A 44,565-nucleotide genomic window follows, 5' to 3' on the forward strand; every position below is an offset into this window, starting at 1 on the left:
CGTCCAGCGCCGCCTGCGCCTCCGGGACACGGGCGCCAAGCATGACCGCGGCCATGATCGGCAGCATGATCGCCGCCAGGATCAGCAGCCGCAGCAGTGACCCCGCGCCGCCGCCCTGCGCGGTCAGCGCGCCGAGCCCCGACAGCCGGTCGGCCACATGGGCCACCAAACCGGCCAGCATCGAGGCGGTGATCGTGACCAGGATGGTGCGCTGCTCGCCTTTGCCGATCAACTGGCCGCCCGCAGGCAGCAGGGTGTGCCGCAACAGCAGGTAGCCGATGATCGCGCCCGCCAGAAAGCCGATGCCGTTGGCCAGCCCCAGGTAACCGGCCACCAGCTTGGGGTCATCGGTCAGGCGCGGCGCCAGCACGGATCCGACGATCTTGACGGCCGTGATGACGAGGATGATGACGATCGGCGTCCAGGGTTGCTCGCGCGCGTAGAAGACCCGCAGCTGCAGCAGCACCAGACCGTAGGGGATCAGCGTGAATGCCGACAGCGCGATCGCGGCGCCGAGGTATCCGGCGTCGACCCCGCCGAAGTGACCGTAGGCGAACAGGGCGCTGCCGATCGCCGGGCCGCCGACGGTCATGACCGCGACGATCGGGATCAGCGTGATCAACGTCAGGCGGGTGGCCAGCGACAGGTCGGCCAGCACGGCCTTGGTGTCGTCGGCGGCGGCGTTGCGGCTCAGCCGCGGCATCACCACCGTCAGCACCGTGACGCCGATCATGCCGAACGGCAGCATCAGGACCAGCCAGGTGTAGTTGTAGATCGCGGGGCCCGACGCCGCCGCCGTGCTGGCGATCTGGTTACCGACCACCAGGCCGAGCTGGCTGATCAGCACGTAGAGCACCATCGCGGCGGCCATGGTGCCGAAGCGCTTGAGCCGCTCGTCGATTCCCCAGAGGGGACGCAGGTCCACGCGTTCGCGGCGCAACGCGACCAGCAGCACCGCGGTCTGCGCGAACACCCCCAGGGTGGTGCCGATGCCGAGGACCAGCAGCTTGGTGTTGCCCATCCGCACGGGGTCGACCGACAGCTCACCGGGGACGGCCGCATACCCCGCCAAGGTCGCGAGCGCGACGACGTTGTTGACGACCGGCGCCCACGCCGTTGGGCCGAACACGTTGCGGGTGTTCAGGATCGCCATGAACACCGACGTGAGGCCGTAGGCGAGCACCTGGGGGAGCAGCAGGTAGGCGAACGCGGTCGTCAGCGGCTCGTTGACCTGCGGAGCCCGGCCCAGCATCAACCGGACCAGCAGCGGCGCGGCGAGCACCGACAAGGCCGTCGCCAACACCAGCAGCGCAGTGGTCAGCGTGACCAAGCGGCGTACGAACGCCGCGCCCCCGTCGGGGTCGCTCTGCTCGGCGCGGGCCAGCACCGGCACGAAGATGGCGGTGAAGGTCGCCTCGAGGACGAGCGCGGCGACCAGGTTGGGCAGCTGGTTGGCCACCGAGAACGCACTGGACAGCGCGGCGCCCAGGATCGCCGCCAGAAGTACGACCCGGGCGAAACCCGTGAGCCGGCTGACCAGCGTGGCGAAGGCCATCGCCCACGACCGCGACACCAGGGCGGAATCGGAGAGTTCGGGCCGTCGGCGGTCAATCCCCGCGGGGACCGGCGGCAGGGGACCCGTGGGCGGCGAGCCCGGATTGTGCGGACGCCGCGGCGGCTCTGGCAGGCGGTGGGATTGCGGTGCTGCGGCCTGCCGGTGGGCGGGCTTCATACGCGGTGCTCTTGCTCGACCCGGTCATCGGCCTCGTCGTCGAACCCCGCGGATCGGGCACCGGGCGGGTCGGGCCGGTCCAGGTCGGCGGGGTCGGGTTGGCCGCGGAAGCGGTGCCACAGGCGGCGTCCCGCCAACAGCACCAGCACGGCCGCGGCCGTCAGGGTGATCGCGAACAGCACCTTGCCGTAGGCGTTGGAGTGCACCGACAGGCGCACCGGGTCGCCAAGCCGCAGGCCGTCCGGGGTCCGCAGCGACACGTCGATGGCGACCCGCTGGGTGAAGTTCACTTCGATCGGCACCCGCAGCGGCAGGTAACCGGGCGGCAGCTCGATCTGTCCGACGTCGGTGACCGTCATGCCTGGCGGGGCGTCGACCTGCAGCCGGACCCGGATCGGGACGGCCAGGCCGTTGTGCAGCGCCAGCGGCAGCGGGCTGTGCTCGGTGGCCAGGGTGTAGGAGCCGCCCGGGTTGACGATCGTGACCGCGCCGAACAGGTCATTGATGGTCTTGCCGACGACGGCCAGGCGCTGCTGGGCCATGCCGTTGCGGGTGTCGGGGGGCTGGGATTCGCTCAGCGCGCGCAGCATGTCTTCGCGCAACGGGGCGGTGTATTGGATGCCCGTCAGGCCGGTGCGTTCGTCGGTAGTCAGGGCGGACGTCAGGCCCCAGAGCCGGCCGACCTGTCCGGTGACCAGTGCGGTGACGTCGTCGCCGAAGCGGCCGCGCGCGGAGGTGTAGGCGCCCACCTGTTCGGACGGCTCGGTGCGTGCCGCGGCCTCCGCGATGACCGCAGGCAACGGCCGGGGGATCGCCAGGCCGGACCGGATGGTGGTGGTCAGCGCGGTCAGGATGACGTGCGCGTCGTCGGCCTGCAGGTTCCACGTCGCCGGCGGGACCAGGACCTGCGTACGGGGCGCGTCGTCCTGCCGCAAGGCGTGCCAGAACATGGAACCCAGGGCGTCCTGGCGGCGCGCGGTCACCGAGTCGTGCGCGAGCCGGACGGTCAGCGAGGAATCCAGATAGGTGGGCACCGAGGGCGAGCTGCCCGTCCCGGCCAGCGCCGCGCCCACCGCCGGGTCGAACGGGGCGAGCACGACTTGCGGGGACAGCCGCTGGGGCGCGGTGTCGACCGTGCTGTCCGAGGTCCCTTGTCCGTCCGGGGCGGACAGTTCGGCGGCGGCGATGGCGACGGTGCTTTCGTTGCCGCTGAGCAGGTTGACCGCGCGGTTGGTCAGCGGGCCGTCGGGCAGCAGCGTCGCCCCGCGGACGGAGGCCACGTCCAGGATGCGGTCGACAATGCTGTTGACGCCGGTGGTCGCGGTGGCGCTCAGCCCACGATCGTTGACGCGCTGCAGCGCGTCGAGGTCGGCTTGCGCATAGGGCAGTGGCGCCACGCAGGTGCGGTGCGCCAGGGCGCGGAGTCGGTTGAGCCACTCGGCGGCAGCCGCCTGTCCGGCGCCGGCGTGGGTCGGGGTGCCGGGGAGCTGCGCGGGCCCGTCGGGTGAATCGGACACCACGTAGCCGGCGGTCATCGCGTTGACGGTGACGAGCAGGTCGGGGTCGACGGCCAGACACAGGGCTCGCCCGACCGCGCCGTCGGGGTCGACATCGTGGCTGGTGGCCACCTCGGCCGCCGAAAGCAGAATGTCCAGCCGACCGCCGCTGGCCAACGAGGTAGCCAGGTCGTCGTCGACGAGGCGGACCGGGATGGTGCCGCCGGGCACGCCGGGGGCCAGCCGGGGCCGGTCGGCCAGCGGCCACAGCATGGTCAACCACACGGGTTTGGAGGTGTCGGGCGCTACGGCGGAGCCCAAGTCGCCGCCCTGATCGGGCGGCACCCCGACGACGGGCAGCAGGAACCGCGCGTTGTCCAGCCGTGCGGGGGCGCCGTAATCCGGCGTGCCGTTCACGTTGACCAGGACGGGATAGATCCCGGGCGCATCGATCCCCAGCGATTGCTTGGTCAGCGAGCGCAGCGGAGCCGACAGGGTGAAGCCGACTTGTTGTCCGCGCTGCAGTTCGGGAGCGACCGTGAGGAAGTCGGCGGCCGGTTGGTACTGGTCCGTGTCGCCGTCCAGGGTGGTCCGTAAGCCCGCGGACGCGGTGACGGCACCCGCGTGTTCGAGCCGGACCATCACATCCCGGACGGGGCGGTCGCCGATGTTCGTCACCATGCCGGTGACGGTGACGACGGGCTGACTCGACGTGGTGACCACGTCCGGCGTGACTTGGTCGATGCGGACCCGGACGAACGGCGTGACGCCGGGTTCTTTGGCGGCCGCGCGCGGCATTGCGGGCCAGGTGAGCACCGCGAAGCCGGCCACGATGCCGATCACTGCCGCGAGGCGCAACAAGCAGAGTCGGGATGTGGTCACGGCCCGGGCCCGTGGCCGTTCTTCCGGCCGGTGGCCGGTTTGTCGGCGTGCCGGGTGCGCGAGTGGGTTTGCGGGCGGCGCCGCGGAGAAGTGGGTGGCAGCGGCGGCAGGGCGGCGGGCCCGTCGGTCTGGAGCTTGTCGATCAGCTCGTCGGCCACCCGGGCCAGCCGCCGTTCGTCGGCGTAGGCCAGCTTCGACGGCAGCTCGTGCACCGGAACCCAGGCCACCTCGGCCACCTCGAGGTCCTCGTCGGAGAGCTCGCCGCCGGAGAAGCGCAGTAAATAGTGGTGCACCGTTTTGTGCACCCGGCGGCCGTCGGTGACGAACCAATAGTCGATCCGGCCCAGGGCGGCCAGCACGCTGCCCCGGATGCCGGTTTCCTCGGCCACCTCTCTTATCGCGGTCTGCTCGGCGGTCTCACCCATTTCGATGTGCCCCTTGGGCAGCGACCACAGCATCCGACCACGCCGATCGATGCGGCCGATCAGTGCCGCGACCAGTGAGTCGCGCGGCCCGTCGAGGCCGTCGACGACCAGTCCGCCAGCAGATGTTTCGTGCACGGTCCGCAGCCGATCCGGCCCGCGACGAGGCGAACGGGATCGGTGCGACTTCGTCGCCGTCGAGTCGGCGGGCGCTTGGCCGTTCGTCTGGTTCTCGGTCGAACTCGCAGCGCCACGGCCGCGCCGCCGCCCCCGGCGCCGACGTGGCTTGCCCTGTTCGCCGTCCGACACCCAAGCGATAGTAGCTGGCACGGCATAGTCTCCCTGGACATACTCGCCGCTAGCCGACCTGCGATGGCTCAGGACCGAATGCGTCCGGTCAGATCGGGCCGATCGCGTTGGCGATGGCGAAAGCGGGAATGAAGATCAGGAGTGAGAGCGGCCCGGAGAGGCTGCCGAGCATCATCCCGCGGCCGATCTGCCCGATTCTTCCCGGTCCCCGCGCGACGAGGGCGCCGACGCCGATGTAGAGCAGCGCTGCCGGCAGAACGACAAACACCAAGGGCCACATCGGCAGAACAAACAGCCAGGTGACGAAATCCACGACGAAGACGTGCAGGATGGCTACTGCGAATGTCAGTGGGCCGTACCGGTTGTCTGTCATCAGCGCAGGACCAGGTAAGCGAATATCGCGGCGCCCGCGAGCACGGCGACCGAACAGCTCATGGTGCTGACGCCAAGGCCGCGCTTCCGCTGCGATGACGACCTGAGGAGCGCGGCGCCGAAAAGCAGCGACACCAACGTCGTCAGGACAGCGGCGGTCAGCATCCATGCCCGCTCACCGGCGTACGCGCTGTGCGTGTCGAACGGCCACTTGCCCAGCAGCCACATGGCGACAAGCAACAGCGCCAGTATCAGTTGGACGACAAACGGCGCCGACCATGTCGCGGCGCGCCAGGCGTAGGCGTCCAAGAAGTCCACTCGCTGAGAACTCGACATATTGCTCATGAATCGCAGAACCGCATTGCCGCGCCGTTTTCACCCTTCCCCTTGCGCAACGGTACTGCGGCGCGCCGGCCGGTCAATTCAACGCCGATGCGCGCCGACGATGGCCACGACCCGTGCGCGGCTCCTCACACGGGCTTTTCGGCCCGGCCTACTAGGCTGATCGAACGTGTCCGACGCCGATATGCAGCTGCTTGCCGCCGCCCAGGTCGCCCTGAACCAACATGCGGGCATGCTGCGCGAGCTCGGCTCGGCGTTCGAAGGCTCGGGTCACGAGTTGTACCTCGTCGGCGGTTCGGTGCGAGATGCGCTGCTGGGCAGGCTGAGTCCCGACTTGGACTTCACTACCGACGCCCGCCCAGAGCAGGTTCAACAGATCCTGCGGCGATGGGCCGACAACGTGTGGGACACCGGCATCGAGTTCGGCACCGTCGGCGTCGGCAAGGGCGGCCATCGCCTGGAAATCACCACATTCCGCGCGGACGCCTATGACCGGGTCTCGCGCAAGCCCGAGGTGCAATTCGGCTCGAGGCTTGACGACGATTTGGTGCGCCGCGACTTCACGGTAAACGCGATGGCCGTGCGCATCACTCCCGAGGGGCCGGGTGAATTCCTCGATCCGCTGGGCGGTTTGGCCGCCCTGCGCGACCGGGTGCTCGACACCCCGGCCGCCCCGTCGGTGTCCTTCGGCGACGACCCGCTGCGGATGCTGCGCGCGGCGCGGTTCGTCTCGCAGCTCGGCTTTGCCGTCGCCCCGCGGGTGCGCGAGGCGATCGAGGAGATGGCGCCCGAGCTGGGCCGGATCAGCGCCGAGCGGGTTGCCGCCGAGCTGGACAAGCTGTTGCTCGGCGACGACCCGGTGTCCGGCATCGACCTGTTGGTGCAGACCGGCATGGGGGAGGTGGTGCTGCCCGAGGTCGGCGGCATGCAGATGGCGATCGACGAACACCATCAGCACAAGGACGTCTACCAGCATTCGTTGACGGTGCTGCGTCAGGCGATCGCGCTGGAGGACGACGGACCAGATCTGGTGCTGCGCTGGGCCGCGCTGCTGCACGACATCGGCAAGCCCGCCACCCGGCGGCACGAGGCCAACGGCGGCGTCAGTTTCCATCACCACGAGGTAGTCGGGGCCAAGATGGCCCGAAAACGGTTGCGCGCGTTGAAGTATTCCAAGCAGATGGTCGACGACGTCTCGCAGCTGGTGTATCTGCATCTGCGGTTTCACGGCTACGGCGAGGGCAAGTGGACCGATTCCGCGGTGCGCCGCTATGTCACCGACGCCGGGCCGTTATTGCCACGGCTGCACAAGCTGGTGCGCGCCGACTGCACGACGCGCAACAAGCGCCGGGCCGCGCGGCTGCAAGCCAGCTATGACCGGCTGGAGGCGCGGATCGTCGAGCTGGCCGCGCAGGAGGATTTGGCGCGCGTGCGGCCCGACCTCGACGGCAACCAGATCATGGAGTTGCTCGGCATTCCCGCGGGCCCGCAAGTCGGTGAGGCGTGGCGCTTCTTGAAAGAGCTGCGGTTGGAGCGCGGTCCGTTGACGGTCGAGGAGGCGACCGCGGAACTGCTGAGCTGGTGGCGCTCGCAGGGGAACCCGTAGCGGTGATCGCGCGTCGGATCGTGCATGGATTACTGCATGGCAGGCGACGAAGGCACCGCTTCTATTTGGCAGCACGACCTCGACCTCGACCTCGATGGTGACGGCCGGTTCGACGCTTTCGGGCTGGACTTCGACGGCGACGGGCTGCGCGACGACGCCTTCGCGGACCTCGATGGTGACGGCATCGCCGATCACGCGGTGCTCGACCTCGACAACGACGGCTCTCCCGAGGCGTACTTCACCGACGACGGATCGGGGACGTGGGGTGTCGCCACCGAACAGGGCCGGCAACTGCGCTGGTTCGGCCTTGACGGTGTCGAGCACACCGGCGGCCCGCTGGTCGACTTCGATGGCCACGGCGGCGCGGACGATCGGCTGTTCGATAGCGACGGCGATGGGCTGGCGGACCGGGTGCTATGCGCCGGCGAGGGCGGCGCGACCGAATACGTCGACACCGACGGCGACGGCAAGTGGAACGTGCGGCTGACCGACAGCGATGGGGACGGCTTGGCTGACGGCGCGTCCGCGTTGTAGCGGCTCGGGACCCAACGTGAATTGACCGCTGCCCGCGGCGTATTTAGCCTGGTCAGTAGCGGCGCGGGGATCGCCGCGTGGATCGGAAGGGGTGGCAGTGTTCGTCGACACCGATCTTTTGCACTCCGGGGGCAACGAATCGCACCGCGCCGGGGGGCACGCGCAAGAGGGAGCCGACCAGCTCGCGCGAGGGCCGCTGGCGTCGGGGATGTTCGGTGACTTCGCAGCCGCCGATGCATTCCACGAGGCGGTCACGGTTGCGCATGGACAGCACGTGCAGATCCTCCAGGGTCACAAGCAGACGCTGACTGATGTCGGTTCGAAGGCGCACACTGCGGCCAAAGGGTTCACGAGCATGGACGAGCAGAACGCCGGTGATATGGCCGCGGTGCGGCCGAGCGCCGGCTCAGCGCCGCGATTTTGATCGCTCGGCCTCAGCGGGTAGGTGGGCGGAGATGCGTTACTCGGTGGGATCGTGTTGAAGCGCTATCTTGCGGTGTTGATGTGCAGTGCCGTGGATGATTCAACGGAATTACTCGGCACGGACTGAGCGGGGCTGCATGGGGGATCTTCCTCCAAACTTCGGTGGAGAACGCCAGTTATCCCGCCGCCTGGTCAACGGCAGCCGCCCTATCCGCCCCAACCTTCGAAGCGTCCAATGACATGGCTGGCGATCGCACTGGCATCGATTGCGGTTCTGCTTGGCGCTGGTGCCCTCGTGGTGGCGGTTACGCGGTCTACGAATAACTCCATCGTGAGCTCATCAGTCACGTCAGCACCGCCGACGCACGCATCTGCGGATTCGGGTGGCGCACAAAGATCTTTGCGACGTCTACACCGTGGCCTCATGTGCTGTCCAGATAGAAACGAACGGCGACAACCCGGCATTGTCTGGCATCGCAGTTGTCAACGGAGCGCTAATGCTGGAACACGTGGTGGGCGCGCATCCCGAGATGTCGCCTACCGATCGAGACGCTGCCCTGGCGCTGGCAGAGGCTTACAGCAGATCTCAGGCGACGACGGCCACGGTGCAGCAACGTGATATCCGTTTCGGCAGTCAACGATCAGTGATGTCAACAACAAGGACGCTGCGATGAAGAGAGTTTGCGGCGGCTGAATCGCTGGCAGGCAAATGGATTCCGCCGCATGCCCGACGGCCGGCCATGTGACCCTGCCCGCACCAGCCGTCCGTCGTCACGAGGCCATCGTTGTGCATGTTTGTGTCGTGGAGGTGCAACGGGGGTGGATAATTTAAGGGAATGGCCTGCAAGTTGCACAGGAATGGGAGGAGCTGCATGGGGGATCCGCCTCCAAGCTTTGGTGGGATACCACCTATAGGCTCGCCGCCGGGGGATTGGCAGCGCAGCTATCCACTCCAACCCGCAAGGCGGCCACGCACGTGGCCGGCGGTCGCCCTGGCGGCGATTGCCGTTGTGCTGGGCGTTGTTGCGGTAGTTGTGTCATCTACACGGTCTACGAAGCACTCCACCCCAGAGCCGGCGACCGCCTCCGCGGCACCGACGTACACACCATCCGAGACGGCTGCCGCGCACAAGAAACTTTGCGATGTCTACGACCTGGCCGCACGAGCGGTCCAGATAGAGACAAACGGTGCAAGCCCGGAGCGGGCTGGCATTGCGACAGTAAACGGCGCCGTCTTGCTGGGGCAAGTGTTGAATGATTCTCCCGCGATCCCGCCAGGTGATCGCGGCGCCGCCGTTGCCCTGGCAGAGGCATACAGCAACGCTGCTGCCGTGGCGAGCTTTGGAGATTCAGCTCAGTGGCAGTCGACAATTGCCGACGTCAATGCCAAGGATGCGGGCATGAAAAGAGTGTGTGGAGGGGGCTGAATGGCCGATTACGTTAGCGGCCGACCACGTTGTAAACGGTCGCGCTGACATCTTCCGCGCCCCGCTCTTTGCGAGGCCGTCGAGCCATCCGCACGAGCCCGAGATCGACTGCAAGACGAGTTACCTTAAGGGGTGACCGGGTAAATGCAACGACGCAGCCGGCTCGGATCGAAGATGAACGAACGCAACCGCGACTCGCGGTGAATTGCTGCCTCTCCTTTGGTTGGCTCAGTATGGAAGTTGAAGGACTTACGAGCGGATCGTGACAGTCTGGACGGTCGCCACGACCTAGAGGAGGGGCATGGTGGGGAACAGGCCCGGGGGTACTGCTCATGAACAGACTGCGCACAGACCTCGGGGGAATTGGCCACCGAATAATTGGGCGCAGCCAGCATCACGCTCATTCCCATGGCAGGCGATCGCCTTAGCGCTTACCGCTGCCATAGCGGTTGGCGCTCTGATCATTGCCCTTGCGCGCCCCACGGTCACGGGCACGAGTCCGTCTACCACCACTACAGCCCCAACGCCTGACCCCACGGCAATTGCTGCCGCTCAACAGCAGCATTGTGATGTTTATAAACTGGCGGCCCAGGCGGCTAAGGTCGACACCGCCGGAACAGACAAGGCGTTAGCACGCATCGCAACAACCAATGGCGCCCTATTGCTTGAGATGGCAGCGGCCGATCCGGTCCTCGACGCGAAGCACCGCGACGCGGCGCACGCAGTAGCTATGGCATACGGCACTCTTACCGCCAAAGGCAGCGCTGGCGTCGCGACCGATGCCGACTATCAGGCGGCGCTTAGTGACGCAATCTCGAAAGATGCCGCCATGAAAAAGGTTTGCGGTGGCGGTTGACCTTCCCCCCGGCAAGTGGACAGCGGCGTTGATCGGACCGTGGTGGCCTATGCCATCAACGACCCTGCGCGGCGGCGCTCAGCATTGGAGCCAAGCGTGCGCGGAGCAGCAGTTCTTCTCGCAGGGCCTCCGTAGTCAGTGGATGATGATTGCGGCAAGTAATCAGGGGCACACAGCGGACGACCTCATATCCAGATACCAGCAAGACGAGAAATTTCATCTGGACCTCGCTGAGAAGTACCAGGCCAAGTCGGCAGCCTTCGACTCCAGCGCTGACGCAATCGACTACCTTCGAAGCAGATTGACCGACATAGCAAATGCGGGAAATCACGAGATCGATCAAATTCTCGCCTCGAAAAAGCCACTGCCCGAGCAGGTCTTGGAGGTACAGGCCGTCCAGTTGCGTTGCAACGGCGATGCTGCGAACGCGAGCATGACTGCGGGCGACAAACTCGTGGCAGCCACCCAGAAAATTCTCGATGTTGAAGGAATTGGTGCTGACGCCCGGACATGGGCCCGTCAAAACGGTTTCAATACCGGCGATGTGCGCCCACCCCAGCAGATTGGCGAACATGACCTGAGTGCACCCACTCACTCCGCCTTCGGTGGAAGCCAAGGGCCTGGCGCATCGACCGCAGGCGGAGGCGGGCCGTCGAGTGCTCCCGGGCCCGCTGGTTTCGGCGGCGCGCAGGGGCCGGGGTCGTCATTGCCGGGCGCGGCCGCGCGGCCTGCACCATCGCCGGCTGCTTTCGGTGGTATGCAGGGGTCTGTTGGGCAGGTGCCAGGCGGACAACAAGCACTGACATCGCCAGGTGTTCACGTGCCCAGCGGTGGCGGATCGATGGCGCCGGGGATGTCAGGCTTAACGGGTAGCCCGACTAGCATGTCGTCCGCCGGCCTGGGCCAAGGCGCCCCGCCCAACTTGGCGCAGTCGTTCGCATCCGGAATGGCCACGGGTCAACCGGCAGGCGCTGGCGCTCAGGGGATTTCGGCGGGGGCAATAAACGCGATGGAGTCACCGCCGCAAGCCGGTCCGCCGGCGGGGACGCCGCCTGTTGCACCGACTTCACCCAGTGCGGGGGTATTTATCCCGACGGGCACGCCAGCGGATACGCCCCCGCCTGCCGCTCCGGCGCCGCCTACCACAGGGGGAACTGCGCCTGTTGCGCCAGTTATCACCGGGAGCGCATGGTCGGGGCCGGCAGCGCCGGTATCTGGTGGCCCGAGCATCCCGGCTGGCTCGTTGCCCGCGTATGGCTCCGACCTGCGACCGACGGCCGCCGCGCCTCCGGCGATGCCTTCCGTCCCGACGGGGCCGGTCTCCGGCGCGCCGGTCGCCCCGTCGGCCGCATCCTCCCCGTCGGCGGGTGGGCCGCTGGTTTCGCCAGTGGAACGTGGAGCGGCCGCGACCGCCGCCGGGCACGGGGGTGCAAATTCGTCCAGCATGGTGGGCGCATCCGCGATGTCGGCCGCGGCCGGTGGGACGGCGGGCGCGGTTTCCAGTAGAGCGGCCGAGCAGCAGCGCTTACAACGGCTCGTCGATGCGGTAGCGCGCCAAGAGCCGCGAATTTCCTGGGCGGCCGGTTTGCGCGATGACGGCACCACGAGTCTGCTGGTCACCGACCTCGCCGGCGGATGGATACCGCCGCATGTCCGACTGCCGGCCCATGTGACCCTGCTCGAGCCAGCAGCACGCCGTCACGGCGCCAGCGTCATGGACTTGCTCGGAGCGGTCGTCGTCGCCGCGGCCCATGAGCACAACACCTACGTCGCCGAATCCGACCCGGAGGCGCCCGCGCTGAGCGGTGATAGACCGGCCCGTTCGGCCGCGCCCCACGTCGATGAATTGGGACCAGCGCTCGTGGAAGCTGTCCGTCGCCGCGATGGTCTGCCGCGAATCGCGCAGGCTATCGCCGCGCCGGCGGTACGGAATACGGGCGTGCTCGACAGCGAAACTGAGCTTTTACGCAGGTGCATTGTCGAGATACAGGATTCGGTTCTCTCGGCGTATCCGGATCACGACGCGGCGGCGGTCGCAGACTGGATGCTGTTGGCGGCTATCGAGGCCCTGATAGATGGGCATCAGTATCTCGCGAACTATCACATGGCGTGGTTCGCCGTAACCAGCATCTAGGGCAGTGCGCGATTCGCGAATTGCAGAGTGAATAGCGAATGTAGGCAGCTATGCCAAACTGATTAGGTAGCCGATCGCGAGTGTGTGAGCGCACACAAAGCGGTCGTGGGTTCTGGGGAGGTGTAGGCATGACCGGAGGCGATGGCACCGTCAAGAGCTCCCCGTGGATCCTGGGCGGGTTGTCCGGTGCGCCCGAAGCGCCGACGCCAATGCCCTTCCCGGTGTCCGCAGGTGGAACCAGCCCGACCGACGGGTGGCGAGGAGTTCTCGAAACCGCCGCCAACGGCGGCGTACCAAAAGACGCCGCCGACGCGGCAGCCGCGGACGCGGACCGCCGTGCACGCGCCGCCGATGCCGCCGCGAAATTCCCCGCCAACGAAGCTGAATCCCAGCAGCAGATGCAGAACGTGGGCCAGCAAGCGCCACAGATGATGCAACAGATGCTGCAAAGCATCACGGGAGCACTCGGTGGCGCGGTCGGCGGCATCATGGGCCCGTTGACGCAGCTGCCGCAACAGGCGATGCAGGCCGGCCAGAGTGCGCTCCAGCCGCTGATGAGCGCGGTTCAGGGCGGCGCTCACGGTGCCGGCCTCGCCGACGAGTCACATCTGGTTGACAGCGTCGGCCCAGGCGCCGGAGCCGGCGGCGGCGCGGGGTTGGGCGGTGGGGGCGCGGGTCTCGGTGGCGGTGGGGGCACAACCCCGGCCAGCTCGCTGGGTCCGCCTCCCGTGCCGAGTTCCTCCCCGCCGACGACTCCGGCCGGGGCCGCGAAGGCCGTCCCCACGCCACCGGTCAGTGGCGCGCCGACGATGTCCGGGCAGACCGGCATGGGTGGCATGGGGATGATGCCCCCCGGCGCGATGGGCGGGCACGGCGAAGGCGGCAACAAAGACAAGCCGCCCGAGAAGCGCATCTCGGCCCCGGGCGTCCCTAACGGCCAGCCGGTCAAGGGTCGCCTGACGATGCCACCCAGCGCTCCCGGTCCCAAGCCGGGCGAGGAAAAACCCACCGTCGTCACCAACCGGCCCAATCGGCGAATCGTGATCATGCCCGCCGAGGACGAGCCGAAGGAATAGCCCGCGGCTGCAGCGCCATTCCCACTCCGCCCGGAGGTGAGTGGTTGGGGCATGCGTCCGCCAGTAGTGTCGCTACGTAATCAAGCGAGTTCGGGTCACTCGTTATTGACAGCGGAACCGCGGATTCGTGCATGCTATTGACACGGGTTTTCCGCGGCCAGAGGGTGTGGGAGTAGCTCGGGTGTCCAGGACGGATGGACGCAAAGGGGACCAGGGTGGGGCAGTCGTTGACTGATCCGCTGACGATGCAGGCGGTGACGGCGTTGGCTCGTGGCCACGGCTTGTTCGCGCGCGAACTCGTCGCCGCTCCGGTCGCCGGCGCACACGAACAAGTCGAATTCAGGACCGACGGTCTTCCCACCGCCGCGGCGAAACGGTCGGCAAGCGCAATGGATGAATTGCGCCGATCCGCCGGCACCGACCGCATGCTCGCGCGAATCCTCGCGACGGCGCGTGCCGGCCACGGTGACTCACGAACGGCGACGCGGCGAGTCCTGGACGACGCGATGGCCGACACGACGTCACCCGCAGATACCCCGCTGGCCCGCCGCGAGGCGATGGCCCGCATGGCGGCCAGGCTGCGCACCCAGCACCGGCACATCCTGAACACCCGCCGACGGGCTCGGCTGCTGGCCCTTCGAATAAGGCGGCTGCGCTACCGACAAAGGCGGACAACAATGCGAGGCGAGCAGGGCGGCGGACGACCGGCGGTGGTCGCGGCGATCCGCAAAGCCTTGGATATCAAGGGCATCCACGACCCTGCGGCGCGCGCCCGCTGGGAGCGCGGCATGGATCTGGTGGCACGCCGCGAGTCCAACTACAACGCCGGCGCGGTCAACGACTGGGACTCCAACGCCGCGCGGGGCACGCCGAGCAAGGGCGCCTGGCAGTTCATCGGGCCAACCTTCGCGGCCTATCACGAGCCGGGAACGTCCCGCGACATCCACAATCTCGTGGCGCAGGCGTGCGCGTTCATCAACTATGCGATGGGCCGCTACGGCGTCTCCGCCGACGCGTCGAACCTGGCCGATCGGATTCAGCAGGCCGATCCTCGCCGAGCACCCAAGGGGTACTGAGCATGCCGCTGAGCTTGTCGAACCGCGACCAGAATTCCGGTCATCTGTTCTACAACCGACGATTGCGGGCGGCGACCACCCGGTTCTCGGTGCGCATGAAGCACGACGACCGGAAGCAGACCGCCGCGTTGATGTTGTCGATCCTGTTGGTGGCCATCGCCTCCGGGTGGATGCTCCTCCTGAACGTCCTGAAACCTACTGGCGCCGTGGGTCAATCGGCGATCATCGGCGACCGCGACTCCGGCGCCGTCTACGCCCGCATCGACGGCCGGCTCTACCCGGCCCTGAACCTGACATCCGCACGGCTGGCCACCGGCACGGCGAACCCACCGACGTGGGTCAAGCGCAGCGAGATCGCGAAGTATCCGACGGGCCCGCTGATCGGTATCCCCGGCGCCCCGGCGGCGATGCCGGTGAACCGCGGGGCGATTTCGGCGTGGGCCGTGTGCGACACGGCCGGCCGCCCGCGCAGCGGGGAGAAGCCGGTCGTCACGTCCATCGCGGGCCCGCTCAACGGGGGCGACCGCGCGGCACCGATGGCCGAGGATGCCGGTGTGCTCGCGACGTTCGAGGGCAATACGTACGTGATCTGGGGCGGAAAACGCTCACAGGTCGATCCGGCCAGCAGGGCGATCACCCTAAGCTTGGGGCTGGACCCTGGAGTGACGTCACCGGTGGAGATTTCGCGCGCCCTGTACGACGGGCTGCCGGCGACCGAGCCACTGCGGGTCCCCGACGTCCCCCAGGGGGGCACGCCGTCGACCTGGGTTTCGGGATCACAGGTGGGCGCGGTGTTGCAGGCCCAAACCGCCGGCGGCGGCAAGCAGTTCTATGTGCTGTTGCCCGACGGGGTGCAGAAGATCACGAGCTTCGTCGCCGATCTGCTCCGCAGCGCCAACTCCTACGGGGCCACGGCACCCCGGGTGGTGACCCCCGACGTGCTGGTCAACATCCCGCAGGTGAATTCCCTGCCCGTCGACTACTACCCGACCAAGCGCCTGAATTTCGTTGACACTGAGGCTAATCCGACCACGTGCGTCGGTTGGGAGAAGGGCTCGACGGATCCGCAGGCCCGCGTCGTGATCTACAACGGGCGGGGGCTTCCGGTGTACTCCTACCTGGACGACAGGATCGTGCACCTGGTGCGCGACGACCGCGACCCGGCATCCGTGGTCGCCAACCAGGTCCTGGTGCTGCCGGGAGCGGCGAACTTCGTCACCTCGACGGGCGGGGTGATCACGTCGGATTCCCGGGAATCGATGTTCTGGGTGTCCGACAACGGCGTGCGGTTCGGCATCGCCGCCAACGACGACACGATGCGTGCGCTCGGGCTCGATCCGGCCTCGGCGGTGCAGGCGCCGTGGCCGTTGCTGCGCACTTTTGCTGCGGGCCCGGAATTGTCGCGGGAGGCCGCGCTCGTGGCGCGCGACACCGTGCCGGCGCTCGGCAAGGCCGCTGTCGTGACGACGTCGGCGAAGGTGGGAGGTTAGGGGATGTCCAAGAAAGCGTTTCCCATCAACCGGGTCAAGATCGAACCGCCCAAACCCGTTCGGGTAGCACCGAATGCGCCGATCGCCCTGCCGGAGCGCGAGCCGCGCAACATCTGGGTGATGATCGGGGTGCCGGCCCTGATCGTCGCGCTCATCGGCACCATCGTCATGCTCTACGTCTCCGGGGTGCGAAGCCTGTCCACCGGGTTCTTCCCGTTGATGGGCATCGGCGCGTTCAGCATGCTGGCGTTCTCCGGGCGGTTCGGGCGCGCGCGCAAGATCACTTGGGGCGAAATGGAAAAGGGCCGCCGCCGCTACCTGCGCGACCTCGACAGCAACCGCGACGAGATCCAAAGCGCGGTCTGCGCGCAGCGCGAATGGCAGAACGCGGTGCACTCGGATCCTCGCGGGCTCGGAGCGATCATTGGCGGCCCGCGGATGTGGGAACGCGGTCGTGGTGACACGGACTTCCTGGAGGTGCGGCTCGGCACCGGTGTGCAGCACGCACCCGACTCGGTGCTGTCGGTCACCTGGCCCGACATCGCCTCCGATGAGGAACTCGAACCCGTCACCGGACAGGCGCTGCGCGATTTCATCCTGGAACAGCGCAAGATTCGCGACATCGCCAAGGTGGTCAACCTGCGGTCGGCGCCGGGCTTCAGCTTCGTCGGCGAAGACCTCGACCGAATGCGCTCGCTGCTGCGGTCCGTGCTGTGCTCGCTGGCCGTGTTCCACAACCCGCGCGACCTGAAATTGATGGTCGTCACCCGCAATCCGGAAGTGTGGTCGTGGATGGTGTGGCTGCCGCACAACCTGCACGACGAGCTGTTCGACGCATGCGGCTTTCGGCGGCTGGTGTTCGCCACCCCTGAAGAGCTGGAGGAAACCCTCGGCGCAGAGCTGCACATGAAAGGTAAGCGCGGCGCGTGGACGCCGATGGCGGCGGCCAGTCCGACCGCGATGGGATCGGCCCTCGAAACCGGCTCCACCACAGTTGATCTGGGTCCGCACCTGGTGATCGTCGACGACAACACCGGCAGCCCCGACGCGTGGGAGAGCGTGGTCGGTCAGGTCGGCAAGGCGGGCATCACCCTGCTGCGCATCGCATCACGGGTGGGCACCGGGGTGGGGTTCGCCCAGGACCAGGTCTTCGAGATGACCGAGCGGCACGGCCCAACCGCCAACGGCGAAGTCAGATTCGGCTTCGGCCGCAACGGATTCGACGCCGACGGCGAAGACGGACGCCCGGCGCCCCTGCTGCGGGTGCGCGACAAATTCTTCGCCCACGCCGACCAGCTGTCGATTCACCGCGCCTACCGGTATGCGCGGGCGATGGCGCGGTGGTCACCGACGAGCCGTAGCGAGATCGCCGATTCGGCCGGCGGCGCCGCGGAGTTGCTGCGCGGGCTGGGCATCATCGACCCCCGCGAGCTGGACGTCGACCGGCTGTGGGCCGAGCGGCGCGGCCGCGGCGACGAGCGGTGGTGCGAAATCCCGGTCGGCGCCAAGCCCACCGGCGAGCTGCAGAACATCATCATTCGCGCGAAGGACTTCGGCGGCTTCGGTTTTCACTCCGTGGTCATCGGCACCAGTGGCTCGGGCAAGTCGGAGTTCTTCCTCTCGCTGGTGTACGGCATTGCGCTGACGCACTCCCCGGAGACGTTCAACGTCATCTTCGTCGACATGAAGTTCGAATCGGCGGCCCAGGACATCCTGGGCATCCCGCATGTGGTCGCCGCCCTGTCGAATCTCGGCAAGGACGAGCGGCATCTGGCCGAGCGGATGCGCCGCGTCATCGACGGCGAGATCAAGCAGCGCTATGAGTTGTTCACCTCGGTGGGTGCCCGCGACGCCAACGACTACGAGGAGATCCGGCTCGCCGGTCGCGATCTCCCCCCGGTGCCCGTCCTGCTCGTCATCGTCGACGAATACCTGGAACTCTTCGCCAACCACGAGAAGTGGATCAACCTGATCATCCACATCGGGCAGGAGGGCCGCGGCGCCAACGTGTTCTTCATGTTGGGCGGGCAGCGCCTGGACCTGTCGTCGCTGCAGAAAGTCAAGTCCAACATCGCGTTCCGTATCGCGCTGCGCGCGGAGTCCGGCGACGACAGCCGCGAGGTGATCGGGTCGGACGCCGCCTACCACCTGCCGTCGAAGGAAAACGGCTTCGCGCTACTGAAGGTGGGGCCGCGAGACCTGGAACCGTTCCGGTGCTTCTACCTCTCGGCGCCCTTCGTGGTGCCGAAGGCCAAGGAGGTGTCGACCACGGTCGACATGACGTTGACCAAGCCCCGGCTCTACAACTGGCTGTATCAGCCGCTCGAGGAATCGGACGCAGCGGCGCTCCAAGCGGCCGCCGCCGTCGACGCCGAACCCGACGAATTCCTCTACCACGACGACGGTTTCAAGAGAAAGAAGATCGTCGACGTGCTGCGGGAGTCGCTGCATCAGGTCCCACACCGGTCACCGCGGCGGCCGTGGCTGGAGCCGCTGGAGGACCCCGAGCCCATCGATACCCTGGTGGCCGCCTACCGGGGCAAGCCGTGGCATGTCGACTACGGCGAGAACCCGGGGCTGATGTTCCCGGTGGGCGTGATGGACATCCCAGAAGAGTCCAAGCAGGTGGTCCACGCCGTCGATGCGCTGCGCAGCAACGTCATCGTGGTGGGGGCCAAGCAGCGCGGTAAGACGACCACCCTGATGACGCTGATGTCCTCGGCGGCAACGATGTACACCCCGGCGCGCGTCACGTTCTTCTGCATCGGCGGTGCGACCCTGGCGCAGGTGGCCTCGCTCCCGCACGTCACCGACATCGTGTCACCGAAGGACGCCGAGGGCATCGAGCGGATCTTGAGCAGCATGGACGCCCTGATCGACGCGCGCGAGGACTCGTTCCGGCGGCTGAGGATCGACCTCGACGGCTTCAGGGAGCGCCGGTTCGGTCCGGGGAGCGACGGCCTGGGCGGCACCGACCCCAACGACCCGTTCGGCGACGTCTTCGTGGTGGTCGATGACTATGACGACGTCTACTCGAAAGACACCATCCTGGGCGATCGGATCATCTCGCTGAGCAGCCGCGGTCCCGAGTACGGCGTGCACGTGATGTGCAGCGCCGGCGGCTGGATCCACGGCCAGCGGCAGAGCCTGTTGCAAAACGCCACGGCGCGAATCCAATTGCGGCTGGCCGACCCGAGCGAGAGCCAGATGGGGCATTCGTCCCTCGAGTCGCGGGACGCCGCGCGGCGGACGCTGAATCGTCCGGGCTTCGGACTGACCGACAGCCTGCACGAGTTGCGCATCGGGGTACCGGCCCTCTCCGACCCCGCGACCGGCGCGCTGGTGAGCATCGTCGACGTCGGCGCGCGGATCGCCGATGTGGCGGGCGTGACGAAACACGCGACGCTGCAGCGGCTTCCGCAGCGGGTGGAGTTGCGGGCGATTCTCGAGTACGCCGCCGCACATCCGAGCGGTGACGACCTGTCCATCGCTTTCGCGATCGGGGAGCGCCATGAACTGGGCCCAGTTCCGCTCAAGCTGCGGGAGAGCCCAGGGCTGATGATCCTGGGCCGGCAGGGCTGCGGGAAGACGCTGTCGCTGGTTTCCATCGGCGAGGCGGTCATGAGCCGGTTCAGCCCGGAGGAGGCGCAGCTGACGCTGATCGATCCGAAGACGGCACCGCACGGTCTGCGGGATTTGAGCGGACCGGGGTATGTGCGGGCGTATGCCTATGACCAAGACGAGATCGATGAGGTGATCACGGCGCTCGCACAACAGATCCTGCTGCCCCGGCTGCCCCCCAAGGGACTGAGCCAGGAAGAGCTGCGTGCGCTCAAGCCCTGGGAGGGGCCACGGCATTTCGTGCTGATCGACGATGTCCAAGACCTGCGTCCCGATCAGAGTTACCCGCCCAAACCGCCGGTGGGGGCGGCGCTGTGGAAGCTGATGGAACGTGCCCGGCAGATCGGGCTGCACGTGTTCACCACCCGCAACAGCGCGAACTGGGCGACGCTGCAGATGGATCCGTGGATGAGGTTCCAGAACTCGGCAAAGGTCGCGCAGCTCTACATGGACAACGACCCGCAGAACCGGATCAACCGGATGGTCCGGGCCCAAGCGCTGCCGCCGGGGCGCGGTCTGATGGTGGGCGCCGACGGCGACGTCGAAGGTGTGCTGGTCGGGATGCCGGCTACCGCGCTGCAGCAGTAGCGGCCGTAACCGGCCGCCGCAACGGCGTTTTCACCCCAACGCCGACCCGGCGAGGTAGCCCGCGCGGCCACCAGAACCAACGGCCCAGCAGCGCAACGATGGCCGGCACGACGAACGCGCGCACGACCAGGGTGTCCAGCAACAGCCCGACCGCGATGGTGCTGCCGATTTGAGCGATGCTGAGCACGCTGCTGCTGAGCAATGCCAGCATCGTCAGCCCGAAGACGATGCCGGCCACGGTGACCACCCCGCCCGTGCCACCGAATGCGCGGATGATGCCGGTCTTGAGGCCCGCAGACGCTTCGTGTTTGATGCGCAGCGCCAGGAGGAGGTTGTAGTCCGCGCCGACGGCGATCAGCGCGATGAACGCGATCGGGGCGACGGCCCAGTGCAGATCGTGGTGGAGCAGGTGTTGCCAGATCAGCACGCTGGCCCCGACCGCCGACGCGTACGAGGTGACGACCGTCCCGACGACGACCAATCCCGCGACTGGGCTGCGCAGCATCGCCGTGACGATCAAGAAGATGAGGACCAGCGCGGCGCCGACGAGCAGCTTGGTGTCGGCTGCGACGAAGCGCTGCAGGTCGGCAGTCACCGGGCCGACGCCGGCAAGGTCGACCTCCACCGGCGTCAGGGTGCCTTCCTTGGTGGCCTCTTTGATGGCGGCGCGGACCAGGTCCGCCCGCTTGGCGCCGTCACCGCCCCACTCCGAGCCTTCGCCATAGACGAGTAGGTAAGCCGCGCGGCCGTTTTCGGAGAGCAGGTGGCCCAACGCGGCGGTGTAGCGCGGATCCGTCAACGCCCGTTGCGGCAGGTAGAAGTCCGCCGCCGCACTGCCCTGAAACTGCGTCGCGATCTCGTCCAGGTAGTCGGTCAACTGTCGCATTTGCGGTCCGAGGGTGTCCGACAGGCTCAGCAGGTCATGGGTAGCCGAACGTGCCTGCGCCAAAGCGGCTTTCATCGACGCGACGCTCTGGGGCAGGCTGGCCATCGCAGCGGCGGCCGTGTTGGAGCCGCTGGTCAACTTCGCGGTGCCCGCGTCCAGGCGTGCCGAGGTCCGCACCAGGCTGTCGACCGGCTGAAGCACTCGATCGACCGTCGAGCAGATGGGATTGCCCGCACAGTCTGGGGTCCGCCCGACGAAGTCCCGCAACGGGTCGAGATAGCCGGACACGGTCGTGACGTTGCGCTGCAGCCCGTCCATACCGGCGCGCATGTCTTCGGCGGCACCGGACATGTCGGCCAATCCCGCACTGCCACCGCGTAGTCCATTTCCGAGGCCGTCGATGGCAAGCTCCGTCCGCGCCAGCGCGCCGTCCAGTTCGGAGACCCGCTTCAGGCGTTGGGCCAGCGAGTCGACGGTGTCCCCGAACTGACGCCCGAGCACGCCCGCCTGATAGGTCAACGTTGCCTGTTCGGGAACCTTGCCGTCGGGCCGGCTGGCGGATTGCACCGCGCGCACGCCCGGTACGGCCATGATGTGGCGCGTGATTCGCTCGATGGCTATCAGGCCGGCCGGGTTGCGCAGGTCATGGTCGGCCTGGATCGCGATGACATCGGGCAACAGCGCATTGGCGGCGAAATGCCGGTCGGCACTGACGTAGCCGCGGTTGGAGTCGGTCGACGACGGCGTGGCGGCGGGTTCGTTGAAGCCGACCCGGAATCCGCCCAGCGGTAGGGCAATCAAGAGGGTTAACCCGCCCGCGGTGGCCAGGATCGGCCCCGGCCAGCGCGCGACCGCCGTGCCGACGCGCCGCCAGCGTCGCGCCGTCCTTGACGGGCGTGGTTCGAGGTAGCCCCGCCGGATGGCGAGGCTCATGAGTGCGGGCGTCAGCGTCAGCGCCGCGACCATAGTCACCACAATGCCGATGGCGCAGGGCAATCCGGCGCTCCGGAACGACCCGACATTGGCGAACACCAGGCACGCCAGCGCCACCGACACGGTCAGCGCCGACCCGATCACGACGGGGGCGATGGAACGGTAGGCCTGCGTCAACGCCTCGGTCGGTGCGACGCCGCCGCGGCGCGCCTCGTGGTAGCGGCCAACCAGAAAGATGGCGTAGTCGGTGCCCGCACCCAGCGTCATGGCCGCCATGAGCGCAACCGAAAACAACGATACTTCAACCACATTGGACTGGCCCAGGGCGGCGACGACGGCGCGGGCCAAGGCCAGGGCGAGCCCGACGGAGATCAGCGGAATTCCGGCCGCGATCGGGGATCGATACACCATCAACAGCAAGAGCAGGATGAGACCGATGGTGGCGGCGGTGATTCCGAGCATCTGTCGATCGATCGCGGAGAATTCGTCGACGATGGTGGCGCCTGGTCCGGTGACATGGGCTTCGAGGCCGGCCGGCGGCGCGAGCTTCTGGATGGTGGCGCGGACAGCGTTCACCGAATCGCGCGCCTGCGCCGTGCCCAGCATTCCGGCCAGCCGGACCATGACGCTGACCGCTCGCCCGTCGGAGCTCTGCGCACCGGCGGCCGTCGCGGGCTGTGACCACAGGTCCGTCACCGCATAGACGTGCCGCCGGTCGGAGCCCAGCGCCGCGGCCAGCGCCTCATAGAACTGCCGGTCGCGTGGGGTCAGCCGTTGATTGCGTTCCAGCACAACATAAACGAAGTTGTTGCTCGGCGTCTGGTCGAACAGCTGAGCGGCACGCGAGGCCGCGACGGCACTCAGCGCGTTGGTGGGCATGAAGGATCGGGCATGTGAGTCGACCACCCGCTCGAGTTGGGGAACGGCCAGGTTGGCGGCACCGGCCGCCAGGACCCACAGCCCGACGATCAGGACCGCGTACCGAGCGGTGAATCGCGAGATCAGTCCCGGAATGTCATGCAACGGTCTGCCGATCGCCGCTCGGTCCGCCGAAGAGACCCACCGCCACATGCTCGCCGCGCGTCAGCGAGCGCACTCGCAGCGACCGCCGGGAGCCGATCCGCACCAGTGCGTGCAGCCCGGGTTCGGCGGTTTCGAGATCGGCCCGCACCTGTTCGGCAGCCACGCCCTCGTGCGCGGCCTGGTCCAGCTTGGCCACCAGCATGGTCATCCAGCGCTGTCCCAGCGAAAGCAGCAGGCCCTCCTCGCCACCGAACAACCGGGATATCTCGGGTGAGTCGGCGACCACCGCGAGCGCCCGCTCGGCGTCGGCCTCGGCGGCTTTGATCACTTCGGCCATGAAGGCCATTCGGTCGTGCAGCAGTGTCCATGTCATGACTGAAACGCTAGGAAAACGGTGACCCCTTGCGCGTCGTGCCGAAGTGCAGTCTTTGCCTCCTACCACGGGCGGAGGCGATTGCCGACCACGGCATGATGTCCGCAGGTGGCGTACTCTTTTACGATTGGACGATGTTGCGTGCTGCAACGGGATACCTGCGCGAACAGTTTCGCCGACGAAGTGAGCTGATTCCGGTCGGCATCACCTGGGCGTCGTTCGTAGCCGTCGACGCCAACGAGGTGGCGGGCGGGGTGATCGCGATTCTGCAGCGGCCCACCGCTGACCTCCCCGTCGCGGTGGCCGCGTTCGCGTTGTCGATCTCACCCACGTTGTTGTTCTTCTTCCGCAACATGAAGCTGAGTCCGCTGCTGATGTGGGCGACCTGGTCGACGGCCACGGCCATGCTTCTGTTCGGAACCTCGACGCCCATCCACGCCGATTTCGCTCCGGCGCTGCTGGTGATGATGGTGCTGTCGGTGACGACGCTGACCTCCGTCATGGGTGGCCTGTTGGCCGCCGCCTCGGCGGCGGCCATGCTGCTCGCCGCGTCCGCGCTGCACCGCTTGGACGCGGTGGTGCTGTACCTGGGTTTCGTCGGTGCGGGGTGGCTGCTCGGCTACATCATGCGGACTCAACGGCTGCTGCTGGCCGAACAGATCGAGGCGCAGAAGCTGTTGGCCGAGCACGCCGCCGCCGATGAGCGGCGTCGCATCGCCCGCGAGGTGCACGACGTGATCGCCCACTCGCTGAGCATCACCCTGCTGCACGTGACCGGTGCGCGCCGAGGACTGCAGCAAGACCGCGACGTCGACGACGCGGTCGAGGCGCTCGAACAGGCCGAGCGCCTGGGCCGGCAGGCGATGGCCGACATCCGCCGCACCGTCGGACTGCTGGACAACTCGCCGACCAAGGCGGCCCAAACGACGCCCGAACCCGGGATGGACGATGTGGGGGTCCTGGTCGCGGACTTCCAGCGGGCCGGCCTAAACGTGACGCTGAGCATCGACGGAGCCACCGAACGCGTCTCGGCGGCGGTCGGTCTGGCGCTGTACCGCATCGCGCAAGAATCGCTGGCGAACATCGCCAAACACGCGCCCGACTCGAAATCGGCGGTGACGCTGGCGGTCTCGTCCGCGTCGGCGAGGATCACAGTCGACAACCGGTTACCGGTGGCGATCGCGGCCCCGCAATCCGCCGAGGGCCGCGGCCTGCGTGGCATGCGCCAGCGCGTCGAGCTGCTGGGCGGGGCGATCGACGCCGGGCCGACCGAGGATGGATGGTCGGTGCGCGCCGACATCCCGCTGCACGAGGGTGACACCGGATGGCGCCCGTGGTGGTGCAAGGCGTGATCCCGAACATCGCGGAAATCCCCGAAATCAGCGTCCTTCTCGTCGACGACCAGGACCTGGTGCGGTCGGGGTTGCGCCGGATCTTGCGCCGCAAGGACGGCTTCGTCATCGTCGCGGAATGCGCCGACGGTGACGAGGTGCCGGCCGCGGTTGAAGCACATCGACCCGATGTGATCGTGATGGATCTGCGCATGCGCCGGGTCGACGGCATCGAGGCGACGCGCCGGCTCGGGGGGACGCCGCCGGTCCTGGCCCTGACCACCTTCAACGAGGACGAGTTGCTGTCCGAGGCGTTGCGCGCCGGGGCGGCCGGGTTCGTGCTCAAGGACTCGTCCGCCGAGGAACTGATTCGCGCCGTGCGCGCGGTTGCCAGAGGCGACAGCTACCTGGATCCCGCGGTCACCGCGCGCGTGCTCACCACGTACCGCAAAGCCGCTCCCGGTCCGCGCGGCACGGCGATCGGCGGATTGACGACTCGCGAGCTCGACGTGCTCACGTTGATGGGCAAGGGTCTGTCCAACGGCGAGATCGCCGACGAGCTCTGCATTTCCGGCGTCACGGTCAAGAGCCATATCGGCCGAATTTTCGGAAAACTCGATCTGCGGGATCGGGCGGCGGCGATCGTGTACGCCTACGACAACGGCATCGTCGTTCCGCGCTGAGCGCTACAGAGGCGCGCCCTGCTCCGCCAGGTTCAGCATGGCGTACGCCATGCACATGAGAAGGTTCAGCACCACCAGGACCAGCCCGGCGAAAATCAGTGAGCGGGCACCTTGGCGCTTCAGCCGCTTGTACCGCGCGGCCCGTGTTTCACGGTCGAGCTGCAGAGCGATGAGCGCGAAATTGACGTCCATCACTTCATGGGCCGCCAGGGGCGCCCCCGCCAGCATTTCCCGGACACGGTCGGGTGCCGTTCGGACACCGACGCGTTCGAAGTTCTGACACATTCGGCGCGCGCGTCTTCGCGCGAGTGGTTCATATCGCATCTGCAGCTGATGCGCGAGTTGCCCTCTGTCGTCCCCCCACGGGTTTGACGGGGTCATCACGAGATGGATTCTAAATCGCATCGGACCGATTACGGCGTGTCTACACGGATTATGTTGTGGGCGATTGATTCGCCGTGCCGCCACTCATCCGCTCGGATTGGGATAGGTCCAGATAGCGCTCCAGGTTGCGATGCATATTGATGACCCGCCGCTCCTCGCTGGACAGCACCAAGTGAGTGAAGCCCGGTTGGTGCAGGCCGCGCTGGAGGCCCGCGAGCACCTGGATGTCCTGCGTCAGCACCACGCCGGGCTCGGCCTCGCCGGCGGTCACCCGGACGTCGGTCGGCTTGGCGCGCGGTGAGCCGGGCGGCATTCGGGTCATCAAGAACATCACCAGCTCACCATGATCCGGATCGGGGCCGGGCCGCGAGCACATTACGGTGAGGTGGTCTGCGTTGGTCAGCAGCGTCATGTTGGGGAAGACGTTGTACTGGTGCAGCCGGGTGATCCGGTCCGTGTCGGCCCAATCGAGGTCTACCCCGCGGCTGGCGGCAAACGCCCGGGTGTGCTCGGCGATTAGGTCCTGGACCGTCTGCCCGGGCCGGCGTTCGCCGGCGGGAAAGGGCGTGAGCTCGGCGGCGCCCATCAGCGCGCCCTGCGTGTACACATAAGCGTCCCAGACCTCTTCGTCGCTGAGCCGGCCCTCGAAGCGGGGGCTCTGCACGCCGTAGGGTTGGTCGGATTTGCCGGTGTGACCCCAGATCTGTTGGGGCGCATGAATGTCGTCGACGCAGCGCAGCAACTCGGGGTGCAGCGTCTGAATGTGGTAGGTCTCGCTGTAGCCGTCGGCGATCGTCTTCCAGTTGGCGTCGACCTCGACGGTCAGTGTCGCGTAGCAACGGAAGTCGCTCAGCCGGCACCAGGCGATGTCGTCGGGCACCGCCTCCAGATACTCGAGGAGCGGCATCGCACCGAGGTCGAGGTTGACGAAGACCAGTCCGGCCCAGCTGTCCACCCGGACCGGCACCAGAGGGAAGTCCGACATCTTGAGTGACCCGAAGCCCTTGCGGTTGGGCACCCGCTTGAGCGTGCCGGCCAGGTCCCAGGTCCACCCGTGATAGCCGCACTTGAGCTCCCGCAGCCCGGAGCCCGAGCCCACACACACCGAGTTGCCGCGGTGGCGGCACGCGTTCTGAAAGGCGCGCAGCACGCCGTCGCCGTCGCGAACGATCAGCACCCCGTACGGTCCGCACCGGTACTCGAAGTAGTCGCCGGGCTCGGCGACGTGGTCCACCATGCACGCGAGCTGCCAGACCTTCGGCCACATTCGCGCGACCTCGAGCGCGGCGAACTCCGGCGAGTAGTACCGCTGCGCCGGCACCAGGGTGGGGCTCTCCGGCGGGGTGCCGATCGCGTCCTCTCCAGAAGGGGGGCAGGTGCGGGTCTGGTTGCCGGCGGGCGCGTTCATGCGCGGGCCCTAACGCGCTCCCCGCACCAAACGGCCGGGGCGCGCCCCGGTGTCGACGTCGTGGCGCCGCGTCACGGTCCCGCTGACGATCGTGGCGGCGTAACCGCTGGCTCCCTGCAGGATCCGGTTGCCGCCGGCCGGCAGGTCGAAGGCCATCGCCGCGGGGTGCAGCGTCAGGGCGTCCATGTCGATGACGTTGATGTCGGCCTTCTTGCCCTTCTCGATGGTGCCGCGGTCGGTGAGGCCGAACAGGTGGGCCGTGTCGCGCGATTGCTTACGGATCACGTACTCCAGCGACAGCTTGTCGCCCCGGCGCCGGTCGCGGGCCCAATGGGTCAGCAGGAACGTGGGATACGAAGCGTCGCAGATCATCCCGCAGTGGGCGCCGCCATCGGAAAGCCCGAGCACACCGGCCGGGTGCAGCAGCATTTCCCGGATCGCGTCGCAATTGCCGTCGGCGTAGTTGAACAGTGGCAGCATCAGCATGGCGGTCGCGTTCCGCTCGAGCATGAGGTCGTAGAGCGTGGACAACGGGTCCTCGCCGCGGGCCGCAGCGATGGCGGCGACGGTGCGTTCGGGGGTGGGCTCGTAATCGGGCGGATCGCCCAGCGCGTACAGCCGCTTGAGCGAATGCTGCACCAGGGCGAACATCCCGTCGAACAACAGCGTCGGGTCGGCGGGCAGGTCCTCATCGGCCAGGATGGCGGCCTTCACCGCCGGGTCGGCCAGGCGCTGCGCGAGTTCTTCGCGGCTGCATTCGGCCGCCAGCCGGCGGTAGGTGGGCCGGTGGCTGAAGCCGTGATGACCCTGGAACCCGATCATCATCCCGAACGGTCGGGCCGCGACCTGCGGGTAGAGGCGGGCGCCCTCGGCGTGCGCGTCGGCGGACAGGTCGAGCATCTCGCGCCACAGGTTGGGATCGGCGTCGACCTGGATCAGCGCGAAGGACACCGGCCTGTCGATCTCAGCGCTCAACCGGCGCATCCAGTCCAGTTCTTTCTTGGGCGCGACGATGTCCTCGCCCGCGGAGCCTTGCGGCGCCAGCTCGAAGACGGCCTGACCACCGGCGGCCATGGCCCGCCCGAGCCCGAACAGCTCATCCTCGGCGGCGAACGTGCCGGGCACGGGTTCACCGTCCATGGCGCGGTGCCCCATCGTGCGCGACGTCGAAAACCCCAGAGCGCCGGCCTCGATCGCCTCCCGGACCAGCCGGCCCATCGCCTCGATGTCGTCGGGCGTCGCTGGTTCGTTGCGGGCCCCGCGCTCGCCCATCGCGTAGGCGCGGATGGCGCCGTGCGCGACTTGGCTGCCCACGTCAATGGAGAACTTCTGCTTGCCGATCGCGTCGAGGTATTCGGGATAGGTCTCCCAGCCCCAGGTGATGCCCTCGGTCAGCGCGGTGCCGGGGATGTCCTCGACGCCCTCCATCAACTCGATCAGCCACTGCTCGGTGCCGGGCCGCACCGGGGCGAAGCCCACGCCGCAGTTGCCGGTCACGATGGTGGTGACGCCGTGACCGCTGGACGGCTCGAGCAGGCCATCCCAGCTCACCTGGCCGTCGTAGTGGGTGTGGATGTCGACGAAGCCGGGGGCCACCACATGCCCCGTGGCGTCGATGGTTTCGGCGGCTTCCCCGCCCAGCGCCGGGTCGTCGGCGCCGCGGCGGACGACGTCGACGATTTTGCCGTCCTTGATGCCGATGTCGGCGTGATAGCGCTCCGCGCCGGTGCCGTCGACGACGGTGCCACCAACGATCTTCAGGTCGAACATGTGACTCTCCTTGCCGGAACGGGCAACAGGCGCGAACGAGACTCGCAGCATTACGCTACGGCTAGTAGCGTAACTCTTGCGGCGGGCATCGCAATAGGTTCGGGCGATCTTTCTGTCAGAGCGAACTCTTCAGCGCCGAGACCGTCTCCAGATCGTCGAGGGCCACGACACCGCGCCGCAGCCCTTCCATGGCGACGTCTTCGACCTGCATGCCGCCCATTCCCGCGGTGATCAGGGGGGCCACGTAGGCGTATAGCGCTGCCTGGCGGAACCGCAGCCACAGGTCATCGCGGTCCAGGGTCGGGCCACCGGCCGCCGCGAGGGCACGGCGGTAGTCGTCGAGCAGCTCGCGCTGGGTGGCTCGGCGGTCCTCGGGGTCGAGGCTGGTGATCAGCGTGTAGGCGAGCTCGCGCGACGGGTGCCCGCGCCGCACCGCCTGCCAGTCCAGCAGCCCGGCCTTGCCGCCGTGGAAGTACATGTTGCCGGGGTGGGCGTCGCCGTGCATGACGGTGTGCGGGGGAGTGTCGATGAGAGCGGCGACCGCGCGGTAATTGTCGGCGATGAAACGGCCGTTCTCGACGGGGATCTCGGTGCGGTCGGCGAGGCGCTTGATCGAGGCGTGCATCAGCGAGCCGGTCAGCAGGGAAGTGACGTCGCCGGACGGCGTGTAGAGCCAGCCCAATGGACCGCGCCCGTCCCGGGGCAGTCGCTCCCAGAAGGTGGCGTGCAGGTCGGCGAGCAGCTCGACGATCAGGCTGGCCTGGTCGGGCGAAAGGGGATGCAAGGTGTCGGGGAACTCGCACGACTCGACCGGGAGGTCTTCCAGCACCACCAGGTAGCGTCCGGTCCACGAATCGAACGCGGACCCGTAGGAATACGGGGCGCCGACGACCTGCGGGGCGAGGTGACGGTAGAACCTCACCTCCGTGTGCCCGAGTCGGCCCAGCTCGCCCATCAACCGGGTCGCCGCGGTCGTCGCCGCGAGCTTGACGAACACCGAGTCGGGGACGTTCTTCCCCGTCAACACCAGCCGTGCCCGCGCCGACGTGCCCGCGTCGCTGCCCAGAAGCCGGACCGATCTGACGGCGGTGCCCATGATCCTCGACAGCACCGCCGCGTCGATGTCCTGCGCCCTGCGGGGGAGCCCGACCCGACCACCCACCACCGCGTCGGTGGCCACCCGGCCCATGCCACGGCCGAGGTGCGCGGCCAGGCCGGCAACCGATAGCGCCTGCGTCACGGGGTTGTTCATCGCGGTCGTTCCTCAGTGGGGGATGTGTCACCCGCGCCGCGAGCCGTGGGACATCGCGGCACGGGGTCAGACAAAAATACTCGAACGTCTCGACATCAGACAATACTTAGTTATTGTCTGATCTGTGGTACCAGGGCTCGCACCACGAACTGCTCGACGAACCGGCGTTTGTCGGCGGTCGTGCGGTACCGCCACGAGGGCGCCAGCAGAAACAGCGTGGTGGCGTGCAGCCACTGCACCACCGACCGCGGATCGAGGTCGGCGTGCAGGCGGCCGGCGGACTTCCACCGATCCAGCAGCGGTTGGTAATGCCGCAACAGGGTCTCCACGATGGGCTCCGACCCCTTCTCGAGGGCCGTCGCCACCGCAGTGCTCTCGGCGGCGAACAGCGCCTCGTTCAGGGGATCGCCGTCTACCGACTCGACGCGGGCCAGCACCATCTCCGGCACCGACCGCACGGGATCGTCGGGGGCGGCCAGCGAGCGCACCAACGCGCCGAGCGCGTGGTCGACCCGCTTCAGGATCAGGCCCAGCAGGACATCGTCACGTCCCGGGAAGTACCGGTACACCGTGGACCGCGACACTCCGGCCTCGTCGGCCACCTCACCCATCCGGAACTGGGTGTTGCCGCGTTGCACGATGCAGCGGCCGGCGGCGTCCAGGATGCGCCTGCGGGCCTCCTCGTCATCGAGGATCGCGCGGTCGTCGCCCCACCGGCGGCTCGGCTCCATGGCGCAGATGTTACGGGATGCGCCGCGTAGCACAACGAATTCCGTTGCGAATCAACCAAATCGCTCGAGAGGACAGCCATGGTGTACTCCGCCGCCGACGAGTCGTTCACGCACCAGCTTCCGACGACGTTCGACGCGGTACACGACAGCGACCCGACGTGGTCGGATCGCTGTTACTTCTTCGCGGCGTCGCCCGACGGCACCATGTTGTTGGCCAGCGGTTACGGCAACAATCCGAACACCGGCAGTGGGCTGGGCTATGTCAAGGTGAGTCTCGCCGACGGCCGGCACTGGGATCTGTTGGCGGGTAAGCCCATCGCGGGCGGCGATCGAACTGAGCTCAGTGCCGGCCCGATGCGCTGGACTTGCGTTGAGCCCCTGAAGAAGTGGCGGCTTGACGTGGAACCCAATGGTTCGGGGATCGAGTGGGAGCTTTACTACAAACCCAGCGCGCCGATGTGGGAGTTGCTGCCCATGAAGGTGATGGGCGACGACGGTCGGGTGCTCGCCGATATGTATCACATGAAGGAACCGGGCCGGTGGAGCGGCTGGGTGCGGATCGACGGCGAGCGGATCAGCGTCGACGGGTTTCACGGCGGTCGCGACCGCACCTTCGGCGTGCGGGTGTCCGACAGGATCGACTTCTGGCTGTGGCTCGACGCGGGCTTCGACGACCACGCGATCGAGGCGTGGGTCATCGAAACAGCCGACGGGACAGTGCAATACGTCGACGGTGGCATCACCTATGCGGATGGAACCCTGTCAAAGCGGTTCGTCAAGATCGAACACGACGTCGAGTTCGACGGCGCACGCAAGCGGCCCGCCCGCGCGGTGCTGGTCTTCACCGACGAGGACGGCGAGACCCATCGAGTCATCGCCGACGCGCCGCATCAAGACGTCAACGCCTACTACGGGCTGCCGATGGCGCACTGCCAGTACGAGGACCTCGGCGCCGGGGCTTACTTCATCCATTTCCATTGGGACAGTGGCAATTCCGAACAGCTTGTCGAGACGGAGGGTAAGTCGATGGCCCTTGACCAGCTGATGCGCTTCGAGCGGGACGGCCACACCGGTTGGGGCGTATTCGAATTACTGCTCGGCGGTGCCGGTTACCGGCGGTATCCGAATTGGACGGCGATGGACATGTCGGCGTTCACCCAGGACAGGACGCCGGTCGAGCGCCTGCCGGCCCAAGGGGCTCGCCAGTGACCGTGGCCGCCGACTTCGGGGCGCGGCTGAAGGGCTGGCTTCGCACCCGACTGCCCGACTCCGACGATGTCCGCGTCGAGGGCCTGGACCGGGTGAGCTTCGGCCATTCGGCCGAGATGCTGATGCTGACCGTGGTCACCGGCCACGGCGATCGGCGGGCACGCCAAGACCTGGTGCTGCGGCTGCGGCCCAGGCCGCCCGCGCTGCTGGAGCCTTACGACCTCCCGCGCCAGTTCCGCATCCTGTCCGCACTCCAGGACACCGGGGTCCGCGTGCCGCGGGCGCTGTGGCTGGAAGAGACCGGCGAGGTGTTGGGCCGGCCCTTCTTTGTGATGGAACGCGTCGCCGGCGACGTGTACGAGATGCAGGCGCCCGCCGGCGTCGCGGACGAGACCGTGGTGCGGATGTGCCGGAGCCTGGTCGAGCAACTCGCCGCCATCCATGCCGTCGACCTCGCCCGGACCGGGCTCGATTCGCTCGACGACGGCGGGACGCACCTCGAGCGAGAACTCGACCACTGGGCCGCGGAGATGGACCGGGTCAAGCGTGGTTGCCTGCCCGCCCTCGAACGGCTTCACCGGGGGCTGCGGGAGAGCCGGCCGGCGCCCTGCCCGACGGTCACGCTGGTGCACGGGGATGCCAAACCGGGCAACTTCGGCTTCACCGGCGGCGAGGTGAGCGCTGTATTCGACTGGGAGATGAGCACGGTCGGCGATCCGCTGACCGACATCGGCTGGCTGGAGATGCTGTGGGCGCAGCCCGTCGGCATCAACAGCCATCCCGCCGCGCTCCCGATCGACGCCCTGCTCGCCCACTACGAGCGGACCAGCGGTATCAAGCTGCAGAACCGCGAGTGGTACCGCGCCTTCAACGCCTACAAGATGGCCGTCATCTGCCTCATTGGGGCGATGCTCGTCGAGGAGGGGCACAGCGAGGATCAGAAGCTGGTTCTCGCCGCGTACGGCACCTCGTTGCTGACCAGAGCCGGCCTCGCCGAGCTCGGTATCGACGAATCCCTCGACGACGGTCCGGTCCTGCCGCGCGAGGACCGCATTCAGCAAGTCCTGGCGCAAGCGACGTAGTTACGAAGCGTCGGGCCGTCCCGTGAGGTCGGTCCACGTCATCGTGACGCGGGTGCCGTGGGGTGTGCGGTCGATGGTCACTTGGTCCGCGAGGACCTCCATCAATGGGATGCCGCGTCCCCGGAGCTGCTGCTGGGGAGCCGGAATTTTGTGGCGCCATCGCCCGCGATCGCCGACGGACACCGCCAGGGTGTCGGACCGGCGGTCATAGGCCGCGCTCACGTCGAGCGTCCCGGGCTGCGAGGCGTTGCAATAGGCGAATTCCGCGGCGTTGGCGATGGCTTCGTTCACCGCCAGCAGGACGTCGCTGAACCGGTCGGAACTGAGGGTGAAATGCGTCTCGAGCCAGAGGCCGAACTCGGCTCGGGTCCGAGCCGCGCTGCGCGGGTCGGCAGCCACGCGATTCCGCGCGAAGCGGGACCGGTCGTCGGTCTGTGACACGTCATGCGACTGATCAGAGCGCCCCATCGTCTCCAGTTGTGCCCCCATCTCGAGGTTCACCCACCAGCGATGCCGCTCAGCGCGTCGTCGAGCGAGCTGTAGAGCGAGAGCACGCTGTCGATTCCCATCAATTTGATCGGCCTGCTGGTCGCCGAGCCGTTGGCGACGACCGCGAATTGCGTGGGCGGCTCGGTCTCGGCCTGCGCCGTGACCAACACTGTCATCCCGGCGGACGCCAGGAAGTCCACTTTCGACAGGTCAACGATCAGCGCGGCGGGTTTGGTCGCCATCGCGGTCTGGATCGCCTCGGCCAGATGCGGTGAGCTGAGCATGTCCACCTCGCCCGAGACGGTGAGGACGACCGCCTGTTCTACCTGTTGTTTTCCCACTGAAAAAGCGGTCGGGTCTATTGGATCACCGGTTAGTTCGCCCATGGTCTATTCACTCACATTCGGTCCCGCGCGGGACCCGTTAGCTCTCAAAACAGCCACTGCCAGCCCGGGGGCTGCTGGTTCAACCCCACGGAAAGCGCTTGCCCGTCGGAGGAGACACACTCCATCGATCTGCGCTGCTAGCCACAGATGCAGCCGCAAGTTCTCAGTAGATGGTATGTCACTTCGCGAACCACCCCCAAAACGAGTGAACGAATGACACCCGCGCGCCGTCCTGTGAGTGTGTGCGACGGTCATCGCAAAAGTTGCGCGCGCGTTCGGCCCATGCGTGAATTGCCTACACCGGATTCGTGTCCAGCCTGGGCCGTGTGGCCTGCAGAAACGCGGAAGGGCGGTGGCCGTGGAGCCCGGTGATCACGAAGGCCCGCAGGACGACCCGCCCGGCGATGTCGAGCGCACCCGGTCCCTCGCCGAAGCCCTGACCCGGCGGAGCGCATTGCTGGGCATGGGAGCGGTGGCCGGCATCGCCGCGGTCGACGTCGGTGGGTTCGCCTACGCGGGCGGCTGGCTGCGGCCCGGCGCGCTGACGCCGCCCCGGTTCACCGACCGCTTCGAGCATGTCTACGGGCGTCACGAGGGTTTTCGGCGCAACCACGCGAAGGGGCTCAGCGCGTTCGGAACGTTTGCCAGCACGGGGGCGGGGGCGGCGGTCTGCCGGGCCGGGATTTTCCGGCCGGGGAGCGTGCCGGTGATCGGCCGGTTTTCCCTGTCGGGCGGTCTGCCGGATCAGCCTGACATGCCGACCACGGTCCGGGGGTTGGGCCTGCTTTTCCAGGGTCCCGACGGCGAGCAATGGCGCACCGCGATGATCAACATCCCCGTCTTCCCGGACAGGACTCCGCAGGGGTTCTACGACCGGCTGCTCGCGTCCAAGCCTGTGCCCGAGACGGGCAAGCCCGACCCCGCGAAGATGGCCGCCTTCCTCGACCGCCATCCGGAGACCGTCGCTGCCATGAAGGTCATCAAGGGCGCGCCGCCGAGTGCTGGGTTCGCCGACAGCACGTATCACGGGTTGAACGCGTTTCGATTCACCAACGGCGCCGGTGCGACCGTCCCCGTGCGCTGGTCCGCCGTTCCCCAGGGAACGGCGGCCGTCCCGGCGGCGGCCGGCAAGGACTACCTGTTCGACGACCTCATCCACGCGCTCGCGCAGCGCCCGCTGAGTTGGCGGCTCGTGCTCACGATCGGCGAGCCGGGCGATCCCACGCACGACGCCTCGAAGCCCTGGCCGTCGGCCCGCCGCAGCATCGAGGCCGGCACCATCACCGTCACGGGCGTGCAGACCGAAGCGCCGGGCAACGCCCGCGACATCAACTTCGACCCCCTGGTCCTGCCGGATGGCATCGCCGCCTCCGACGACCCACTGCTGGCCGCAAGGTCGGCCGTCTACGCCCGCTCTTTCACCCGTCGCGCCGAGGAGCCCAAGACGCCCAGCGAAGTCGACGTCTCCCGGGTGCTGCGGTGACGGCCGGCACCGCCGCGGCCCGGTTCGCGCTGCCGTCCCGCCTGTTGCACTGGCTGATGGCGCCGATGGTCATCGCGCAACTGCTGATCGGCGTCACCATGGTCGCGGCGCTGAGCTACTACCCGCTGCTGCTGGCCATCCATCGGCCCCTGGGAGTGCTGATCCTGATCTTCGCGGTGGTCCGGCTGGCGAATCGGCTCAGGCACCGGCCCCCACCCTTCCTGGCCACGATGAGCGGCGCGGAACGGCGCATCGCGACGTGGTCGGAGCGCCTGCTCTACGCCCTGCTGCTGGTGCAGCCACTGACCGGGTGGGCGATGCTGTCGGCGGCACGGTTCCCCGTCACCCTGGTGGGGCCGTTGCGGCTGCCCGGCATCGCGCCGCACAGCATCGATGTCTTCGCGGTTCTCCGCGAATGCCATGGCGCGTTCGCGTTCCTGCTGTTCGCAGCGTTTACCGCCCACATGTGCGCGGTCCTCTTCCACACGCTCGTTCTGCGCGACCGACTCCTCGATCGCATGGCGCTGTGGCGCGTCAGACCCGCCGCCGCGCAGCCAGACCAAGCCGACCTGTGACGGCCTGCCTTCTGGGACTTTGATCGGCCGAATATGATCGGCACGATTATTTGCAGGGCGCGAGCACCGCGGCGGCCGTGACCGTACGGGGACCACGAAGGAGTGGGGAACTTCCATGCCAAACGAGAAGCAAGCGGACCGGATGGCGTCGGGGAAGGGATTCATCGCGGCGCTCGACCAGAGCGGCGGCTCGACGCCCAAGGCGCTGCGCCTCTACGGCATCCAGGACGACGCGTACTCCTCCGAGGAGGAGATGTTCGACCTCATCCACCAGATGCGGTCGCGGATCATCACGTCGCCCGTATTCAACGGCGACCGCGTGCTGGCCGCGATCCTGTTCGAGCAGACCATGGACCGCGAGATCGAGGGCAAGCCGTCGACCACCTACCTGTGGGAGACCAAGGGCGTGGTGCCCATCCTGAAGATCGACAAGGGCCTGGCCGAGGCGTCGGATGACGTGCAGCTGATGAAGCCGATCCCGGGGCTGGACGAGTTGCTCGAGCGCGCCGTGGGCAAGGGCGTCTTCGGCACCAAGGAACGGTCGGTGATCGGGGGCGCCAACGCGGGGGGCATCGCCGCCGTGGTGGCCCAACAATTCGAACTGGCCCACCAGGTGCTCTCGCACGGTCTGGTGCCCATCATCGAACCGGAGGTCACCATCTCGATCTCGGACAAGGCGGAGGCCGAAGGCATCCTGCGCGACGAGATCACCAAGCAACTCGAGAACGTGCCCGAGGGTCAGCGCGTGATGCTCAAGCTGAGTCTGCCCACCGAGGTCAACTTCTACCGCCCCCTGATCGAGCACCCGAAGGTGATGCGGGTGGTCGCCCTTTCCGGTGGCTACTCCCGCGAGGAAGCCAACGAGCTGCTGGCGAAGAACACCGGGTTGATCGCCAGCTTCAGCCGCGCCCTCACCGAGGGGCTCGCGGTCGACCAGTCCGACGAGCAGTTCAACGCCACGCTGGACAAGGCGATCCAGTCCATCTACGAGGCCTCGGTCGCCGGCTGACCTAATCGCGGTGCGACCCGCGTCCGCTCGGTCCGCCGCGCTCGCGATCGCTAGTAGCGGTGGCGGGCCATGCGCGGCGGGCCGTCGCCGGCGTCGTGTTCGTCTGACACCACGGCGGGCACCATCTCGCTCGTCACCAGCCCGTCGTCGCGGGTCAATTCGTCGACCACGTCGAAGGATTCGGCGATGTGGGCCGGGGTGTCGACGAGGATGGTCACCACGGGGACGCGCCGACGCAGCGAGAGAAACTTGTCGCCGTGCGGCCGATGGTCTCCGTGATATCCCCAGATGCCACGCAGCACCGTCGCACCGTCGGGCGCGTCGCGCTGACACAGCTGCTGCACGATCGCGCGGTGAATCGGCACCCCGTCGACCAAGGCCGACTCGGATGTGTAGACGGTCAGTTTCTGGAAGAGCGACAAACCGCGTTCGTCGACCCCGGGCAGCGCGTGCGGCCGCTCCAGCAGTTCGCCGTCGCGTTTGCACACCCGGACCCGCTCCAGCGTGAACATCGGCTCGCGAAGCAGCCCGGCGAGCTCCGGCAGCACGCCCGCGATGCGCTCACCGGATCCGACGGCCACGATCATCATCGGCACGTTGGCGTTGCGACCGAAGAAGCGGGCGCGATGCCGCTGCCCGTGGCTGACGCCGTCGACCCCCAACAGCACCGAGGCGCCGGCGATCCGGCGCCGATGCAGGAGGTCGCAGACGGCGACGTAGGCCGGGGCGCCGTTGACGCGTTCCTTGCGGCCGACGTACACGGTCAGCTTGACGGCTTCGCGCAATTCCTCGGGGAGTTCCAGCGGCCCCGGGAAGGACCCGCCGTCGCGCAGCAGCCGCGCCCGCTCGAGGGTGACCAGGCCGCGCTGCTTGATGGCGAGCACCGGGTCGAGCAGGGCCTCGATCTTCGCCCTGGTGTCGACCGCCACGATCGCGACGGGCGGATCCTCGGACAAGGTCAGCGACTCGTCGGTCCTCAGGTAGCGACCGGTACCGAAACCACCGGCGCCGCGCAGCACCACGCCACAGGCGATGCGGTGCCGGCCGTACAGGTCGAGCAGCACGTCGGAGACAAAGCCCGCGTCGGTCCGCCGGCGCTCGGCCAAGTAGGTGGTGAGCTTCAGGCAGTCCTCGTCCATGGCCGCTCCCGTCGCTTTGCGGCGATCCTACTCGGTTGGAGACCTCAAGCGTCGCAACAGTGTTCGCTGCGACCCGGCTCACCGCAGGTTTTCGGTCGGCACCGCGTAGCGGTCCTGATAGGCGCGCACCCGCTCGCGCACCTCGCCCGCCTGCAGGCCGGTGTCCGACCAGGTGTAGCGGCCGCGGCCCCCATCGCCGGGGTGGGCGGCGAGAAACTCGCGCATCTGCTGCTCGGCGTCGGGGCGCAGCTCGCGGTCGAGCCGTTGGTAGATGTCCTTGATCGTGGTCCATGGGTCGGTGATGAAGTCGGTGTATTGCACGTCGATCACGCGGTCGGCCGGCACGGCGCCGCTGTCCCGCAGGGCCATCTCGCGCTCCAGGCCGACGACGATCTCCTCGTAGGACTGCGCCGCACACTCGGCGATGCTCGATTCGCCGCTGCACATCCGGCGCAGGTGGTGGGTGAGGGCCGCGATCGACGAGATGACGTTGAGCGGGTCACGATGCGTCTGCACGATCAGCGCGTCGGGGTATTCGGCCAGCAGCGTGTCCAGCTGCCACAGGTGCGCGGGCGACTTCAGCAACCACTGACCGGCTACGCCGGATTGCAAGTGCTGCAGGAAGATTCGGTGATATCGGTATGCGCCCGCGTGGTCCGCCTCGTAGAGCAGCCAACGGTAGTAACCCGGCAGGCGGTACTGCACCGAAAAGATCATGCTGACGAACTCGCCGGCCGTGATGCGCACACACTCCTGCCCGACGAGCGCGCCCATCGGATGAAAGGCCAGGAACCCCGGCATGATCTGCTCGGACATTTCGATGCTGGCCTGCGCCTGCGCGATCCGCGGATCGTCGTGATAGGTCTCCGGTTGTGGAACGGGGCAGGGTTCGTCGACCTCCCATGTCAGCGGGGCGCGCAGCGCGGGATCCTGGGCGAGCAGGTCATAGAGGATCGTGGTCCCGGTACGTGGCTGGCCGACGATGAAGATCGGCGCCGTGACCGGTTTGGCGGCGATCTCGGGATGCTCTTTGCGCCAGGCGATCACACCGAGGCGGTTCTTCAGGGCCCGCATGATGTCGAGGTGCGCGATCTCCACCCCGATGTCCGACAGTCGCGCGTCGTTGATCAGCCCGTCGGTGAGGCGGTGCAGCCCGGGCCGCCAGCCCTCGGCGCCGAAGTCGTCGCTGCCGACCTCCTCGCAGGCGGCGGCAATCAGCCGCTCGGGGGCGAATCGATCCTGCAGTGTCATACGGCCTCCTCGCATCGGCGCACCGACACCTTCACGTCGGGCGGGTTGGGGTTGTCCAGCCAGCGCAGGACGACGAACCCCCGATGCCGGCCACCGGTGTCGAGCCAGTGGCCCAACCCGAAGTCGTTCGCGGAGATGGCGATCCGTACCCGGCCGTCGCCTTCGGGGGCCACGCCACGGTTGGTGACCGAGCTGTGCCGGGCCCGCGGCTCGAGGCACTCGTGCCAGATGCTTTCCAGGGTGACGTTCCAGTACCGGGTGTCGGGTGGGGCGATGTCGAGGACCAGGGCCTCGTCGGGCTCCAGCCGGAAGGTCCCGATCATGTACAGGTTGTCCGGGGTGGTGTCCGCGGCGCCCAGGTTGGCGGCCTCGGCGGTCAGCAAGGTGTTGGGCATGTCGAGGAGTTCCGGCTTGATGGTGCGGTGCAGCGTCGTCAACTTCATCAGTGACCAGGCCATCGCGGTGAACTGATCTGCGAGCTCGGCGTCGGTCAGCGGGACCAGCGGGGCGGGGTCCAGCGCCTCGATGCGCAGGGTGGCGAGTTCCTCGTGCGCACGGTCGCCGATGTACTCGCGGACCACCACGGATGAGGCGTCGTCGGGGATGCGCACCCACTGGGCGCCGGCGAGTTCGGAGGGTTGATCCGCGGACAGCACGACCGCGAATTCGCCTGAGGCCAAGGCCAAGTCGACGTCGCTGACATACCCGGCCATGCGCCGCGGCGTGAGCCCCGTCCCGGCCAGGATCTGCAACCCGAGGTAGGCGCTGGTGCCCCGGGAGCCGGTGATCCGGTAGCTCCGGTCGCCACGGATCATCGCCAGGTAGTAGTTGCCGTCCGGATTGGGGCCGCCGACCATCCGGTTCGCCGAACACATATCGAAGAAGGTGGGCCGGTCGGCATCGGACTCGACCGACATCTGTGCACACAGCGACGAGACGCGGGCGATCATCCGCAGCCCTTCTAGCAGCTCCCGCTCGGACTCGGCGTCCTCGGTGACGATCTTGGTGACGTCGGCGACCATCTGCTGGACGAACTGCCACGCGGCCCGCGCCTTCGAACCGGGCTGATCGGACGAATCGGTGTCTTGAGACATCGTCTCATGCTAAGACTATGTCTTACGACTTGGACGTGATTTGCGGAAAAGGTGGGGGAATGGCTGCCACGGCATCGTTGGCCGAACGCAAGCGAACGGCGATGCGCCAGCGGATCGCCGGCGCCGCGGCTCAGCTGGTAGCCGATCGCGGCTTGGCCGGCACCACGGTGGACCGGATCGCCGACGAGGCCGACATCGGGCGCGCGACCTTCTTTCGCTATTTCAACTCCAAGGAAGACGCCGTCGCCGAGGGCATGACCGTCCATTGGCTCAACCGGATCACCGACGCCCTGGCGGCCCAGCCTGCGCGCCTGAGCGCCACCGATGCGGTCGTCGGCGCCTTCTCCGAGCTCGCCGGCGGGTTCGCCGACATCGAGGACCAGATTCGCGAATTGGCCGTCCTGACAAGGTCTTCCGACACATTGGACGCCTGGACGCTGCACATCTACGTGCGGTACGAGCTGGCGATCGCCGATCTGATCGCGCCGCGACTGCCGCGATTGGCCCCGCAGGACCACAGGCCCCGCCTGATCGGCGCGCTGGCGATGGCGGCCGTGCGCATCGCCCTCGACGATTGGCTCAGCCATGGCGGATCCCTGCCCGACCGGGTGGGACGTGGCCTGGCGGCGATCACGGTCGGATAGCCAACACCTCACGGCCGCTTACCCCCACCGCGGCCCCATCAAGGGACCTATTCCCCTGTGTTGACCCGCAGCCGGCGAGTAAATTCGCTGTGTACCTTGATGATTCGCGCCCTACGCGTTACGCGAACGTTAACACTGTGTGGCCGTGGGCCGCCGAGCTGGGAGTTGTCTTGTCTGCTGAGCGCATGGTCGATGCTGCGCACCCGGCCCCGCCCGACGCCGGCGAACCCGAGGTCCGTCGGCGGCTGGCGGCCCTGCTGGCTCAGATCGACGGCCTGCTGGCAAGCCTGCGGGAGGCGGAGATCTCCTGGGCGCGGTGGCTGCCGGCCATTGCGCCGGAGCACCGCGCGAGCGCACGAAACCTGTTGCACTACTGGGCGATCCGCCAATTCGACCTGCGCGAACTTCAGTCCGGCCTCGCGGAGTTCGGCCTGTCGTCGCTGGGTCGCAGCGAAGCCCACGTCCAGGCCACGCTCGCGGCGGTCCGCGCGGCCATCGTGGCCATGGCGGACGGGGGTTGGCAGCCGCCAGCGCCGTCCGCGGTCCCCATCGAGCTGGGGCCGAAGATCCTGCGCCAACACAGCGTCGAGCTGCTGGGGCCCCGGCCGGCGCATCGGATGACGCGCATCATGGTCACGCTGCCGACGCAGGCCGCAACCGACCCTGACCTGGTACGCGAATTGGTGCGGCGCGGCATGAACATCGCGCGGATCAACTGCGCCCACGACGATGCAGATGCATGGCGAGCCATGGTCGGCCACGTCCGGGACGCGGCCGCGGAGGCCGGCACCACGTGTCTGGTCGCGATGGATCTGGCCGGGCCGAAGCTGCGCACCGGGCCGCTCGAGCCGGGACCCCGGGTGGTCAAGCTTCGACCACGACGAGATCAGCTCGGCCGGGTCGTCGCACCGGCGCGGGCGTGGATGACCTCGATCGAAGAACCCGCCAACCCGCCGGAACCGGGCATGACCGTGTTCACGGTGCCGGTGCGGTGGCTCGCCGGCCGCCGTCCGGGCGACATGCTGGTGCTCCGGGACGCGCGAGGGTCCCAACGGCGCCTCGTGCTCAACGACGGCACCGAGCCCACGGGACGTGGCTTCGTCGTGACGACGCAGCAGACCACCTACCTGGTGACGGGGACGGTGCTGACCACCGAAGACGAATCGGCGCGGGTGGGTCCGCTCGCCGAAGCGGAGCAGAGCTTGGTGGTGCGCGCCGGAAGCCTTCTGCAACTGACCCGCGACTGTTCACCGGCGCCCGTTGGCGGTGGTCAACCCGTCGCACGCATCGGTTGCACGCTGCCCGAGGCTTTCGACCATGCCCGGGCGGGGGACGCCGTTTACTTCGACGACGGCAAGATCGGCGGCCGCGTCGTGTCCGTCGCTCGCGACGTGCTCACCGTGCGAATCGACCGCCCGGAGCAAGGGGAGGCCCGACTGAAGGCGGGCAAGGGGATCAACATGCCCGACACCGACTTGCCGATCTCGGCGATCACCGACCGTGATGTCAGCGATCTCGCCGCCGTGATCGAACTGGCCGACCTGGTGGACTTGTCGTTCGTCCGTAACCCGGCCGACGTCGACCGGCTGTTGGCTGAGCTTGACCGCCTCGGAGGCGACCGATTGGGCATCGTGCTCAAGATCGAGACCCGGCGTGCTTTCGAGCACCTGCCGCAGCTGTTGCTCACCGCGATGCGCCGGCCGCGGGTCGGGGTGATGATCGCCCGCGGCGACCTCGCGGTCGAGTGCGGCTACGAGCGGATGGCCGAGTTGCAGGAGGAAATCCTGTGGCTGTGCGAAGCCGCACATCTGCCGGTGATCTGGGCGACGCAAGTCCTCGAGCAACTCGCCAAGACCGGTCTGCCCTCACGCGCGGAGATCAGCGATGCCGCGATGAGCGAACGTGCCGAATGCGTGATGCTCAACAAGGGCCCATTCCTCGACGATGCAGTCACGGTGCTCGACAACATCATGCGGCGAATGGCCGACCACTACTACAAGAAGAACGCGTTGTTGCGCCCGCTGCGGTCCTGGTCAGCCACCACCGGTCAGGGCGCCGACGATGATGCGGGTCGTGCGCTCGGCTCGGCGTCGTGAATATCCTTGCGGGTCAGAGAGGATCGGGTAGACCACGCCACCGACGATCGCGTCCGCGGCCGACTCCGCGGTGCTTTCGTCGACGCCGGCGGCGAGGATGCGAGCCCGGACGCTCTCGTGTAGGGGCTCGCTGAATCCGGCACGCAGTTTGACCGCGGTGTCCTCGTGTTCCATGCCCGCGGCGGTCAAGATCCGCAGCATCGCCGAGCCGCGAGCCGTCGTGAGGGTGGTGGCGAGCCTGCGCACCCACCCCACCAGGTCGGCGGCCAAATCGTCGGTGTGGTTGACCGATGCGAGCAGCTGGTCGGCGTCCTCGAGCATGACGTCGGCGACCAGGGCGGGGCGGCTGGGCCACCACCGGTAGATGGTCTGCTTGCCCACTGCAGCGCGGGCGGCGACCGCCTCGATGGTCAGGCCGTCGAAGCCGCGCTCCAAAAGCAATTCGCGGGTGGCGGTGACGATCGCCGTGCGCGACTTCTCGCTGCGGCGCCTCGGCGTGCTCACCTGGGTGAGATCGCTTGGCATATGGTGATCCTCACTGCCGCCTTTGCCCGCTTTACATCGCGTGACTACCCCCGGTAGTCTGCCACAAGACGAGACGGTTCGTCTTGTAAGGCCATCCGAATTGAAGGGTAACAGTCCGTGCGGCCAACGTCAGCCAGCTCCCGGCCGCCATCGTGACCCTGGGATTGAGCCCGGAGCAACAGGAACTCAGCGACGCCGTCGGTCAGTTCGCCGGCCGGCACGCGCCCGTCTCCGCCACCCGCGACAACTTTGACGACCTCGCCGCGGGGCGCCCGCCCCAGTGGTGGGAGGCCTTCGTCGGGAACGGATTTCACGCGGTGCATCTGCCTGAAAGCCTCGGTGGGCAGGGCGGGCGCCTGATCGACGCCGCGTGCGTCCTGGAGGCGGCGGGCAAGGCGCTGTTGCCCGGCCCGCTGCTGCCGA

Annotated in this window: 39 protein-coding genes; 20 read left to right on the forward strand and 19 right to left on the reverse strand. The window is 67.8% G+C overall.

The features are described 5' to 3' along the window. From A5704_RS06045 to A5704_RS06065, 5 genes are all read right to left on the reverse strand, one after another. The coding region (locus tag A5704_RS06045; RefSeq protein WP_231968847.1) for a lipid II flippase MurJ at positions 1–1,732 on the reverse strand (1,732 nt) is incomplete at its 3' end. Then, positions 1,729–4,110: a hypothetical protein gene (locus A5704_RS06050; protein ID WP_067784024.1), complete on the reverse strand. Its 2,382-nt coding sequence runs from the start codon at positions 4,108–4,110 to the stop codon at positions 1,729–1,731. The genes A5704_RS06045 and A5704_RS06050, both read right to left, overlap by 4 nt. Continuing rightward, the gene (locus A5704_RS06055; protein ID WP_067753215.1) at positions 4,107–4,841 is read right to left on the reverse strand and encodes an NUDIX hydrolase; all 735 of its coding nucleotides are present in this window, start codon (positions 4,839–4,841) and stop codon (positions 4,107–4,109) included. Before A5704_RS06055 ends, A5704_RS06050 begins: the two co-directional genes overlap by 4 nt. An 88-nt stretch (positions 4,842–4,929) precedes the next feature. Continuing rightward, positions 4,930–5,214 (reverse strand): hypothetical protein, encoded by a 285-nt coding sequence (locus tag A5704_RS06060; protein ID WP_067753205.1) that lies wholly within the window; start codon positions 5,212–5,214, stop codon positions 4,930–4,932. Next, complete coding sequence (locus tag A5704_RS06065; protein WP_067753230.1) at positions 5,214–5,456, reverse strand: hypothetical protein; 243 nt, start codon at positions 5,454–5,456, stop codon at positions 5,214–5,216. Before A5704_RS06065 ends, A5704_RS06060 begins: the two co-directional genes overlap by 1 nt. Positions 5,457–5,739: 283 nt before the next feature. Here A5704_RS06065 and A5704_RS06070 point away from each other — a divergent pair, with 283 nt between their 5' ends. From A5704_RS06070 to A5704_RS29075, 5 genes are all read left to right on the forward strand, one after another. After that, positions 5,740–7,161, forward strand: a complete 1,422-nt coding sequence (locus A5704_RS06070; RefSeq protein WP_156670063.1) for a CCA tRNA nucleotidyltransferase — start codon at positions 5,740–5,742, stop codon at positions 7,159–7,161. A gap of 24 nt (positions 7,162–7,185) precedes the next feature. Further along, the gene (locus A5704_RS06075) at positions 7,186–7,695 is read left to right on the forward strand and encodes a pullulanase (RefSeq protein ID WP_067887890.1); all 510 of its coding nucleotides are present in this window, start codon (positions 7,186–7,188) and stop codon (positions 7,693–7,695) included. Positions 7,696–7,792: 97 nt separating this feature from the next. Then, entirely contained in the window at positions 7,793–8,119 is a 327-nt protein-coding gene (locus tag A5704_RS06080) for a DUF2563 family protein (protein ID WP_067887893.1), read from the forward strand. Positions 8,120–8,990: 871 nt separating this feature from the next. Then, positions 8,991–9,545 (forward strand): hypothetical protein, encoded by a 555-nt coding sequence (locus tag A5704_RS29070; RefSeq protein WP_231968851.1) that lies wholly within the window; start codon positions 8,991–8,993, stop codon positions 9,543–9,545. A 670-nt stretch (positions 9,546–10,215) separates the two neighbouring features. Next, positions 10,216–10,401, forward strand: coding sequence for a hypothetical protein (locus tag A5704_RS29075; protein WP_231968857.1), 186 nt, complete (start codon positions 10,216–10,218; stop codon positions 10,399–10,401). Positions 10,402–10,456: 55 nt separating this feature from the next. Here the strand turns inward: A5704_RS29075 and A5704_RS29690 are convergent, their stop codons facing one another. Beyond that, positions 10,457–10,975 (reverse strand): hypothetical protein, encoded by a 519-nt coding sequence (locus A5704_RS29690; protein ID WP_369828428.1) that lies wholly within the window; start codon positions 10,973–10,975, stop codon positions 10,457–10,459. A gap of 870 nt (positions 10,976–11,845) precedes the next feature. On the opposite strand from A5704_RS29690, the gene A5704_RS29695 reads away from it, so the two are divergent. From A5704_RS29695 to eccCa, 5 genes are all read left to right on the forward strand, one after another. Further along, positions 11,846–12,535, forward strand: a complete 690-nt coding sequence (locus A5704_RS29695; RefSeq protein ID WP_067887901.1) for a DUF5631 domain-containing protein — start codon at positions 11,846–11,848, stop codon at positions 12,533–12,535. A gap of 128 nt (positions 12,536–12,663) precedes the next feature. Continuing rightward, positions 12,664–13,611: a hypothetical protein gene (locus A5704_RS06100; protein ID WP_369828429.1), complete on the forward strand. Its 948-nt coding sequence runs from the start codon at positions 12,664–12,666 to the stop codon at positions 13,609–13,611. 245 nt (positions 13,612–13,856) lie between these two features. Further along, positions 13,857–14,687 (forward strand): transglycosylase, encoded by an 831-nt coding sequence (locus A5704_RS06105; protein ID WP_067887904.1) that lies wholly within the window; start codon positions 13,857–13,859, stop codon positions 14,685–14,687. Positions 14,688–14,689: 2 nt separating this feature from the next. Beyond that, positions 14,690–16,177: a type VII secretion protein EccB gene (gene eccB, locus A5704_RS06110; RefSeq protein ID WP_067887907.1), complete on the forward strand. Its 1,488-nt coding sequence runs from the start codon at positions 14,690–14,692 to the stop codon at positions 16,175–16,177. A 3-nt stretch (positions 16,178–16,180) separates the two neighbouring features. Continuing rightward, positions 16,181–20,386, forward strand: coding sequence for a type VII secretion protein EccCa (gene eccCa / locus A5704_RS06115; RefSeq protein WP_067887910.1), 4,206 nt, complete (start codon positions 16,181–16,183; stop codon positions 20,384–20,386). Here the strand turns inward: eccCa and A5704_RS06120 are convergent. Together A5704_RS06120 and A5704_RS06125 are read right to left on the reverse strand one after the other, a co-directional pair. Then, positions 20,367–23,228: an RND family transporter gene (locus A5704_RS06120; protein WP_067887913.1), complete on the reverse strand. Its 2,862-nt coding sequence runs from the start codon at positions 23,226–23,228 to the stop codon at positions 20,367–20,369. The genes eccCa and A5704_RS06120 overlap by 20 nt on opposite strands. Next, positions 23,221–23,601, reverse strand: coding sequence for a hypothetical protein (locus A5704_RS06125; RefSeq protein ID WP_067887916.1), 381 nt, complete (start codon positions 23,599–23,601; stop codon positions 23,221–23,223). Before A5704_RS06125 ends, A5704_RS06120 begins: the two co-directional genes overlap by 8 nt. A gap of 134 nt (positions 23,602–23,735) precedes the next feature. Here A5704_RS06125 and A5704_RS06130 point away from each other — a divergent pair, with 134 nt between their 5' ends. Both A5704_RS06130 and A5704_RS06135 read left to right on the forward strand, forming a co-directional pair. Beyond that, positions 23,736–24,953 (forward strand): sensor histidine kinase, encoded by a 1,218-nt coding sequence (locus A5704_RS06130; protein WP_067887950.1) that lies wholly within the window; start codon positions 23,736–23,738, stop codon positions 24,951–24,953. After that, a complete protein-coding gene (locus A5704_RS06135) occupies positions 24,926–25,615 on the forward strand; it encodes a response regulator transcription factor (RefSeq protein WP_067753161.1) in 690 nt (229 codons plus the stop codon). The genes A5704_RS06130 and A5704_RS06135 overlap by 28 nt, the downstream gene beginning before the upstream one ends. Before the next feature lie 3 nt (positions 25,616–25,618). Here A5704_RS06135 and A5704_RS06140 read toward each other — a convergent pair whose 3' ends face one another. From A5704_RS06140 to A5704_RS06160, 5 genes are all read right to left on the reverse strand, one after another. Continuing rightward, on the reverse strand, positions 25,619–25,900 hold the full coding sequence (locus A5704_RS06140) for a hypothetical protein (protein ID WP_156670061.1): 282 nt from the start codon (positions 25,898–25,900) through the stop codon (positions 25,619–25,621). A gap of 148 nt (positions 25,901–26,048) precedes the next feature. After that, positions 26,049–27,407: an SRPBCC family protein gene (locus A5704_RS06145; RefSeq protein WP_067887919.1), complete on the reverse strand. Its 1,359-nt coding sequence runs from the start codon at positions 27,405–27,407 to the stop codon at positions 26,049–26,051. 9 nt (positions 27,408–27,416) lie between these two features. Beyond that, on the reverse strand, positions 27,417–29,177 hold the full coding sequence (locus tag A5704_RS06150; RefSeq protein WP_067753152.1) for an amidohydrolase family protein: 1,761 nt from the start codon (positions 29,175–29,177) through the stop codon (positions 27,417–27,419). A 115-nt stretch (positions 29,178–29,292) separates the two neighbouring features. Continuing rightward, positions 29,293–30,429, reverse strand: a complete 1,137-nt coding sequence (locus A5704_RS06155; RefSeq protein ID WP_067887922.1) for a phosphotransferase — start codon at positions 30,427–30,429, stop codon at positions 29,293–29,295. Positions 30,430–30,539: 110 nt separating this feature from the next. Then, positions 30,540–31,160: a TetR/AcrR family transcriptional regulator gene (locus A5704_RS06160; protein WP_067753146.1), complete on the reverse strand. Its 621-nt coding sequence runs from the start codon at positions 31,158–31,160 to the stop codon at positions 30,540–30,542. A gap of 78 nt (positions 31,161–31,238) precedes the next feature. Between A5704_RS06160 and A5704_RS06165 the strand changes: the two genes are divergently transcribed. Continuing rightward, positions 31,239–32,369, forward strand: coding sequence for a hypothetical protein (locus A5704_RS06165; protein ID WP_067887924.1), 1,131 nt, complete (start codon positions 31,239–31,241; stop codon positions 32,367–32,369). Next, positions 32,366–33,451, forward strand: coding sequence for a phosphotransferase family protein (locus tag A5704_RS06170; RefSeq protein ID WP_067780194.1), 1,086 nt, complete (start codon positions 32,366–32,368; stop codon positions 33,449–33,451). Before A5704_RS06165 ends, A5704_RS06170 begins: the two co-directional genes overlap by 4 nt. Here the strand turns inward: A5704_RS06170 and A5704_RS06175 are convergent, their stop codons facing one another. Further along, complete coding sequence (locus A5704_RS06175; RefSeq protein ID WP_067780240.1) at positions 33,452–33,892, reverse strand: ATP-binding protein; 441 nt, start codon at positions 33,890–33,892, stop codon at positions 33,452–33,454. 56 nt (positions 33,893–33,948) lie between these two features. Continuing rightward, the gene (locus A5704_RS06180) at positions 33,949–34,326 is read right to left on the reverse strand and encodes an STAS domain-containing protein (RefSeq protein ID WP_067753137.1); all 378 of its coding nucleotides are present in this window, start codon (positions 34,324–34,326) and stop codon (positions 33,949–33,951) included. A gap of 358 nt (positions 34,327–34,684) precedes the next feature. Here A5704_RS06180 and A5704_RS06185 point away from each other — a divergent pair, with 358 nt between their 5' ends. The 3 genes from A5704_RS06185 to A5704_RS06195 all read left to right on the forward strand — a co-directional run bounded on the left by A5704_RS06185 (position 34,685) and on the right by A5704_RS06195 (position 37,393). Beyond that, positions 34,685–35,809 (forward strand): catalase family peroxidase, encoded by a 1,125-nt coding sequence (locus A5704_RS06185; protein ID WP_304442275.1) that lies wholly within the window; start codon positions 34,685–34,687, stop codon positions 35,807–35,809. Beyond that, positions 35,806–36,384, forward strand: coding sequence for a cytochrome b (locus A5704_RS06190; RefSeq protein ID WP_067887927.1), 579 nt, complete (start codon positions 35,806–35,808; stop codon positions 36,382–36,384). Before A5704_RS06185 ends, A5704_RS06190 begins: the two co-directional genes overlap by 4 nt. 115 nt (positions 36,385–36,499) lie before the next feature. Next, positions 36,500–37,393 (forward strand): fructose bisphosphate aldolase, encoded by an 894-nt coding sequence (locus tag A5704_RS06195; RefSeq protein WP_067887932.1) that lies wholly within the window; start codon positions 36,500–36,502, stop codon positions 37,391–37,393. Between the two features lie 50 nt (positions 37,394–37,443). Here the strand turns inward: A5704_RS06195 and A5704_RS06200 are convergent, their stop codons facing one another. From A5704_RS06200 to A5704_RS06210, 3 genes are all read right to left on the reverse strand, one after another. After that, positions 37,444–38,532 (reverse strand): DUF190 domain-containing protein, encoded by a 1,089-nt coding sequence (locus tag A5704_RS06200; protein ID WP_067887935.1) that lies wholly within the window; start codon positions 38,530–38,532, stop codon positions 37,444–37,446. A 78-nt stretch (positions 38,533–38,610) separates the two neighbouring features. Further along, positions 38,611–39,783, reverse strand: a complete 1,173-nt coding sequence (locus tag A5704_RS06205; protein WP_067753124.1) for a sulfotransferase — start codon at positions 39,781–39,783, stop codon at positions 38,611–38,613. Further along, entirely contained in the window at positions 39,780–40,877 is a 1,098-nt protein-coding gene (locus A5704_RS06210) for a DUF1214 domain-containing protein (RefSeq protein ID WP_067887938.1), read from the reverse strand. The genes A5704_RS06205 and A5704_RS06210 overlap by 4 nt, the downstream gene beginning before the upstream one ends. 59 nt (positions 40,878–40,936) lie before the next feature. On the opposite strand from A5704_RS06210, the gene A5704_RS06215 reads away from it, so the two are divergent. Further along, positions 40,937–41,521 carry a TetR family transcriptional regulator gene (locus tag A5704_RS06215; protein ID WP_067887941.1) on the forward strand — a complete coding sequence of 195 codons (585 nt, stop codon included), beginning with the start codon at positions 40,937–40,939 and terminating at the stop codon, positions 41,519–41,521. Between the two features lie 185 nt (positions 41,522–41,706). Next, positions 41,707–43,617, forward strand: a complete 1,911-nt coding sequence (locus tag A5704_RS06220) for a pyruvate kinase (protein ID WP_067887944.1) — start codon at positions 41,707–41,709, stop codon at positions 43,615–43,617. Here A5704_RS06220 and A5704_RS06225 read toward each other — a convergent pair. Further along, on the reverse strand, positions 43,555–44,142 hold the full coding sequence (locus A5704_RS06225) for a TetR/AcrR family transcriptional regulator (RefSeq protein WP_067753112.1): 588 nt from the start codon (positions 44,140–44,142) through the stop codon (positions 43,555–43,557). The genes A5704_RS06220 and A5704_RS06225 overlap by 63 nt on opposite strands. A 152-nt stretch (positions 44,143–44,294) precedes the next feature. On the opposite strand from A5704_RS06225, the gene A5704_RS06230 reads away from it, so the two are divergent. Further along, positions 44,295–44,565 (forward strand): acyl-CoA dehydrogenase family protein (locus A5704_RS06230; protein ID WP_197504969.1); only part of this gene is annotated, 271 nt, incomplete at its 3' end.

The organism is Mycobacterium sp. E735 (assembly GCF_001666955.1).
In the GTDB taxonomy this organism is placed as follows: Bacteria; Actinomycetota; Actinomycetes; order Mycobacteriales; family Mycobacteriaceae; genus Mycobacterium.

Bases quoted from the DNA above. Each gene is read 5' to 3' on its own strand.
- A5704_RS06060 (WP_067753205.1), bottom strand. From the start codon at position 5,214: ATGACAGACAACCGGTACGGCCCACTGACATTCGCAGTAGCCATCCTG.
- A5704_RS06070 (WP_156670063.1), top strand. From the start codon at position 5,740: ATGCAGCTGCTTGCCGCCGCCCAGGTCGCCCTGAACCAACATGCGGGC.
- A5704_RS06075 (WP_067887890.1), top strand. From the start codon at position 7,186: ATGGATTACTGCATGGCAGGCGACGAAGGCACCGCTTCTATTTGGCAG.
- A5704_RS29070 (WP_231968851.1), top strand. From the start codon at position 8,991: ATGGGGGATCCGCCTCCAAGCTTTGGTGGGATACCACCTATAGGCTCG.
- A5704_RS29075 (WP_231968857.1), top strand. From the start codon at position 10,216: ATGGCAGCGGCCGATCCGGTCCTCGACGCGAAGCACCGCGACGCGGCG.
- A5704_RS29690 (WP_369828428.1), bottom strand. From the start codon at position 10,975: ATGTTCGCCAATCTGCTGGGGTGGGCGCACATCGCCGGTATTGAAACC.
- A5704_RS29695 (WP_067887901.1), top strand. From the start codon at position 11,846: ATGGTGGGCGCATCCGCGATGTCGGCCGCGGCCGGTGGGACGGCGGGC.
- A5704_RS06100 (WP_369828429.1), top strand. From the start codon at position 12,664: ATGACCGGAGGCGATGGCACCGTCAAGAGCTCCCCGTGGATCCTGGGC.
- A5704_RS06105 (WP_067887904.1), top strand. From the start codon at position 13,857: ATGCAGGCGGTGACGGCGTTGGCTCGTGGCCACGGCTTGTTCGCGCGC.
- eccB (WP_067887907.1), top strand. From the start codon at position 14,690: ATGCCGCTGAGCTTGTCGAACCGCGACCAGAATTCCGGTCATCTGTTC.
- eccCa (WP_067887910.1), top strand. From the start codon at position 16,181: ATGTCCAAGAAAGCGTTTCCCATCAACCGGGTCAAGATCGAACCGCCC.
- A5704_RS06125 (WP_067887916.1), bottom strand. From the start codon at position 23,601: ATGACATGGACACTGCTGCACGACCGAATGGCCTTCATGGCCGAAGTG.
- A5704_RS06130 (WP_067887950.1), top strand. From the start codon at position 23,736: ATGTTGCGTGCTGCAACGGGATACCTGCGCGAACAGTTTCGCCGACGA.
- A5704_RS06135 (WP_067753161.1), top strand. From the start codon at position 24,926: ATGGCGCCCGTGGTGGTGCAAGGCGTGATCCCGAACATCGCGGAAATC.
- A5704_RS06140 (WP_156670061.1), bottom strand. From the start codon at position 25,900: ATGTGTCAGAACTTCGAACGCGTCGGTGTCCGAACGGCACCCGACCGT.
- A5704_RS06145 (WP_067887919.1), bottom strand. From the start codon at position 27,407: ATGAACGCGCCCGCCGGCAACCAGACCCGCACCTGCCCCCCTTCTGGA.
- A5704_RS06150 (WP_067753152.1), bottom strand. From the start codon at position 29,177: ATGTTCGACCTGAAGATCGTTGGTGGCACCGTCGTCGACGGCACCGGC.
- A5704_RS06155 (WP_067887922.1), bottom strand. From the start codon at position 30,429: ATGAACAACCCCGTGACGCAGGCGCTATCGGTTGCCGGCCTGGCCGCG.
- A5704_RS06160 (WP_067753146.1), bottom strand. From the start codon at position 31,160: ATGGAGCCGAGCCGCCGGTGGGGCGACGACCGCGCGATCCTCGATGAC.
- A5704_RS06165 (WP_067887924.1), top strand. From the start codon at position 31,239: ATGGTGTACTCCGCCGCCGACGAGTCGTTCACGCACCAGCTTCCGACG.
- A5704_RS06180 (WP_067753137.1), bottom strand. From the start codon at position 34,326: ATGGGCGAACTAACCGGTGATCCAATAGACCCGACCGCTTTTTCAGTG.
- A5704_RS06195 (WP_067887932.1), top strand. From the start codon at position 36,500: ATGCCAAACGAGAAGCAAGCGGACCGGATGGCGTCGGGGAAGGGATTC.
- A5704_RS06200 (WP_067887935.1), bottom strand. From the start codon at position 38,532: ATGGACGAGGACTGCCTGAAGCTCACCACCTACTTGGCCGAGCGCCGG.
- A5704_RS06205 (WP_067753124.1), bottom strand. From the start codon at position 39,783: ATGACACTGCAGGATCGATTCGCCCCCGAGCGGCTGATTGCCGCCGCC.
- A5704_RS06210 (WP_067887938.1), bottom strand. From the start codon at position 40,877: ATGTCTCAAGACACCGATTCGTCCGATCAGCCCGGTTCGAAGGCGCGG.
- A5704_RS06215 (WP_067887941.1), top strand. From the start codon at position 40,937: ATGGCTGCCACGGCATCGTTGGCCGAACGCAAGCGAACGGCGATGCGC.
- A5704_RS06220 (WP_067887944.1), top strand. From the start codon at position 41,707: ATGGTCGATGCTGCGCACCCGGCCCCGCCCGACGCCGGCGAACCCGAG.
- A5704_RS06225 (WP_067753112.1), bottom strand. From the start codon at position 44,142: ATGCCAAGCGATCTCACCCAGGTGAGCACGCCGAGGCGCCGCAGCGAG.